Raw genomic sequence first — 57,671 nt, forward strand, 5'->3', positions numbered from 1 at the left:
ATCGTCGGTGAAGTTTTGCTGTCTGATGTGGGATAAGAATTATTGGGGATTCAAGATACTCAAATTTGGCTAAAATCTAGTTATTGTTGGCAAATTAAATATATTTAAAACATGACATCAGCTAAAAATGTTCTGGGTGAAGAACTCAAGGTTTGCTGCAAATCTCCCATGACAGGATTTTATCGTACTGGCAAATGCGAAACGGGTTCTCAAGATATGGGCGTGCATATAATATGCGCCGAAGTTACCGCTAAGTTTTTAAAATTTAGTCAGGAAAAGGGTAACGACCTCAGTACTCCCGTTCCGATGTACAATTTTCCTGGTTTAAAGCCAGGAGACTGTTGGTGTCTTTGTGCGACACGGTGGAAAGAAGCTTTAGAAGCGGGTTTTGCTCCACCGATTAATTTAGAGGCGACTCACGAGAAAATGCTCGATTATTTTCCTTTGGAAGTTTTGAAAGAACATTCTGTAGGATTGATGCAGGGCGATCTATAAAAGTAAGATGATTAATCTTCAGTCAAATCCTTGTAAGTTTATCGGAGCGATAATTATTGGTGCTAGTTTATCTATCATATCCGTTAGACCTATTATTGCCCTGGACTTGGATGAAATCGCCAGTTTAGCCGACGAAATTACGGTCAAAATTACCGATCCTGATAGTGGATACAATGGCTCTGGAGTAATATTTAAACAAGAGGATGGTATTTACTATGTTTTGAGCAATCAGCACGTGGTTGTTGGCGGATCGACTCATGAAATTGAAACTGTTGACGGAATTACCCATCCTGTGGTCTTCAAGCAGGAGATTCCAGGTTTAGACTTGGCAGTTTTGCAGTTTGAAAGCGAAGAGTTTTATCAAGTTGCATCGATGGGAGACTCTGAAAATCTGACTCCGCTACAAACTATATATGTAGCAGGCTTTCCTGCTTCTCAGACCAACTTAGATATTACTTCTGGAGAAATTAGAGCGATCGATCGCGATATTGTCGCCAACCCCAAAAATCAATTGGGCTATGCTTTATTGTACACAAACCAGACTTTGCCAGGTAGCAGTGGAGGCCCCGTTATCGATGAAGATGGGCGTTTGGTGGGCATTAATGGAGAAGCTGAAAGAGATGCTATCAGTGGTAGGGATTTAAGTCGAGGCATTCCCATCAATTTATTCAAATCTCTTGCTTTAGATTTTGAATCTCAATCTCAATATGAACCCGAACCCGAACCCGAATCTGAAACTGATGCCCTAGAGGACATATTTTCTCAGGCTTATGCTAACTATAGATCTAGCTATTTTTTAGCATACAATCCCCTCGGACACGATCGCTCTGTCACTAGTATTGCAGTTAGTAGCAACGGACAGTTGATTGCTAGCGGTAGCAAAGACGAAACAATAAATATTTGGCATAGTCAGACAGGACGATTATTACGCACCCTAGAAGGTCATGAGGGAGGCGTTAACAGTCTTGCGATCGCTCCTGATGGATATACTATTGTTAGCGGTAGCGATGACGGGACTATTAGAGTCTGGAATGGCAATACGGGAGAGTTGTTACGTACTTTAGAAGGTCATACAGGAAGGTTAAACAGCGTTGCGATCGCCTCTGATGGACGTACTATTGTTAGCGGTAGTAGCGATCGCAATATTATGGTCTGGGACTGGATTGACTGGGAATTGAATGCAATTATTGAAGGTCACGGTCAAGGAGTAAATAGCGTTGCGATCGCCCCTGACGGAAGCACTATTGTTAGTGGCAGTGACGATCGCAACATTATGGTTTGGGACTTGGCAACCCTAGATTTAAAAACAACTTTAGAAGGTCATGAGGGAAGCGTTAACAGTGTTGCTATTGCATCGGATGGACGTACGATTGTCAGCGGTAGTAGGGATGAGACTATCATGGTTTGGGACTGGACTAGTTGGGAATTAAAATTAATTATTGAAGGTCACGAAAGTCAAGTTAATACCGTTCGGGTAAGCAGTGATGGTAAAACTATTTTCAGTGGCAGCGACGACCGTAGTATTAGAGTTTGGGATCTTGCTACGGGAGAGTTGAAAAACATCTTTCAAGATCGAAATTCAGCCCAAATTCTTGGTTTTGATACTAGTTATTACGAACAAATTATTGTCGGAGGAATGAGCGATCGCAGTATTAGAATTTGGCATACAAAGTAGCTTCAATTATTAGTCATTAGTTATAATTGCTGCTTTATCTTTCTATAATCAAACAAAAGTCGAATCTCATTATTGATGGTGTTATTTAAAATTAATGAAACTTCTAAATATTTTTAATGTTGGGCGACGTTGGTTATCTGCAACTCCCCAAAGAGCTTTAGATGCAGCCTATGGTGCAGCAATTAAGATTAAAGCGATCGAAGACGATCATTTTGACGGTCAGATCGTTTCTGCTAGCTCTATGGAATATTCGGAAAGTGTCATCAAGGTATTCAGAAATGATGTTAATAGTTATCTCAATACTATTAAGGCTAGATTAGCAGAATTTAGATTAAGTCGCGGTTTATTGATTTTTTCTGATACTCAACCTAATGATTCTAGTCAAACTATTGTGCGCTACACCAATGGTTTTGAAGATCCTCGCGAGTTTACAATAATCGAAAAACTAGCTTTTATTGATGCTGTAACCGATAAATATAATAATTATAAATATGAAGAAGTAGAGCTTATTCCTACGCGCCGTTTGGAAAAAAGTAAAAAAGACAATCGTTTAATTATTGATAAAAATAATCGCACTTTAGCATTGAATAGACCAGCCAAAGAAACGAACGGCAAAGAAACAAATACCGAAACTATTACAGATAAAACTAGTGTCTTGCCTCGTTCTTTTATGCGAACTTTAAATCGCATCAGACAAGAAATAGATCCCAAGGCAGACGATACTGAAGAAGAAGTAGTCAAGAGATTTCGGAAAAGTCGTAATAAAACAGCTATTTCAATTCGCTTTTTATTAATTCTAATTATTGTTCCCTTACTAACTCATCAAGCAAGCAAAAGTTTGATTATTACTCCTCTAGTTAAACAATATTTTACCAGTCACGAACAAGAGGTTTTATTTATTAATCATGATATGGAAGAAGAAGCTTTTATGGAGTTACATCGTTATGAAGAACAACTCCATTTTAGAAGTATGATTGGCACAATGCCCCGTATTTCTCAAGAAGAAGAAGAAGAAAAAATAAAACGTAAAGCAGAAGAATTATCGGAAGAATTTCAAGGTAGAGGAATTAATGCGATCGGTAATGTTTTTGCCGATTTATTTTCTTTATTAGCTTTTACAGGAATCATTTTCTTTTGTAAGCGAGAGATTCAAGTTATCAAATCATTTTTAGATGAAATTGCTTATGGACTAAGCGATAGTGCCAAAGCTTTTCTAATTATTTTGCTCACAGATATGTTCGTTGGTTATCACTCTCCCCACGGTTGGGAAATTATTTTAGAAGGTATTGCTCGTCATTTGGGTTTGCCCGAAAATCGCGAATTTAATTTCTTGTTTATTGCTACCTTTCCCGTGATTCTCGATACTGTATTAAAATATTGGATTTTCCGCTATCTCAATCGTATTTCTCCCTCTTCAGTTGCTACTTATAAAAATATGAACGAGTAGATTATACAGAATTATACAGATAAGAGATTTACGAAATAATTAGAACTTCAACTATCTTCAGGTTATTTAACTATAGCGCGATCGCGTCCTTGTTCATTTTTTTCTGTCTTTAGTTTTACAAAAATTTAGCTCTAGTAGCTAAAATGCGATCGCATTCTGAGTCGATCTACGATCTTGATAAGATTGAAGAAAATTTCCAGATATTTTCCTGGAACATTTGCTCAGATTTAGCTAGCTTGTAAGCATAATAATAATTTTGTCTATCGATGTCCCACAACTATAAATTACTGGCTAACACATTGATTGCGATTGATTGTCTATTGACCAAACCTCTTAGTCTTTTAGTCTATGGCTTGTTCTGTTTTGGAATTAACGTTAACTCGGTCAAAGCAGAAGACAATATCTTAGTGATTCATTCTCATCATTCAGAATTATCTTGGACAAAACAGCAACAAGCAGAAATAGAAGACGGATTTAAGGAAATAAGTAACGAAAATAATATTTTTCATGAATTTTTAGACAGCAAACGCCACCCAGAATTAGGGTATCAACAAGAATTTATCAACTACATCAATAAAAAATATACTCGAATCCCAATCGATTTACTGATGGTAGTTGACGACCCCAGTTTACAATTAGTATTAAAGCAACACGATCGCCTTTTGAGCGATGCTCCCGTAGTTTTTTTGGGCATCCAAAATATTAGACAAGAATTGCTCGATACTCCTTGGCTGACAGGAGTGATTGAAAACTATACGGTAGTAGACACCGCCTTAGAAGCTACCAGGCAAATGTGGACTAAGAATATTATTATTATTAATGATTCTACCGAAGCAGGCAAAGCAAATTTAGAACAGATTCAAGAGATCGAACAAGTACCCAACCCATCTTTGAAAGTAGAAGTAGTCAACGATTTGGCAGTCAAAGATATTAAAAAACGTCTGGGGGGCTATAGCGATCGCGTTCCCATCTTGCTTTTGGGTCAATTACGTCAAAACAACCTTCAACAAACAACGGTCGATCCGCAACAAGACACTCAAATTTTACGGGAGCAAATACCCAACCCGATTTATGTTGAAGATGAAATTCGTCTTGGTAAAGGTGTGGTGGGAGGGAAAATATTCGATCGCAAATACCATGTTAGACAAGCTGTCGAACTAGCTCAAAAAATCTTAAACGGGGCAAAGCCCGATCAAGTTGGCCCCATAACTTCAGGGAAGAATCGTTGGGTTTTTGATTATCGAGAGTTATTGAAATATAATATCAAGCTAGATCTGCTGCCTGAAAATAGCGAATTGCTCTATGTCGAACCGCCTTTTTATGTTAAATATAGGACTTTAGTTTTAATTACTGTACTTAGTCTTCTTTGTAGTGTTTTGACGATTATTTTATTAGTTGAAAAAATTAGAAAGCGGAATCTAATTAACAAAGCTCTAGCAGAAAACGAACAGAGATATAAAGATTTGGCAGAAGCGGGGGCGAATGTATTTTGGGAATTGGACGAGCAACTCAACTATTCTTATATATCTGGCGATGTTGAAGATTTATGTGGCTTAAAACCAGCTGAATTTTTGGGTCACTATCCCCCAGATTTACACAACAGTAACTCTAGCTTGGACGTTGATTGGGAACTTTTCAAACGAATTACCGCAACCAAACAGCCTTTGAAAAACTTCACTTTTAGTCTGCGAGATCGACACAATGGAGTCAGAATATTTAGAATAAATGGAAGCCCTTTATTTAATCAAGAACACAAATTCCAAGGATATCGCGGAGTCAAACAAGAAATTACCGCAGAACAAAATCTTTATAAAAAAATTGCCTATCAAGCTACTTACGACGATCTGACTGGGTTACTCAATCGGCGAGAATTCAATGAAAAACTCAAAAATTCAGTCCAAAAAGCCCAGAAATATCGTACAGAATCAGTTCTCTGTTATCTAGACCTAGATCGCTTTAAAATCGTTAACGATACAGCAGGACACTCAGTCGGCGATCGCCTACTATCAGAGTTGGCTCAACTATTACAAACTACGATTCGCAAGGAAGATACTCTCGGTAGATTGGGGGGAGACGAATTCGGTCTAATCTTAGAAGGTTGTTCGATCTCTGAAGCAGAGCAAGTGTGCGAGCAACTAATCTTTGCCATTAATAACTATCGTATCAAGTGGAAAAATGTAGAATTTGATGTTGGGGTTAGTATTGGGATGGTGGGTATTGCTCAACAATCTATCGATGCAGCAGAGTTATTGAGTCGTGCGGATCTAGCTTGCTATCAAGCGAAAAATTTGGGTAGGGGTCGAGTTTATATTGCCGAAAATAATAGTTCAGAAATCGATCTACAACAGACTCAAATGGGGCATATTGCTAATGTGTCCCAAGCAATTAAGGAAAATCGTTTTTATCTGGTCAAACAGTCAATTAAGCCAATGGTTGATGATGGTAAACAACGCCTACATTATGAATTGTTATTACGTCTTAAAGATCGTGCGGGAAATCTAATTACTCCTGAAGAGTTTATTCCCGTAGCAGAGCGTTATGGCGTAATTACTATTGTTGATCGCTGGGTATTAAAAACTACTCTAGATTCTTATCCTCGATATTTTGCTGACGACAAGGCTCTAGTGTCGATTAATTTGTCTGGTGCTAGTATTAATGACGAAAGATTTACTAGTTTTGCGATCGATTTAATTAAAAAATCTCAAGTACCAGGAGACTGTCTCTGTTTTGAAATTACCGAAACTGCTGCTATCTCTCAAATCAGTCACGCACAAAAATTTATCGCCACCATGAAAGACTTAGGAGTTAAATTTGCTTTAGATGATTTTGGCAGTGGTGTATCTTCTTTTGGCTATCTTAAAAATCTCTCCGTAGACTATCTTAAAATTGATGGCAGTCTGGTCAAGGCAATTATCAATGAAGATTACGACCACGCAATTGTTAATTCGATTAATGAAGTCGCTCACCTCATGGGAATCAAAACTATTGCCGAATTTGTGGAAAACGACCGAATACTAAAACGCTTGGGGGATATTAATATTGACTACGCTCAAGGCTATGTTATGGGAAAACCCGTTGCGATCGCATCTTAAATATAGAGAACAAAATTATTGAGATTCGGATAATTGAGTAGCAGAAGGTATTGTTGCACCATCTAACACCATGGTATTGAGTAAGGTGGGAGATATTTGGCTGAAGTTGACATCAGAATCGATGATCGAGACTTGACTGTAGTTGGGATGGGGATTGGTCAATTTCCAGCGAAAAGTATGGAGGATATCCCATTCAGCTCGATCTTCCTCGGGATTTATATTTTTAACTCCAACTAGGCTGGTAATAAATTCAATAGCTTCTCCCGATTGAAGACGATAATCTGCGGGGGCATCTTCAAAAACCAATTCAAATTGCTGTAGATTATTGTGATTTTGAAAATGATGACGTTGTTTGCAGAGATCGCAATTTACGACATCCCAATAAAAAGGAAATCTATCGGCTCGATCGTATTGATAACCTCCTATAGGCGGATCGTTATAAGGAGTGGATAACCTTTTGCCAGATTGGTCTACAATGCCATGAGGATCTTTTTCTACATAACTGACCCAATTAAAATGATCGTAACCAAGATCGGATGCTAACTTGCCCAGATCGATATTTTCTCCTTGGCTATTTCTGGGGGAAAACTGAGTAATTATCCTCGCACCAATTACTATGTGAGTAATACTGCTATTGTTGATAACGTCGCGATCTACAGTCGATAGCTTGTCATCATTTATTTTTTGGTTATTATTAGATTCTCCATAAGCAATACTATCTCTTGAAAATACAGATAATAAAACACCCGCAGTAAGAGTAAAAAATATTAGTATTTTAAAATTCATTTATATATCGAAATTGGAAATTTTTTATATACGTACATATTACTACGTGACTTCACGTATATTTTCCCAATGACAATTAATTAGTACAATCTTTATCAAAAATAGTACTTAGAAGAAGATTTTCTTCATGAAAAACTTAGATATTGTATAAAGGTTGAGATAAAGAAACTTATAAAACCCAATTTCGCCTCAATGAATTTACGTAAAGTCGTCCGACTATTAAAAGAAACTTTCCAAGAATGGCAAAAAGATAAAGCATCGCGAATTGCAGCAGCTTTGGCTTATTACACTGTTTTTTCAATTTCACCTTTGTTAGTAATTGCGATCGCAATTGCAGGAGCGTTTTTTGGACAAGATACAGCCCAAGAGGAAATTACCTCTCGACTAACTGAATTGGTAGGAGAAGATGGTGTTAAACCGATTCTCATGGCTCTGAACAATATTAGTCAGCCCAAAATTCGCGGGTTGGCTTCTTTAATTAGTATAGGAGTACTGGTGCTTGGAGCTTCGGGGATTTTTGCTCAATTACAAGACGCATTAAATACGGTTTGGAAAGTTAAACCACAACCAGGACAAGGGATGTTACTATTTATTCGCAAGCGATTGTCTTCATTCTTGATGGTGTTAGCAATTGGGTTTTTGTTGATGCTATCTTTGATTTTAAGTGCTGTTGTGGCTACCTTAAGCCAGTATCGTACAGATTTTTTACCAGGCTCGCAAATTCTCTGGGAAAATCTAGATTTTATTGTCTCTTTGGGTTTGATGACTTTTTTGTTTGGTTTGATGTTTAAATACGTACCAGATGTCACAATTGCCTGGAAAGATGTTTTTGTCGGCTCGTTAATTACAGCTTTACTATTTATCTTTGGTAAATTTTTGCTTGGTGTATATATTAGTAGAGGTAGTCTCGGCTCTGCATATGGTGCTGCGGGATCTTTAATCGTATTCCTGGCTTGGGTATATTATTCAGCACAAATTATCTTGTTCGGGGCAGAATTTACTCAAGTTTATAGTCGGATGTACGGTTCAAAAATTAAACCCAATAAGCATTCTCAGATTGATTGAATGTTATTGGTTATTTGTCATTGGTTATTAGTTATTGGTCATTTTAGACTTTTTCAGTAAGCCCTAATTATCAATTATCTAAAAGGCGGAGCATGCATCAATCCGCCATCTTTCCACAAAGCATTTAAACCCCGTTCGAAATTAAATGGCTTGCCAATATTACGATCGTAAATCTCTCCATAATTACCAACGTGCTTGATAATTCTCAGGGCAAAATCATTGTTTAATCCCAAATTATTTTCGACACTTTCCGCAAATAAAAAACGTTTAATTGGAGGATTTTTTGTTTGGGCAAAGCGATCGATATTTTGAGAATTAATGCCCAATTCTTCTGCCTCAATTAGGGCATAAATTACCCATTTGACTACATCAAACCATTGAGAATCGCCATTAGCTACCAACGGTCCTAATGGTTCTTTGGATAAAACCTCGGATAATACTAAATGGTCGTCAGGTAAGGCGAACTCTTGACGACGGATGGTCAATTGAGAGCGATCGCTAGTGGCAGCGTCACAACTTCCCGTTTCATAAGCTTTATACAGAAGGTCTGCATCTTCAAATACAATCGGAGAATAATTTAAGCTCAATCTTCTCATGCGATCGGCTAAATTTTGTTGGTTAGTCGTTCCCGATAAAACGCAAACTGATTTATTATCTAGGTCTTCTAAAGTCTTGATTCCACTGGCTTGAGTAGTAAGTAATCCTTGACCGTCATAAAACGTTGTAGGAGCAAATTCCATCCCTAGAGAAGTATCACGACTTAATGTCCAAGTGGTATTGCGACTGAGCAAATCGACTTTTCCCGAAGTTACCGCGCTAAAACGTTCTTCTGCATTCAGATTGCGGTATTCTACTTTAGTAGGATCGTCAAATAAAGCTGCTGCTATTGCTTTACACAAATCTACATCCAGCCCTGAATATTGACCGTTGGAATCGACAGAGCTAAATCCTGGTAGTTGTCCGTTGACACCACAAATCAATTTCCCTCTTTTAGTTACTGTTGCCAAACGACTATCGGCGTTGGTTAGCCCATTTAGGTCATTATTCGAGTTTTTTGTCCTGTTACTATTACTACTACAGCCATTACCAATAGCAGTAACTATTAAAATTAAGCATAAAGGACTGAATTTTTGTCTTAAAGTTGTCCAAGCAAACATATTGCAGTACTTGATATTAATTAGAATAGATAAACTAATAGTTTAAAAGTAGCAGGCAGCAATTAGCAATAAGTGCAACTATCTAAAAGGAGGAGAATGGAGCAAACCACCATTTTTTACCAAATTATTTTCTCCTCTGGACAAATCAAAGGGTTTGCCAATATTGCGATCGTAAATCTCTCCATAATTACCCACAGATTTAATTATTTTTTGGGCAAAATCCTGGGATAGTCCAATATTTTTACCCAAATCTTCCTCCATACCCAAAAAACGTCGGATGGCTGGATTTTTTGTTTGGGCAAAGCGATCGATATTTTGGGAATTAATGCCCATTTCTTCGGCTTTAATTGTGGCATAAAAAACCCATTCCACCACATCAAACCATTCTGGTTCTCCGTTAGCAATTACTGGCCCTAATGGTTCTTTAGAAAATACCAGATCCAATACTTTATGCGCCCCAGGATTGGTAAAGCTAGTGCGACGGGCAATTAGATCGGAGCGATCGCTCGTGACAACTTGACAATCTTGGGATTCGTAGGAGCGATACATTGTTTCTGTATCTTCAAATGTTATGGGAGTATAAGCCAGATTTCTCTTGCGCATTTGTATCCCTAAATTATTTTCCGCAGTAGTATTTGCAGCTACGCAAACAGATTTGCCATTCAAATCATTTAAGTTGTTGATTTCGCTATCTTCGGCAACCAATAAACCTTGACCGTCATAAAAGTTGGTAGGAGGAAAATCCAATCCTCCAGAAGTATCACGACTAAACGTCCAAGTTGTATTGCGACTCAATATATCGACTTCTCCAGACGCCACCGCAGTAAAACGTTCTTGGGAATTGAGATGGCGGAATTCCACCTTACTAGTATCTTCAAACAAGACTACGGCGATCGCCCGACATAAGTCTACCGAAATACCTGAATAACTACCATCTGATTCTTTATAACTAAATCCTGGTAGGCGATCGTCAATTCCACAAATCAATTTTCCCCGTTTTTTAATCGTATTGAGACGATTATCTAGATCTGCGCCATTTTCTAGCTGTTCTATTTCATTACTTTTTCCAAGTCTCTGGCGATTTCTTTCTGTGCAACCCCAGATAGTTGTTAGCATTAATGCCAACAGTAGAAGACGAAATATGGGTTTAATAATCGATTCGTGTAACATTTAGAAAAATCGAAATTCACTCCTTTAAAGTTTACTTGCTTAACTTTCTCCTCCATGATTTTTTGTTAAGGAATAAATCGACCTTTATTTTGCGATCGCTGCCACAACTATTTTTTGACAAAAAAAAGGTTAGCTTTGTTGCTAACCTGAAAACTGTTACGGAAATCTGTAATTACGTTTAGCTATATTTAGCCCCCTGCAACAGCAGGAACAATACTGACTTCATCCCCATCTGCCAAAGCTGTATCCGTACCCTCAAGGAAACGAATATCTTCGCTATTGACATAAAGATTGAGGAAACGACGAGGTTTGCCTGTTTCGTCACAAATACGTGCTTTGATCCCAGGACAATTACTTTCTAGAGCGTCGATAAGCTCGTCAATATTACTACCGCCACATTCGATAGTAGCTTGGTTGTTAGTAAACTTTTGCAGAGGAGTAGGAACTAATACTTTAACGGTCATGATCGATTGGAAATAAATAAATAATGAGTGATAAATCAGCAGGAATTAAACGTTGGTTTGTTGCCATTCCAAACGCTCTAGAGTACGAGAGCGTTCTAGAGCGCGCTCGAAGCTTTCTAGTTTGGGTTCGATGATGAACGGTTGACCAATATAGCCCTGTACGGCTTCTTGGGTTTTCAACCCGTTACCAGTAATATAAACAACAGTTTTTTCATCAGGATTTATTTTACCTGCTTCTACTAGCTTTTTGAGAACGGCGATCGTAGTACCCCCAGCAGTTTCGGTAAAGATACCTTCAGTTTCTGCCAAAAGCTTCATTCCTTCAACTATTTCTGCATCGGTAACAGATTCGATATTACCGTTAGTTTTGCGAGCAACTTCTAAAGCGTAGCAGCCATCAGCAGGATTGCCGATCGCAATGGATTTGGCGATCGTGTTGGGTTTGACAGGAGTAACGAAATCTCTGCCTTCTTTAAATGCTTGAGCGATGGGGGAACAACCTTCTGCTTGCGCGCCACTAAAGCGGACTGCTTTTTCATCGACTAAACCGACTTTGACAAATTCGTTAAATCCTTTGTAGATTTTGGTGAAGAGAGAACCAGAAGCCAAAGGTGCAACGATATGATCGGGTAATTCCCAACCTAGTTGTTCGGCTACTTCATAACCCAATGTTTTAGAACCTTCAGAATAGTAAGGACGAAGATTGATGTTGACGAAACCCCAGCCATAACTATTGCCGACTTCCGAACAAAGGCGGTTAACTTGGTCGTAGTTGCCTTTAACTGCCATCAAGGTGGGGTTGTAAATCAAAGTTCCCAATACTTTTCCTGCTTCCAAGTCAGAAGGAATAAATACGCAACAGTCCATTCCTGCATGAGCAGCGATCGCAGCAGTGGAGTTGGCTAGATTACCAGTACTAGCACAGGAGACAGTAGAAAATCCTAATTCTCTGGCGCGAGTTAAGGCTACCGATACTACCCTGTCTTTGAAACTAAGGGTAGGCATATTAACCGCATCGTTTTTAATATAAAGATTTTTCAGACCCAATTGACGAGCTAAACGATTGGATTTTACCAAGGGAGTCATTCCCGTACCCACATCAATGGGATTTTCGCTCTCTACAGGCAAAAATGCTTTGTAACGCCAGATAGAGTGAGGCCCCGCTTCAATACTTTCACGGCTTACCTGACGGCGAATTTCATCGTAGTCATAAGCAACTTCTAAAGGAGAAAAGGTTTCTTCACAGACGTTGAGAGCCTTGAGGGGATATTTAACTCCACCTTCTTTAGATACTAAGTGAGTGAAAGTCTTGCCCGTACTGGTTTTTATTGGTGTCTGAGTCATTAGTTTATTTTCATTCCGTCAACAGTGATTTGATACTATCACAGCTAAAAAGATCGAGTCAAACATACCCGATAATTTTAGTCGGGATTAAATTAAGACAAAAAAGCGAGATGAAAATCCCGCAGTACGATATTTAAAATCCTTCAATAATCCTTCAAGCTTCTGCCAAAATACTATGGGCTAATTCTTTCAGATACTTTTCCCTAGCTGCCATAGCAGGGCTGGGTTCTAAATCTAAAGCAGCTAGCATATCTCGCCAACGATAAGCCCAATCGTGCTTGAGGAGAGAATTAGCAACGTTCATTTTACTAATACGTTCTAGTTTTTCTGGTTGAGCGTCCAATTCGGCGATCGCTTCTACCACATCTGTTCCCCGAAGATCGACTTGAATAATTGGATCTGACCAATCAAAATAGCGAGGAAAAGCATCTCCAGCGGGGGGCATTCCTACCATAACTGTTCCTGCTGCGGCACCTTCAAAGAAACGGTAGCCAATTTCTTGAGTACCACCAGTTTCTTTTACTTCATTAAATTTGGCATAATTAGTAATGTTATAACGGCTTCTTTGAAATACATCAGCCAGCAAAATGCGATGTTCTCTGGGGTTGTCAATTTGTAGCTTTCCTTTAATCGTGTCGTAATAATAAAAGAAATTATCTTTAGCAGCCCTTTTTATTAAAGCATCGTGAATTATGGGCGATCGCCTTCCTACATAGGAAACATCAATCGAACGTTGGGGAGGATTCGGATAAGGAGAAAAACGTAGGGTATCAACTGCGGGAGGAACATAAGTAAGTGGTGTTTTAACCAGCTTGCTCAAACCTTCAATACATTGAGTCACTCCCAAAAAAACATGGTCAAAGTCATCCCAGGGTTCTTTGGCCAATCTCCAGTTATTTAAGTCAGGCATCCACATTTCAGCAATAAAACAGGCTGTTTTACGGCATTTCTCCCGCCATCCTTTAATAGATTCGAGGAGATGCATCTGCCACGGATTATCTAATACGGCAAATAACAGATCGTATTGGCGATCTAGAACCAAATCTTGAGGAAAAGGAGCAATAGTCGCGGCAAGGCGATCGCTTAAACCTGCATATTTGGCAGTGCGATAAATTTTTCGTGCCGAATCAAAAGGAAAAGCATACTCATTTCCAGGACAATGTAACTGAGCAGATTCTAAACTAGTAAGTAAATCTTCAAACTCATAAATACAGCAATTAGCTGCCTGAAAGCGAAAGTCACGAACAGAGACAACTAAAATACGAGGTGTTCGATCTGTATCTACAGAAGAGGAATTGTTGGACATACTCGGTAAATATTAAAAGCTTTGATTCATAATCCAATAAAGGGATATATGGAATGATGTTGTAGATTTTCAGCGTAAATCTTAGACCAATATCGATCGATTAACAATCAAACTATTCTAGTTTAGTCAAATTAGCATTCTGATAATAGTGAGCCAGAATCCGATGATAGTCAACTCCTTGTTGGGCTAAATAATAGGCACCCCACTGACTCAAACCCAATCCATGACCAAAACCACGACCACTTACTCGAATATTTTTGCCATCTGTAGACATACGAAATAGAGTACTGCGGAGATCGAGAGCTTGACGTATTTCTTTGCCACTCAGGTTAGCCGAACCGAGATCTCCTGTGACTTTCATTTCGATAACTCGACCGCGAGGGGTCATTTTGATGGGCTGTAAGCCTCTAATATTGCCGACTCCCGCCACCAAAGTTTTTATTCGACTGACGGGAAAAATTTGTTGCCATTGGAATACGGGGGCTTTTTGGTCGTAATCGACTACTGCCCTAAGATAAGGCAAGGGAGAACTCCAAACATCCTCGACATTTTCTGTATGCCCTCCAGAAGATGAATGAAAGGCTGCCAAGATGACTTCATTGTTATAGGTCATTATCTGACCGAGAGTACTATTTACGGCTTCGTGGGTAGTGGTGTATTCCGTGTCTAAACCTTTATATACTTGAGTCGTAACGGTAGTATCCATATCATAAATACTGTTGGCTTCAGTGTTGCGTTTATATAAAGCATAAGAACGGGCTGCAACTGCTTGAGCCTTTAGAGCCTCTATCGGCCAAGTTGAGACGGCTTCTGCCCCCACCACACTATATAGATAATCTTCTAAATCTACGTAATTGATGGCAGAGATCGTATTACCTTCACGCACAAGGTGGGTTTTTCCCCGATACCAGCGATCTCCAATCCACACATAGCCATTTTCCGTGGGTTCAATAATTAATTCAGTTGCACCCAGGCGATTTGCAATCGTAATATTATTTCCTTCAGTTTTGGCAGCCAGAGAAGACATGGGAGTTAGTTCGCCAATTTGCCTCCCCGTACCATCTTTGACTATTGCTTCGGTGGAACTACCAACCTTGACGTTAGAGACATCCTTTTTAATTGCTACTCGTAACTCAATTGCTTGTACGGGAAAAATAATTAAAAGCCAAAAAAGCCCAGACAACAACCAATGAGATTTCTGGGAAAATACCGATTTAACAAGAAAATTAATAGATTTTAAGTTCTCAGATACCATCAAGATTAATAGTTGTATTTTTATAAAAGATTGCCACCAATATATTGCGACATTTTTTTTCTTATGACAATGGTAAGGTAATCTGCACGGCAATTATACTCAAAGCTCGGATAAGCGATCGTATTCTTTTTGTTAGTTATGTATTTCGCCATCAACTTCTATAATTAATCCCAGAGAATGACAATAAAAATTAACAATAAATTCTTCAATTATTTGTTGGCGACGAAACTTTAAGTTATTTAATCTTTTGGCTCTTAAATAGTCCCAGAGTATTTTTTCTACTGGGGTCATGTTCTGCCTTAATTCTTTCGCACGTTTAATTTTTTGTGGAGATATTTTTTATCAGATTATGATGTTGTTTGGTTTCATTTGGCATCTTCCCTAGCCCTTCTCCTCTCAAAGGAAGGAACTAATATATTTTTATCTTGACCATATCTTAATTGCAATATCTGCTAATTGTTCAGCGCGTTTTTTCATAGAGTCTTCATTCCATGTATCAACATCTTTAAAATGCTTATTTAATGAAATATTCGATTCTTGATACATTTTCTTCTTGGTATCGAATATTTTATTAGAAAGCTCTGAATTATAGCCCGTCAATGTAAGATTACCTAATGTATTCAACCATTGTTTCTTAATAGTGTTATGATTACCCCCTAGACTATTCTGCCATTCAGAAGTTAAAGTTTGAGGCATAATATGCTCTATAGTAAGAGTATCAGAATCAACTATTTCTTTTTGATTCAATGATTTTTCCAAACGCTCCAAAATAAATTTTACTCTTTGAACATCGCTTTTTTTATATATAGCTTTTTGAATAATTCCTTGACGAAATGGATCGTCTTTTGGAAAAGCCTTATTTCCGCTATAGTTACTTAATACAGTGCGTAATCCTTTCACTAAATCATCAGGATTATTTTTTTTAACTTCAGTATAGAGATTATCGAATATTTTCCCTAAAATATTGGGAGGAATACCTGCAAACCATCGCCTAACAAAGTAAGATTCTAAATAGGCTAAAATTTGTTCAAAGTCTTCAAGGGATAAATTTTGTTCATAATAATCATTGTAGATATTTAGTAGAAAAATATGACAAGTACTAAAATCTAGCTTCTGAAAATAGCTAAAATATTTTTTCAATACATCTTCTTTTTCTATCTCCTCAAATATTATGCACTAATAGTATTTAGCAAATTTAATAATTGTATTTATTTCATCTTCAATATCGCAATTATAATTGTCTATTTGGTTTTTGATAGTTTGATAAACTTCTTTTTTTGTTATTGATTTTCCATCTTTACGTAAATAAAACCAGAAAAAATCAGTTATTAATTCCGAATATTTATCTTCTTTTTGATTATTTTCTTTAAAGGTAGTTTCTATAGGTAGCCATTTGCCCTCATATACACTCGATTGTCGATCTGTTGGTAATTTCATAAACAAATAATTGCGAACTAAATCAGCTTGTGTTAATTCCTGCCCTTTATTATTAAGGCTTTCAAATATTAAATAAGGATTGTCCTTATCTTCAGATGTAATATTAACTAAAACTAACTGCTCTAAAATAATATTTTTTATTTTCTTGAAGTTCAAAATTTGCTCTGCTTTAGTATTGAACGGTATCTTTTTCAAAGAGCTTTCAAAAAAGCTGTAAGCCTTATAGATATTTTTATCTTTGACTTGATTTTTAAAATCTTTATTTGATTTACCCTTAACTATTCCCTGATAAACTTCACGATCGTCTTGAGTTGGCAAAATTTTGTAATAATCTTCTTTTTGTTGAAACTTGTTAACCAAATAACATTCGTATAATTCTTCTGCTATCTTTTTATCTTCTGCTTGTCTTGACTTTTTCAAGTATCCTTTTAAGCTTGCCAATATAATAGTTAGTGTTGTCAAACGTTGTTGACCATCAATAATTAGGAATGGACAAATGCCATCTGCTGAACCTGGAAGAGATTGAGTAACGAGCGAACCAAGAAAATAACTGCCTGTAATTTCGTCTCTATAGATACGCATCAAATCTTCCCATAGAATTTCCCAATTTTCTTTCTTCCAAGAATACGGTCTTTGAAAAAGAGGAACTTGAAATTGTATATTATTGTTTCCCAATAAATTGCGAAGATGAGTTTCTGATGCTTTCATGTGAAGATTAGATTTTTAGTTTCTTATCTAATCATTCCCACTGTTTTACTTAAAACATCAATATATTCGGTTTTTTTGACTGAAATTGTAGAAATAGAAAAAAGTACCCCTCTCCTAGTAGGAGAGGGGCTGGGGAAGAGGTTTATACAGGCATACCTAAAATATCCTCAATCTTAGGCATATCTTCCAAAGCAATTACCCTACCTTCATCCTCGAAATTATCAATTTGATCAAAGTTGAGGTAACGATATAAATCGCTTTCAAAAGGTGCAATTTTCTCTTTTACAACTGCCATATATTCTTCCACTGTAGGAATCTTGCCTAACAATGCACAGACAGCAGCTAACTCAGCCGAACCTAAGTAAACCTGTGCGCCTTTACCCATGCGGTTGTTGAAGTTACGGGTAGAAGTGGAGAAAACAGTAGCATTATCTTCCACGCGGGCTTGATTACCCATACAGAGAGAACAGCCAGGCATCTCGGTACGCGCGCCAGCAGCAGCAAATATGCCGTATACGCCTTCTTCACGGAGTTGTTTCTCATCCATGCGAGTAGGAGGGCATACCCAAAGTCTTCCTTTGATTACGCCTTCCCCCTCTAGAATTTTGGCAGCAGCGCGATAGTGTCCAATGTTGGTCATGCAAGAACCAATAAATACTTCGTCTACTTTGTCTCCCGCGCATTCAGACATTAATTTGACGTTATCAGGATCGTTGGGCGCAGCGACGATGGGTTCTTTGATTTCGTTGAGGTTGATTTCTACCGTATCTGCATATTCCGCATCCGCATCCGCAGACATAAGTTCGGGGTTAGCCAACCACTGTTTCATTTTGCCAACGCGACGCATAATAGTGCGGGCATCGCCATAACCACGGGCTACCATATTAGTTAGCAAGGTTACATTCGATCGCAAGTATTCTGCTACGGTATCCTCGCTTAGTTTAATCGTACTTCCAGAACAAGAACGTTCGGCAGTAGCATCAGTTAGTTCAAAAGCCTGTTCGACTTTTAAGTCGGGTAAGCCTTCCATCTCCATTACTCGCCCATTGAAGACGTTGATCTTATTCTCTTTGGAAACGGTTAATTTTCCCTCTTGAATAGCCACCCAAGGAATAGCATTAACAATATCTCGTAGGGTAATTCCTGGCTGTAATTCTCCTGTAAAGCGGACTAAAACCGATTCGGGCATATCTAAGGGCATTACTCCCAATGCTGCTGCAAAAGCTACCAAACCAGAACCCGCAGGGAAAGAAATACCCAAAGGAAAACGAGTATGGGAGTCACCACCAGTACCCACAGTATCGGGTAACAACATTCTGTTTAACCAAGAGTGAATAATACCGTCTCCTGGGCGCAAAGCTACCCCACCGCGAGTAGAAAAGAAGTCGGGTAAGTTTTTGTGAGTCTCAATGTCTACAGGCTTAGGATAGGCTGCGGTATGGCAGAAGGTTTGCAGAGTCAAGTCGGCATTAAAACCGAGACAGGCTAATTCTTTTAATTCATCCCGGGTCATTGGCCCTGTGGTATCTTGAGAACCAACGGTAGTCATCAAGGGTTCGCAGGAAGTACCAGGGCGAACTCCAGGTAAACCAGAAGCCTTACCCACCATTTTTTGAGCCAAAGTAAAGCCTTTACCTGTATCTACTGGTGCAGAAGGGCGAGTAAAGACTTCGGAGACTGGTAAGCCTAATGCCTCTCTGGTTTTGTCGGTTAATGCCCTGCCAATTAATAAAGGTATTCTACCGCCAGCCCGTACTTCATCGATAATAGTGTCGGGTTTGAGATCGAAGGTAGAGATAACTTTGGGCGAACTACCGTTAGCCCCTAAAGTAATTTCGCCTTTGTAGGGATGAATAGTAATCACATCGCCAGTGTTTAATTGACTAACATCGCATTCGATAGGCAATGCGCCAGAGTCTTCAGCAGTATTGAAGAATATAGGAGCGATTTTATCACCCAAAATATAGCCACCAGCTTTTTTGTTGGGAACAAAAGGTATTTCTGAACCAATATGCCACAATACGGAGTTGATTGCCGACTTACGAGACGAACCAGTACCAACCACATCGCCCACATAGGCTACAGGATGACCTTTTTCTTTTAACTTGGCAATAGTTTCCAAGCCATCGGGCATTTTGGACTCTAGCATTGCTAAAGCGTGGAGGGGAATATCGGGGCGAGTCGTAGCGTGGGGTGCAGGGGATAAGTCGTCGGTGTTGGTTTCTCCTGGCACTTTAAATACAGTAACGGTGATAGCTTCTGCTGGCTTGGAACGACCAATAAACCATTCTGCATTCGCCCAAGAATCGATTACTTGCTTGGCATAGGGATTAATATCAGATAGTTCTAATACATCGTTAAAGGCATCAAATACCAATAAGGTTTTACTCAAGGCTGCCACTGCTTCGGAAGCAATACCAGGTTCGTTAGATTTTAGTAAATCTACTAAAGATTGGACGTTATAGCCACCCATCATTGTACCCAGTAAGCTAACTGCACCTTGGGCAGAAATTATAGGACATTTGATTTCTCCCTTGGCTACCGCAGTTAAAAAACCAGCTTTGACATAAGCTGCATCATCTACACCAGGGGGAACGCGATCGCGCAATAATGACAGTAATTCTTCTTTTTCGGTTTCGGGAGGATTTTTGAGTATCTCGCACAATTCCGAAGTCTGCTGCGCTGTTAAAGGCAATGCAGGTATGCCTAATTCTTCTCTTTTGGCAGCTTGCTTTCTGTATTGTTCTAGCATTTAGTAGTTTTCCTCTCTATACATAGATTCTAAATAGGATATATATTGTCTCATCCAGTCTCCTTCTATCTCTGTTTTTGATGAGCATTTTTTGCCTAATACACTTATATTCTATTGATTTATCGACGGTTTAAAGATCTTTGGCTATTTACTGTTTCGGAGTTTTGATGCTGAAATACTTGAAATGTTTATGTATTAATAAACAAACACAAAACCGACAAAATTTGTTACAATAAGCTAACTTCATAAATGTAACGATTTGATGAAGTAAAGGAAATATCTAACCATAGCAGTATAAATATCTCGAATATCTGAGCATAGCCATGACTTAGGTGAAATATCCTTGAATTTGATAGAAAAACAGCATGAAGCTCCGCTAAACAAAAAACTATCAGAGTTAAACCAATAACCCTTCTTGGGTAATTTCACTTATCTGAAATAAGCCAGTATGGAGACAAAACGCTGTGACATATCATGACAGAGAACGATTGTGGGCGCTGATCATAAGTGCTATTGATAATTTGGAGCAAGTATCTCGCTCTAGAGAGTTAACCAATATTCTTTGGGATATCAATATTAAAAGTAGCAAAACCGAGCAAGACTGGAAAAGGACTGAAATTTTACTGGAATCCTATGAAAAAAACCGAGATGAGTTTTTAGAAGCCGCTCTGTCAAATCTAAGAGAATTAGTCCAAATTATGAATGGCTGATCCTAGTCTGACTTTAAATCAATTCAATAGACTTAAAACTCGTCACAAGTATTTTTATTATTGGCGAGTTTCAAAGTAGTTTAAGTATGAGTATTAATTCTACGTTTAAACAATAGGAGAATTTTTCATGTTCAGAGGAGGTTGATAAAATGCGATCGCAGCATTTTCAGCCCTATTCAATAGCCATTCTGGTATTTGAACCCAGACAATATATGCATCTAAACCACATCTAGCAATAATTTTGCCAAGTTTGTGATGACCATTATTCCAGCGAAGATAAATATTTTTAGCCTGTCCAATATACAAAACATTATTATCAGCATCTATAACTTTATAGATTCCGCTTATTTTAGGTAAGCTTTGTAAATCAGTTATTGGTGTCATGATTACAACTGTTCAATATGAATATCTGCAAACTGAGCCTCTAATTGAATGCGTTGCCAATCACCCTCCATTTTATTATTATCTAGTCCTGATAAACGACCTATCGCAAATAAAGATTCTTTGAGCATTTTTTCTGATTCTTCTAAATCTTTGAGAGATAGATCCAAAGCTTGTTCTCTTAACAAATTTATTTTATTTAAAATATCCGTCCAATGAGACTTATATCGCAAATCCTTCTTGGTAGTTAAATCTGACCTTTCTCTTTTTAATTGCTTAGTGTTCTTAGTACAAGTAAGACTATAAACTTCTTGTTTGATTTCTGTGAGTTTCATAATTAATCTTGTTGGGCTAATTTAGCGTATCGAATTGCCTTTTTAACTATCTTTAATACTTCTGATTTCTCTAAATCAAAAATATCGCAGCCTTTTTCTACAGCTTTGTTAACCGAACGAGTGCTGTATATAGTATTAATTTGCACTATAACTTCTGGATCAATATCTGCTTCTTGGAGAAGCTTTTTAACTAATTCTCTCTGGACTCTATAAGTGTCGTTCCAAGTTTGTAGTGATCTTTGACTGTTCTCTAATTTACCAATATCTTTAATTCTTTCAGACCAATTATCAAGCAAGGCAACTAACTGGGAAGCTGTCCCTACTTTTGCTTTTTCTAGAAGTCTCTTGAGTATATTTCCTTTAATTTGACTGTCTCTAACAACCTTTGTGTGTTCCTCTCGATATTTGCCTAATACTTGTTCTGCTGCTCCTATTGCAGCTCTCTTTTGCTGATATCCTTTGACATGACCTTGTTCTTCACGAATATCATCTAGCACTTCATCGTAATTGGTCATATTATGACGATAATGATTGAAAAGCTCTCTTCCACTAGCTGTTTCATAATCAATTATTTGACCATTTTCGTCTTTAATTTGATAAAGGTTCTCTAGATTATTTATTTTTATTTTATCGATTTTATCGCGAGGATCTATACTCTCATTATTGTTCATCAGAATAAAACGTGTTTAGTGTGATACTAATGTAGCTTTTTAAGCTTAACGCTTATTGCGATCGCGATCGCTACTTTGAAAACAAATATTACATTAGTGTTGCAAAAACTTTTTAAATTGTATACACTACAAAAGTAATCGAGAAGCAGTGATAGTTTAGCAGCCTAGAACACCTTATTCTTCCTTGTTCACAACTTACCCCATCGGGGTCGAAGAATATAGGATTATCGCCTTTAACGCGGGAGACGCGGGTGCAAATCCCGTTCGCTGCACCAACTTAGAAGAAGAGAAAATAATACAAATGATAAAGATCAAACAATCAAGCAAAAATCTGTAATTAGCCATGCAACGGTAGCTCAGTTGGTAGAGCAGCAAAAACATCCTTGTTCACATCTTATCCGTCGGGGTCGCAGAGCTTAGGGTTATCGAATCATAATCGGCAGGACGCAGGTTCAATTCCTGCCCGTTGCACCAAATCCAAGTAAATTGAATTAATCATGCAGTGGTAGCCAAGTGGTAAGGCAGCGATAAAGTCTCCTTGTTCATAATCTTATCCGTAAGGGTCGAAGAATTGAGGGTTATCTTAATGGGTTTCGCTATTCGCGGGTTCGACTCCCGCCCACTGCACAAAATATTAACGATTGAGGGTTATCAATTGGAAAATGTAGGTTCGAGTCCTGCTTCATCCCCTGTTTAGTTAAACAATAACTAAACTAATTTTCACTATTTTGCCTGAAAAGGCTGGAGGTAATAATGAATTACCAATTTTTCACTAATAAAAATAAAACACCTCAAAATAAAGCTATTCCTGGACGGGAATCAGAAATGATTCAAGGTCGCTCTGGTGGTTATATGTTTGAGGCGGGTATTTGGCAAACTCTTAGTCGTTGTCTACTAATTGGTACTGCTAATAGTACTTACTACGCTGGTAAACGAGAATTAACCGATGATTTTGTTGATACGGTAAAAGAAGCGATCGCCTTAGATCATCAAAGAGTAGCCAAAGAAATTGTTTATGCTAGTGACGGGCGATCTATTAACAATAGCGCGCCAATTCTGGCTTTGGTATTGCTTTCTATGGGTGATAGTTCCGAAGCGAAGCAAGCTTTTATTGAGATTTTCCCTCAAGTTGTCCGTACTGGAAGTCATTTCTATGAATGGTTGAGCTACACCAAATCTATGCGTGGTTTTGGTAAGGTAATCAAACAGGTAGGTACGGCGTGGCTATCTAGAGAAGATGTCAAAGGTTTGGCTTATCAATTGTTGAAATACCAACAACGTCATGGTTTTAGCAACCGCGATGCTTTGAGATTATTTCATGTAAAACCTGTTAGCGAGGAACACGATCGCCTTTACAATTGGGTGGTTAATGGTTGGACGGAATTGCCCGCAGAAGTTCCCTCAGAAGCAACTAAGCAAATCTGGTGGTATGAGTGGTTAAAACGCCATCCTGAAGAAACCCATAGAGCGATCGCTGAAGGTAGACTAACTCATGAAATGGCTGCCCCTGTGGGCAATATGGATTGCCAAGCATGGCAACTGTTGTTTGATACGATGCCTATTGGTGCAATGCTGCGTAACTTGGGTTCGTTAACCGATTTAGGAGTATTGCGAGTTGATGCGATCGATAATTTAGATCGTCTAGAATGTGTTTTAAACAACCGCAAATATCTACGCAAAGGACGCATTCATCCCATTGATGTCCTTAAGGCATTAAAAACTTATGCCAGCGGTGGTAAAGTTGGACGAAGTAGGAAAACTTGGACTCCCGTACCTCGGATCGTGGATATCTTAGAAAAAGCTTTAGAAATGTCTTTTGAAGTAGTCCAACCTACTAATAAAGTATTTCTTCATGCAGTAGATATTTCTGGTTCGATGTCAGGATATGTTGCTGAATCTGTCGGTTTAAACTGTTGCGAGATTGCGACGGCGATGGCATTAGTTACGGCAAAAGCAGAGAAAAACTATGCTATTCGCGGTTTTTCTACTAAATTTATCGATCTAGAGATTAGCAAGCGCGATTCTTTCCGTTCTGCACTGAAAAAAGCCAGCAACCGTAACTTTGGTGGTACAGATGCCAGTGTGGCTTATGATTGGGCGATTAAGAACAAGTTCAACGCAGACGTAATTTGTTTTTGGACGGATAATGAAAGTTGGGCGGGAAGAAAACACCCCTCCTGGGCTTTAAAAGAATACCGCCAAAAAGTTAATCCTAAAGCTAAAGCTGTCTATGTTACTCTTGCTCCTTACAACATCACTTTAGTAGATCCTCAAGATAATAATTCTTGGGATTTAGCTGGTTTCGATCCTGGTATTCCTCGCTTGATTCAAATGATAGCGAGTGGCGATATTTAGTATTAGATAATGCTGTAGGATAACTTCCTAAATATTTCAGCTACATTATCTCCTGTCTTAGCGGATGTGGGGTAAGTGCTGAGTATTTGGGAATTGTCGTAGCAACCATAGTTTTCTAAAAGCCGATCTAACTTTTCTTGAGGGACTAAATCGGCTTTATTAAGAGCGATCGCAATAGTTCCCTGAGGGTTAATTTTCAAGAAAAGATCTGCATGCTGATTGATATTCTCTAAAGTACTAACACGAGTTAGATCCGCAACAATAATCGAACCACTAGCACCTTTAAGATAGCTGGGGGTAATTGGTTTAAATTTAGTATTACCTTCTAGATCCCAAACCATTAAATTAATTTGATGAAGATCTAATTCTGTTTCGATCTCGATAGATTTACGGGATATTTTAACTCCCACTGTTGATAAATATTGATCGCTAAATTTATTTTCAACAAAACGTCTGATCAAACTGGTTTTGCCGACATTAAAATTTCCTAGTAAACAAATTTTTTTGGTAATTGTTGACATTTCTTAATTTTTATGAGACTATTTGGCGGGAATAAATGGCTCCAATTCAATATAGCGAGTTAACTGAATCGAACCCTCCTTTTGCCTTGTAAAAGTACGATATGGCTCGCAATCAGTTATCAACCTAGATGAATCGACACCTTTTGCTATTAGAGCATCTTTAAAGTTAGAACAGCGTTGCATTCCTAGGTTTTGATTGATTTTTCTCGAACCTACTCCATCATTGATGGCAAGTAACTTCAAATTAAGTTCGGGATATCGATCCAAAAATTCGATGATCGATTTAATTTTACTAGCATTGTCTCCAACATTTATTCTATTGGCAGCACTCTCAAAATAAATTCGTTCTTCGATTGTAGGTAATTGGTTGGCAACATCTATGATGGTTCGATCTATTCCTGGTATTCGAGAGAATGCTTTTAAAATAGATTGTTGCTGATTTTTATCGAGAATAAACCCTCTTATAGAGAGACTTTTAGATTGGTAATTGGTTTTAATAGCCACTCCTGGCTGTTGATTGAATAGTTCGGTTAACCTAGCTATTTCTCCTGTGAGTAAACTAGGACTAACAGGAACATTCACCGTTATGATTTCATTATTGAACTGAAGATTGTGGCGATCGGCGATCTTTTGGGTAATTGCTACCGCGCGATCGCGTAAATATTCGCTGGGTACTCTACCCCGTACGATCAGCTTACCTTGCTTTACAGACGGTTCGAGACGATATACCGATAATTCTGGCGCAGCATCTAATTGAATAGCTGTTACTTGTTGGATATTTTGGGCAACTCGCGAACGATAACTAACTATACCCCAAGGAATTAAAATCAATGCCAAGATAAACGCCAATAACCACAAAAGTGCGGTGGGGGATGATGAGGATTTTTGTTTGAGATTATCTTCCGCCTCAAATAACTCTTCTAGCTTAGGCTTAATTGGAGTAGGAACAGTTTCTAAATCTCCTTCAAATTGAGAGATTTCATCGCCATAATCTAAAATAATTTCTCCGAAAATACGTCGAACCCTAGCAATGAAGTTTTTATTTGGTTCACCTTTTAGTATTACTGCTAAATAGCAATATCCTGCGACTTCTAAATGAATTTGCCAGTTTCCATAATCAATGCTGTCTAACTCCGAACCAGACACAATACAATCATTAGCAAAGCTACGAATGGCGGTTAGCATTCCTGCTAGCATATCCGAGTCTAAGCCTTGTTTTCCTACATTTTGCTTTTGTATTTCTTGAATAATTAAACCAGAATCTTTATCGATTAGGAAGATGGCTTGTACTCGACAACCGACAGATTCTTGTAAAATCAGTTCCGCTTCTGATACTCCTCTAAGCCTGGCTTGCCATTTACGTTTAAATCCTTCTGGACTAAGGGTACTTTCTACTTTGCGATTGATCTCTTGAACTACTTCTACCATATATTTAGAAATAGTGTCGCCAATTACAGGATAAAGAGCGTCTACCATCGCATCTTTTTCTACTTCAATTTGGGTTTTGATCGCTTTTCCCATCTCCGAACCCAAAGCTTCTGATATGGCATTTTTATCGAGGCGAATTTGTTCTTTGATTGACAAAGCTAATTCTGGTGCGATCGCTTTAGCTATTTCTTCAGGAGAAAAATGGATTTTTTCCGTAATAGCTGACGGCAAAATTTTGGCGATCGCTGCCGCCATTTTTTGTGGTTCTTTTTTAAAACGTCTTTCTATAATCTGTTCTGTTATTTGGCTTACCGCTTCTAAAATTGTTTCTTGAGAATCATCAATTTTATATTTGAGTAATTCTACAATCAACGGAATCAAATTGTTTACAGCATCTGCTAAGTCTTCAGTTGATGCTGATTCTGTCTCTATTTCTAAAATCTCTGCATATTTTTCGATCAAACCAGCCTGGGTTTGATCGATTTGTAATTTTTCTGATTCATTCGTTTCTGAAGCCGTCGTTTGTCGTAAAAATGCTTCGTATTCTACTGCTTGTTTTAAAGTTATGTCTTGTTCTTGTTCTTCAATTTCAACTTCTATATCGGGATATTGAGAGCTATTTCGATCAATATCTGTTTCATTCTGCACCAAAGATACTTCCGATTCAGATGATTCTGAATCCAATAAAACATCAAGTAAATTATCAATTGGATTGATATTGGATGATTTTGAATCAGAATTTTGAGCTGAAGATGAAATATTATCTGAAGAAGAATTCATAATACAGTTCTACAATTTCAATATATTTCAACTGAATGTGAAATACAATTTTAACTTTAAGAGATTAAATAATTTAGTTGGCTCTTCTAGAATAAGTATGATAAATTACTAGCAAAAGTGCCAATTTGAGAGAACTCTTCTTCATCTTCTTTGAGCTTTTAAAAAAAAGCATCAAGATACGTCTCACGCCTTTTTGAAGTTTTGAATCATTAATTGAATCCCCAACAGAAAGATGCCGATCGCAACCATCCCAAAAACTCCCGTTGCTAATGCTACTGTCCCCATTACCAAAGTTCTGACCGCAGAAGCTAAATTAATTGCAATAGCACTGTTAGAAGTAATGGTTTTGGTGGCATAGGTTTGCACTATGGAGCTAAATAATAAATACAAACCGAAAGCAAAAACTCCAGAAATAATTGAAGCAATAAAACAACGTAGAGGAGTTGCTTTTTGAGATGATTCTAGTTCGCTATCGCTACTAGCAACAGGTTCTTTTAATGTATCTTTCATAAAAGTGATTGAGTAAAATTCAATAGATAATTATCTCAATAGGGAACAAGGAATCTGCCACAGACTAAAGCGACTAGACACATACTTTACTTATTCCCTATTTTTTTAGATGGTTACGCGGGGTTTCCACCAGCGACCAACAGCATTACCTACGACACTTAATTCTCCCATTAAATGATTAAAAGCATCAAAAGTTAAAGATTGAGGTCCGTCAGAAAGAGCTTTAGCAGGATTGGGATGGACTTCGATCATTAAAGAATCTGTTCCTGCTGCGATCGCAGCTTTTGCCATAGGTAAAACATAACTAGCTACCCCCGTACCATGACTGGGGTCGATGGCGATGGGTAAATGAGTTAGAGAGCGCAATACGGGAATTACTGCCAAATCGATAGTATTGCGGACATATTTGCGGTCAAAGGTGCGAATTCCTCGCTCGCACAAAATCACGTTAGAATTACCCGCAGCCAAGATATATTCTGCTGCCATCAACCAATCATCAATAGTTGCCGACATCCCCCGCTTGAGGAATACAGGCTTATCTTGCGCGCCGATTTTTTTTAATAAGGGGAAATTCTGCATATTTCTCGCCCCTACCTGAACGATATCGGCTACTTCTGACACCTTATCGACATCGGCAGTATCCATCACTTCGGTAATAATCCCCAAACCGCTAGCATCCCTCGCAGCAGCCAATAATTCTAAGGCACTTTCGCCATGACCTTGGAAAGAATAGGGAGAAGTACGAGGTTTGTATGCACCACCGCGCAAAAAACTCGCCCCAGCAGCTTTGACTGCTTTTGCCGTCTCGACAATCATCTCTTCATTTTCTACCGAACAAGGCCCCGAAATGATTACTACAGGATGCTTTTGCCCAAAGGTAACATCGCCACTAGGAGTAGAGACAGTAACGTTGCTATGCTCGCCGTTGCGATATTCTAAGCTGGTTTTTTTGTAAGGCTTCTCTACTCGCAAGACATTTTCAATCCAGGGGCTAATTTCTTTGAGTTGCATCGGGTCGAGGGATGCTGTTTCTCCCACCAACCCCATGACAACTTTATGTTTGCCGATGATTTTTTCTGGTGTTAGTCCCCATTCCTGTAATTCTGCTTCTATTCTCTGAATTTCTTGCTCTGGAGAACCAACTTTCATTACTACAATCATGATGAATAACCCAAAATTATTGCTAAGTTACATATCAGTTATGGTAGTCAATTTTAGATCGTTTGCGATCGCCTTTTCGTAATTCATTAAGACTTATCAAACTCGATCGCCTTAACCATCGGCATTTTTAGATGCTTTCCAAGCGTCTTTAGTCCTTCCCAGGTTGACCTTAAATTCATTAAAACCCATAAGAGTACCCGCACGATCTTCGTCCCAACAGGCGGAAAAAAGACCGTAACTCAAGCCCAAAACTCCCAACCCCAAAAAGCCAAAAGAAACGGCTAAAGCAACGTAGGGAGGTAATTCGATAACTTCTTTTATTTTTAACCAATAAAAAATAAACAGAGAAGACATCCCCAATACAGATGGGATACCACAAAACACCGCCATCCGTTTTCCCATCCGTTTGCTGACTACATCGGGAATTGCGGAAAGATTGGAATTGCGACGAGAATTTCGAGGAGTAGACTTTGATTTTTTCTTGCTTTTAGCAGCTACAGGAGTAGCTTTCTTCGGCTGTTTAATCGAAGTATCCGTTAAGTCGGATGCAGTTTCGGGGGAGTCTTTTTTCTTCTTATCTTTTTTATTATTATTACGGGGTTCAAATGGTAAACGACCCCGTTTAGAATCTGATGGCATGAATTTGAGCAAATAATTAACGACGGATGCCAAGACGAGCAATCAATTTCTGATAGCGTTCGAAGTCTTCTCTTTGAATATAAGCCAAAAGACCTTTACGACGACCGATCATTTTGAGCAAACCGCGACGAGATGAGTGGTCTTTTTTGTTAGCTTTTAGGTGAGTAGTCAACTGATTAATTCTTTCAGTCAAAACTGCGATTTGTAAGTCAGCAGAACCAGTATCGGTTTCGTGAACTTGATATTCGGTCATTAATTCTTGCTTGCGCTGTTGAGTCAGAGTCATATTACTTTTGTCTAGATTGTCTGGATATATTTGGACTGCAAACTATTATATTACCACCGATTTTTTAAATCTTTCATCGCCAGCAAAAACTGAAGGTATAATCACAACGGATAGTTTTTAATCTGTAATAATAAGCAAGCTCTAATCAAAAAAGCATCTATTCAAAAGTGAAATCATCCCCCGATCCTAATTCCATATCTACTGTCTCTCCCCCTCCCCAGTCTTCGGGGTTGGGTACATTTGGTGGCGTTTTTACTCCTTCGATCTTAACCATCTTGGGGGTCATTATGTACCTCCGCTTCGGTTGGGTGGTAGGCAATGCTGGATTAATCGGCACCCTGGTAATTGTAACTATTTCGACTTCAATTACTTTCCTGACAGCTTTGTCGGTATGTGCGATCGCTACTGATAAAGTAGTCAGAGCAGGTGGCGCATATTATATGATCAGTCGCTCTTTGGGTATTGAAACTGGTGGAGCAGTAGGTATATCTCTTTATTTTGCCCAAGCGGTATCGGTAGCACTCTACACCATTGGTTTTGCCGAAAGTTTGGTCAGAGCTAAAATCGATATTTTTGGTTTAAGTATTAATTTTCAGGATTTTGGTTTAAATCAGACCTATGTAGCCCTAATCACTACTGTTTTAGTTGGTATTTTAGCCGTAACCTCTGCCGAATTGGCAATCAAAGCTCAATATTTTATTATGGCGGCGATCGCCATTTCTTTGTTGACGTTTATCCTGGGTAGTCCTCTTCCTGGTGTCGACCCCCAGATGTTTTCTGCACCTCCAGAAACAGCCTTGCCTTTTTGGACGGTGTTTGCCGTATTTTTTCCTGCGGTAACGGGCATTATGGCGGGAGTTAATATGTCAGGGGATTTAAAAGATCCTGTCAAGTCTTTGCCCACAGGAACATTAGCAGCGGTGGGAACGGGTTATGTCATTTATATGTTGCTGCCGATCTTTTTAGCGATGCGGGCTGATTCTGTCAACTTGATTGACTCCAATGTTTTTGTAATGCAGGAAACGGCATTAAAAGGCTTTGGTTTCACTATGCTACTAGGAGTATGGGGTGCAACCCTTAGTAGTGCGATTGGGAGTATTTTAGGCGCGCCAAGAGTCTTACAAGCCCTAGCTAGAGATGGGGTATTGCCTCCCTTATTTAGCTTTTTAGGCAAGGGACACGGCAAAGATGACGAACCCCGCAATGGTACGTGGTTTAGTTTGGGAATTGCGATTGCAGCAGTCTGTGTTGGAGATTTGAACCTAATTGCGCCGATTTTATCGATGTTCTTTTTGACTACCTATTTAGTCTTAAATGTCTCCGCTGCCATTGAAGGATTTTTACAAAGTCCCTCTTTTCGTCCTAGCTTTCGGGTGCATTGGTCATTATCCCTTTTGGGTGCAATTGGCTGTTTGGGAGTCATGTTTTTGATCGATGCCTTTGCTACTGTCTGTGCTGCGATCGTTGTTTCGGGTATCTATATTTGGCTACAGCGCAGAGAATTAGAAACTACTTGGGGTGATGTCCGTCGAGGAATGTGGATGGCATTGATTAGTCAGGGGATTTTTCAGATAGAAGAACAAGACGATACTAAGAATTGGCGACCTCATATTTTGGTATTATCGGGCGCACCTCAAAAACGCTGGTCTTTGATTGAATTAGCCGATGGTTTTAGTCACAATCGTAGTTTGATGACCGTATCTAGCGTACTTCCTAGTGGTTCTCGCGATCTCAAGCAACAGCTAAACCTAGAAAAAACTATTCGTGATTATCTTCAAAAAAGAGGAGTACGAGCATTAGTCAGGGTAGTTACAGCTAAAGATCCTTTTGAAGGTGCGGTAAGGCTGGTAGAGACTTATGGTTTGGGTCCATTAGTTCCTAATACGATAGTATTGGGCGATAGCGAACAACCAGAACGGAGAGCTAGCTTTTGTAATGCGATCGCCGAAATTCATGCCAGTAAACGTAATTTAGTTGTCTTTCATGAAAATCAACAGCAAGGTTTTGGTTTCCGTCGCAGTATTGATGTCTGGTGGGGTGGAATGCAATCTAACGGTAGTTTAATGTTGTTGTTGGCATATCTGCTGCGCACTGATATTAATTGGCGCAATGCCAAAATTTATATGAAGTTGGTGGTTGCAGATCTCAATGCTGCTGCTGCTGCTAAAGATAATCTCAACGAACTGAGTAAAAACCTCCGCATTGATGTTATACCCAAAGTAATAGTTGCTGAAGGTCGTTCTTTTGATGAAATTTTGCAGCAGTCTTCTCGTAATGCTGATTTGATCTTTTTGGGCATGGCAGAACCATCAGAAAATTTCACTGAATACTATGAAAAATTACAAGCTAGAGTTACAAATTTACCTTCTACTATCTTTGTTTTAGCTGCTCCTGAATTTGCCATTGGTCAGGTTTTGAACGAATAATTTTCGAGCAAATATTTGTTTTCGAGGAGTGAGTAATTGACCAAGATATCGATCTGATGAGATCAAAAATACATTATTAGTAGATATAATAAAAAAGGAAGTATGTTTGAAATAAAAACTGTATTAAAGAAAATATAGATAATACCTACTTCTATTATATTTATACTTATAAAATCACTACCCTGTAGAAAGAACCATGAAACGAAACCTGATAGCACAAATTATGCTCGGATTGAGCTTAAATGCGATCGCGATCGCTACTGGTGTCGAATCTGCCGTGGCGAACGATCGCTTTGCTTGTGATACGAATCAAATGTCTACCACTGTAATGACAGAAAGAGGTTCGATTCCTTTAATTAGATGGACGGATCGTTCTTTTCCCCCTCCCTTTACTCCCGAACAACGGTGTCAGATTGTTTCTAATCGATTCAAACAGTTTCACAACAACGGGACATTAAAGTACATCAAAGCAGAAACGATTAATAATTTACCTGCTTTATGCGTGGCAGCCTATAAAGGTGGTTCTTGTTTGCCTGATGGACTTTTGGTTACTTTCAAGCCAGGTACGGATGCTAATCGGGCATTGGTTCAAATTTTAGATCGTCGCGTGTGGGCTGCAAGTGGCCCAATTCACCTTTCTAGTGCCGATAAGCCAGAATCTGTCGTATCTCAGGTTAACGGAGAAACCTACGTCAATATGGAGTTGTTTCTCAATTGGAGTGAATAGTTGGGGAAAGCATTCCCATGAATAATGGCTGGATTTACCGCGATCAAGTTAAAGACGTTGATGCGGGAAAAACGATCTTAGATTATTACACGCAAAAATATCGTCACTCCAGTCAAGAGCAATGGCAAGTCAGAATCGAATCGAGGGAAATTTTGCTCAACAACATTGTTGTTAGTTCAGATACTATTCTTCAAGCTGGCGATAATTTAATTTATCATCGATCGCCTTGGAGAGAACCCGAAGTTCCCTTGCACTTTGAAGTCTTGTATGAAGATCGAGACTTGCTAGTAATCAATAAACCTTCTGGATTGCCTGTAATGCCAGGAGGAGGATTTTTAGAGCATACTTTGCTCTCTTTATTGAAACAAAAATATCCCCAGGATACACCCGTTCCCATTCATCGTTTGGGTAGGGGTACTTCTGGATTAATGTTATTGGGACGATCTCCTTTAGGTAAATCCAGTCTTGCTCGACAAATGCGTCGCAGTACCATAGGGCAAGACACCCCCCAACTTAATAAAGTATATCGCGTTCTGGTGCAAAAAAATTCAATAAGCGATCGCCTTACCATCGAACAACCCATCGGCAAAATTTCCCATCCAGTATTAGGCTATCTCTATGGGGCAACAGATCGGGGTAAATACGCCCATAGCCAAAGCAAAGTAATCGAGCGTTACCCCAACCACACCTTAGTAGAAGTAACTATCTTTACTGGTCGTCCTCATCAAATCAGAATCCATATGGCAGCGGCGGGCTATCCCCTCGTAGGAGATCCGTTATATATAGCAGGGGGAACTTTTGCACCCATAACAAAAGAGACTCAATCTATACCCGTACCAGGAGATTGCGGTTATTTCCTCCACGCCTATCAATTATCATTCATTCATCCGCGATCGCAACAAAAGCAAAATTTCAAGTGTTCCACACCAGACAATTGGGACGATTAAATAGCTAGATAGTCCAGAATTCATGCTAGATTTGGTTTCTCGATCGGGTAGAATGCTTCATGGCGGTTTTATTAAGTCTTATTTGACTTTAATTAATCACTAGCCTGAGAAGAATTATCCTTCTGGGTATAAATCATTGTTTTTAGTTAACCTATTTACTATTGGGAGTATTTCATGGACTTATCCTTGATTCCAGCACAGCCTAAAGCTGGCATAATTAACGTTTTAATCGAAATTCCTGGCGGAAGTAAAAACAAATACGAATTCGACAAAGATATGAACGCTTTTGCTTTAGATCGCGTACTCTTTGCTTCGGTTCAATATCCTTTTGATTATGGTTTTGTCCCCAATACTCTAGCTGATGATGGAGATCCTCTAGATGGTATGGTAATGATGGATGAACCTACTTTCCCTGGTTGTGTAATTGCAGCCAGACCAATTGGTATGCTAGAAATGATCGACGGTGGCGATCGCGATGAAAAAATTCTTTGTGTTCCCGCAGAAGATCCTCGTTACAATGAAGTTCATTCTCTCAAAGATATTGCGCCTCACCGTTTAGAAGAGATTGCAGAATTCTTTAGAACTTATAAAAACTTGGAAAAGAAAGAAACTGAAATCCTCGGTTGGAAAGACGTAGATGCAGTCAAGCCTTTAGTGGAAGAGTGCATCAAAGCTTATAAGTAATATAAGTAAATAGTGTGAATTTATTTGGTAGGCTACAAAAATATTGTTTTATTCTTTGTCCTGCCAAGTAATCTTATATAATAATCTTTAAAAAGTATCAATATGCTGGTCAAATCTACTACCCGCCACGTTCGTATTTATAGTGCAGAAGTTCAAGACAACGAATTAATCCCTAGTGACAATGTTTTGACTTTAGATATCGATCCTGACAACGAGTTTAAGTGGAGTGAAGATACTCTACAAAAGGTATATCGGAAGTTTGACGAATTGGTAGAAAACAATAATGGCGAAGATCTGAGTGAATACAATCTGCGTCTTATAGGTTCGGATTTGGAACACTTTATTCGCTCTCTGTTGCTGGGAGGCGAAATTAGCTACAACTTGGGTGCTAGAGTCCGTAACTATAGTATGGGTTTACCTCGCATGGAAAGCCCCGATACGGAAGCGAAGTATCGTTAGTATTGTCAATTACTTATTTGGAAAAATCAAGGCGATCGCTTTTCAAGGCGATCGCTTTTTTGATTCAATAACAGTGTTTGTACGGATACTAAGATCGGTTAAACAAAAATTAAAACCACTTTCTTTATTTTCTTTATTTAACTTTTTTATTCCATCAATAACTTGATAACTGCTTTATATAATTAATCGGTATTTTAAACGATAACAATTAATTTTGTAAGTGTTAGCATCTATATAGATACACACAAAATACATTTTTTTATATAAATCAAAACTATGAATAATAAATTTTTTAAAACTCTAGTTAGCAGTGCTTTAATTGCTGGATTAGGGAGTACTATTTATGCACAAAAGGCTTTGAGTAATGAATCTAATCCTAAGAAGATTACGGTAACTATTGAAGCACCAGAAGTTCAAACTCCTCAATTAGAAAATGCAAATGAGTATTTTGTTGTCGATTTCAACCATCAAAATGGGACAAACCCCTTTAACATAACTAATAATAATACAAGCTACTCATACAGTAATTATTTAGAAATAAAAGATGCAGATCAATGGGGTGGTGCAAATAGTTCAAAATTTATTACTCAACAAGTATTAGAATCTATTAGAAACTATAAATTAAATGTTAGTGAAGATCAAAAATATTTTGGTTTTTGGTGGTCGGCAGGAGATTCTTACAATCAAATAACTTTTAAAAACGATGGTGAAGAAGTTGCATCATTTAAAACTTCTGACTTAGTGAACTTTATTAATGATTCAGGTACGGTTAACTCGGAAGTTTATCATGGAAATCCTGCCTACAATGGTCAAGATACTGGACATTTAAACGAGCCTTTTGCTTTTGTTAATGTATTTTTCGGAGAAGATACTGCCTATGATGAAATTGTCTTTGCTACTTTAACAGAAGGTGGTTCGGCATTTGAATCAGATAATCATACTTTTTCAGCTATCGAACAAAAAATTAGAGGTGAGATTATTCCCAATAATGCTCCCGTTGCCAATAGCGACAGTGTCACCACCAGCATCTTAAGTTCAATTAATATTGACGTATTGGCTAATGATACTGATGCGGATGGGGATGAATTAACTTTGATTGATGTGAGTGCTGCCTTTTCTGGAGGACAAGCCGTCATCGAAGACAATAAAATCGTTTATACTGCGGGTTCTGTTCCTGGTGGATTTAGCTTAACTTATACCGTTCAAGATGGTAAAAGTGCAACTAGTCAAGGAACTGTAGACATAACTGTTATTGCTTCACCAGACTAAATATTTGGTTGTGAAATTAATATCAATATATCAATATAAATTAAAAAAGCGATCGCAACTATAAATGCGATCGCTTTTCTCTATAAACTAATTATTTAACAAACTGAGGCATAATTTCGGCTGCGGTAAACAAACCAGTAATACCACGATCGTTTAATGCCATTCCCGCTTTAAGATAACCAAATGCAGGACCACATACGTTTGCTGCCATACTAGTTTCATCTCCCAAAGTAAATGTATGGGTGGAGATTTTACCTTCAAAAGTACGTCCAGTGACTTTGACGTTGGTGCTTAAAGGCTTTTTCGGATTGCGAGTATCCACTACACCACCAACTGTAACGCGCTCGCGATCGCAAATACCAGCCAATTCCAGCATGATATCGTCAGCGTGTTCCATATTTTCTAGAGAGATGATACCGTTAGTTTTATCTAGCAAAGCTGCAACTTCTCGATCCGTCATTGCTCTTGCTGTTTCCACATCATATTCTGGCATATGAGCGATATCTTCGCGAATTGTGGCTCGATAAGCCTCCCAATTGGCAATACCCACCCCAAAAGTAATTTTAACGGTGTGAATTTCAGCAAAACTTTGTGCTGCTACTGCTGCTGCTGCGGTTAATAAGCCAGGAGTTGCACCACAGCCTGTTAGATAAGTAATTCCAGCTTGTTGTAATTCTGATTGTAATTCTAATAGTTGTTCCACTGCGCTAGTACGCTTCAAGGCATCCACTAATACCCCTTTCCATCCAGATGCAATAAACTCTTTGGCTACATCTGCCATAAAAGTATTGGGTAGGTTAGGCAAAGCCAAAAAATATCCATCCACTTCGGCACGATCAATTAGATCTTTAATACTATGGCTACTGAGAGTACCACCACTTTCTAAATGTCCTACAGAATTACTGCTGTGATAGGTAGAAATTGCACTATCTAGATCGATCCCAGCAGGATCGTATACATAACCTTGTCGATCGGCTACTGCAACTAAAAGCATCTCCCCCTTGGGATCTAATATCTTGGCTGCTGCTTGTCCCAAACCGCCAAAACCCAAAACACCGACTCTAATCGGATTACCTACTTTGTTTGTAATCATTTCTAGCTTTAACTTCAACACATAACAGATTTTATTATCTGAGGTAGTGGGTTCAATAAAATTAAATAAATCAAAAATTATCTTTAATTGCAAATTTATTCATAGATTATTTTTAAGTATTGTGTCTTTTTATTAAAAAAATATTTTTAACTTGGTCGATTTTCTTGACTCTATACGTAAATTACGGAAAACTTAAAATATGTGATAGTAAAGTACCTATCTATTATTAAATTTTGATAAGATTTTCATATTAATAAGGCAATCGCTCAAAATATCTATATAGACAGCGATATAACAAAAAAAGCGTGATTCTGTAAACTAATCTCTAGTTTTCAAGCGATCGCAGTTAGTTAATGTCAAACAAACGATGTGGCGCATATTCAATGGAAACATTAGAATTCATCATTTATCCCGATGGCAGGGTAAAAGAAACAGTTACAGGAATTGTTGGCTCGTCTTGTCAAGAGGTGACAGCAGCAATAGAAGCCCAGTTGGGTGTAGTGGTGGACCAAAAAACAAATGCCGACTATTACGCTCAAAACACAACCCAATCAACCACTGTAGCTACCCAGAGTAACTATAGCGATTGGTAATTTAACAGAAAATTTTTACAATATTTCTCTTTCAATTAAACCAAGGAACTTATATGTCACATTTCAGCAATATCAAAACAAAAATTCGTAATTTAGATTCTTTAAAATCTGCTCTTAACGATTTAGGTGTAGATTGGAAAAATGGCCCTGGGATTGTTAGAGGCTACAAAGGACAAACCAACAAGGCTGATGTGGTAGTAGAACAGGCTAATAACTATGATTTTGGTTTTAGTTGGAATGGTGGCGAATACGAATTAGTAGCAGACTTACAATATTGGCAACAGCCTCTTACCGTAGAGGGTTTCTTGCGTCAAGTAACTCAACGCTATGCTTACCATACTGTAGTTAATGAAACTGCCAACCAAGGATTTAATATCACCGAACAACAAAATAAAGAAGATGGTTCGATTCGTCTAGTCGTTCAACGCTGGAGTGCCTAATGTCCGATTTTTCTCCTACTGAGAAAAGCGGTTTTGAGCCAGAATTGGGCGGTATTCTGCGGAATGCTGCCGAAAAAACTGGTTTTGAACCAGAGTTGGGTGGGGTATGGCGACAAAAAGGAGTATATGTGGATGAAAATATCTGCATTGGCTGCAAACACTGTACCCACGTTGCAGCTAATACCTTTTATATCGAACCAGATCATGGACGCGCCAGGGTATTCAACCAAGACGGCGATACAGAAGAACTAGTGGAAGAGGCTAGAGATACTTGTCCTGTAAACTGCATTCATTGGCTTGACTACACTAAACTCAAGCAAATGGAAAGCGATCGCAAGTATCAAGTAATTCAAAGTTTGGCAATTCCGCCTAATATGAGGCGATCGCTAATCGATCAGAAAAAAAAGCGCGAGGAATCTTAATCGATTGGAATGATAGGTATTGTGTAAACCCGATGGTATAAAGCAATCGGGGTTGTTGTACTTTTTATTCAAAGTTTCTATCTGTTAGAATTTCACAGCCGTCTTTAGTTACCAATACAGTATGCTCGAACTGTGCCGATAAATTATTATCTGTTGTCACCACTGTCCAGCGATCGCGCAATATTCTAGTATGTTTAGAACCTGCATTAAGAATAGGTTCGATCGCCAGAGTCATTCCTGCTTTTAACTTTACATTGGGCATCCATTTAGTTCGGTAATTAAATACGGATGGTGCTTCGTGGAGATTTTTACCAACGCCGTGTCCCGTATAATTTTCTACTATACTATAACCGTGGGCTTTTACGTGGTCTTCGATCGCTCCTGCAATATCTAGTAAACGATTTCCTGCTTTAACCTGTTCTATACCCTTATATAAAGATTCTTCCGCTACTCGAATCAATTTAGCTGCATCTTGGGACACTTTCCCCACTGCAATAGTTATACAGGAGTCGCCATGAAACCCGTCACAAAAAGCACCCGTATCTACTTTCAAAACATCACCGCGACGAATTACTTTTTTCGGGTTGGGAATACCGTGTACGACTTCATTATTAATGCTGGCGCAAATAGAAGCAGGAAAGCCATAATAACCTTTGAAACTGGGAGTTGCTCCCATTTCTCTGATTCTTTGTTCGGCATATTCGTCGAGATCGGCGGTTGTCATCCCTGGTTTGGTTATATTTTGGATTTCCTTAAGCACTGTGGCGACAATCTTCCCCGAACGGCGCATTTTCTCAATTTCTGGGGCAGATTTGAGATGAATACCACGAGGGTTACGATCTAATATAGGAAGTCCATTAGATGTTTCGGAATCTAGTTTGTTTTTGGATTTAGGAAAAAGAAGATCGCTTAGAATATTCATTAAACAAAATAAATAGCTTTTTTAATATCTACAAAAAGTATATCGTTCAACAGAATTGTTTTATTTGCAATTGTTTAATTAAAACAATGTATAAAACGCATCAATAATTAACTTCTGTTGAGTTTTAGTAAGTTTAGCTACAAAATATATCTCTTAGTGCTGCCATCTTAGAGTAAAGCAAGCAAGCAAAGATATTAATGAAGAACTTGACATCATTTATACTTCCCTCAATTTTAGGTTTGGTAGCAGGAATTGGACATGGCATCACATCCCATCATCAGGAACTTCCTTTTTCCCTAGCAGATCAAGTAATTGAATCAGTACAAAGCGATCGCACTTTTAATTAATTGCAACTTTTTTAGTTTGAAGCGAAATTGGTTGAGGTATTCCATACCAAATAGCAGTATTGTAAAAAAGCACAATCCCTTAGTTGATTTGTGCTTGAATATTGCTAGCAACTTTTTAAAGAATATATGGAAACTACCGATATATCCCCTGCTATTTCTGGACAATGGGGCTTGGTAACAGTGCGTCAGTGGAAGAGAGAAGCTTTTTTAAGATATTTGGAAAATGATATTGAGAGTAAAAAGCTACAAGAGATTTTTTTAGAAATTGTCGAACCAGAAGATCCAGTTTATGAAAATATGGTTTTAATCCGTATTAGTAATTATGCTGAAGCCAGAGGTCATTTAAAACAGGTAGAAAACTTTCAAGACATTCAAAGATTAAAACCTACTGAAGCCAGTAGAATGCTTAATAAATAGACTTAATTATACAAGTAAGAAATTATTAATCGATTAAACGCTGTCGATCCCTTTTTGATAGAGTTTTTGAATTTTAGCAATCAATTTATTAAAAGCAGAGTTATTTCCGCGATCGCGAGGATCGAGATTTTGCATTTTAGTTAATAGGGAAGCTTCTGCTGTAGCTATATCATTATCGCAATAGATCAAAGTGCTAACGGCTGACAGTAGATTCTCATAGTCTTCTGTAGTAGGATCCGAACCTAAATATTCTCTTAATAAGTCATAACATCGATCAGTTGAGGCCAATTGACGAGTGGTTAATAAATCTTCTGGCAATTCTAAATTATGTTCTGCTGCTATTTTGGTCAAAAACTCTCTTTCTTGCGATTGAATTTCTCCATCAATCCAGGCTACTGCTACTAAGATTTTAAATAAGTCTCGATCGTTACTTTTGGCTAGTTGAGACATAGTTATCTATTTAATTTAATTTAATGTAATTTAGTTAATGTATTACTATCTAAATCTTAGAAAAGAATAAAAATATCCAAGCAGCAGGATCTGAATTTCTTATAGAAAATCAAAATAATTTCAAAAAAATACTTTTTTCTTTATATCACCACCAAACTTATATTGATTTATCAACTCAAAAAAACCAAAGAAGTTAGGGTCGCCCGATCGGGTTCAATCTAACTTCCTTAATCAAACTTGTGATTATTAGTAATTATTACTTTTCGTTAATAAATACTTCAGTCATTTGATAAGCTTCATCATCCGTAAATTGTTGGGGGGGATGCTTCATAAAATAAGCAGAAGGTGCGGTTAATACCCCGCCAATTCCTCTATCTAAGCCTACTTTACAACAGCGAACAGCATCAATTACTACCCCAGCAGAATTAGGAGAATCTTCCACAGAAAGTCTCATTTCCAAATTCATGGGAACATCGCCAAACAATTTACCTTCAATACGGATAAATGCCACTTTATTATCTTTCTGCCAAGGTACATAATCACTAGGACCTACGTGAATATCTTCATATTCAAGACGTTTGGCAATTACTCCTTGTACCGCTTCAGTTTTTGATTCTTTTTTAGAATCCAAGCGAGTGCGATCGAGCATATTACGAAAATCTGTGTTTCCACCCGTATTTAGCTGGTAAGTACGCTCGACTTTGACTCCACGTTTCTTACACAAATCTACTAAAGTTCTATGACTGATAGTAGCCCCAAATTGAGATTTGATATCGTCTCCAATAATGGGAATATTGTGGTGTTTAAATTTATCCGCCCACAATGGCTGACTGGCAATAAATACAGGAATGCAATTAACAAAAGCAACGCCTGCATCCAAAGCACATTCTGCATAGAATTCCACTGCTTCTTGGGAACCCACGGGAAGATAATTAATTAAAACTTCTGCACCAGATTGCTTGAGACTGTTGACAATTTGCTCTTTTGATTGTTCAGGGCGATCGCTCACGACAAAAGTGTATTTTTCATCAGCACCATTCATGTGGACTGCAACCCCATCTAGCAAAGCTCCCATTTCCACTGTAATCCCTGTATGAGGGACGCTTTCGCAAAAAACAGTCGTACAGTTGGGAGGAGCAAAAATAGCCTCAGCAACATCTTTTCCTACTTTACGTTGGTCAATGTCAAAAGCAGCGACTACTTCTAGATCGTAAGGCTTGTAGCCCCCGATATCCCAGTGCATTAAGCCGATGGCATCTGATGGCTGTTTGTCTTTGTAATATTCAATTCCTTGGATAAGCGAGCTAGAACAGTTACCTATCCCTACGATTGCAATTTTTATGCTCCCCACGATTTAACCTTCCTCCATTATTGGACTACATTATAGGGAAATCTTACAGTCATTGTTTAAAGAATAGTAAACGAATGGTAAATAATTCCACCATAGTAAATATTTTATTGGATAGATCTCTAAGCCAACCCCAGGAAATAGCTTATACTTTTTTAGCTGATGGTGAAAATGAATCGGGTAGCTGTACCTACGCAGAATTAGACCTCCAAGCAAAAGGGATCGCCGTTCAATTATTAACCAAAGTCAATCCAGGCGATCGCGCTTTGTTAGTTTATCCCTACACTGCTGGGTTAGAATTTATCGCTAGTTTTTTGGGCTGTCTCTATGCTGGAGTTGTTGCCGTTACTGACTATCCCCGACAACATATAAAATCCCTCAATCAGTATCAAGACCGTATTATCGATTGTCAAGCTGCGATCGCTTTAACTACCCAAGAATTTGTTGACCGAGTTAAGGGACAGTTAATATCTCATCCTGGTATGGCATTGAAGCTAAAAGCTTTACCCTGGATCGCTACAGACAAAGTTGACTTAAATTTGGCAGATAAATGGCAATTACCAGATATTAATCAAGATACTTTGGCTTACTTGCAATATACTTCTGGTTCGACAGGACAACCAAAAGGAGTCATGATCACTCATGGCAATATTATCCACAATTCCGAAGTGATTTATCAATCTTTTGGACATCACGACGACACTAGAATTTTAATGTGGCTGCCCATGTTTCATGATATGGGATTAATTGGTGGTGTAATGCAACCCCTTTATGCAGGATTACCTGCGGTATTGATGTCCCCCATCGCTTTAGCCCAGAAGCCTTTTCTTTGGTTGCAAGCCATATCCAAATATAAAATAACTACTAGCGGAGGGCCTAATTTTGCTTACGATTTATTATGTCAAAAAGTCACTGACGAGCAAAAAGCTAGTTTGGATTTGAGTAGTTGGCAAGTAGCTTTTAGTGGTGCAGAACCCGTAAGAGCAGAAACCTTGGAGAAATTCGCCGAACTATATAGACCTTGTGGCTTTCAAAAAGAAGCTTTTTATCCCTGTTATGGAATGGCTGAAGCCACATTATTCGTCACGGGGATAGATGCCTCAGAATATCCTACGATCACTTATTTGGATCGGAAAGCTTTAACTCAAGACAAGATTATAACTGTTGCAGCAGATCATCCCGATGCCAAAGCTGCGGTTAGTTGCGGTCATACTTGGTTGGGAGATGAAGTTATGATTGTCGATCCAGAAACTAAAGTTGAATGTGCGGATGACAGAGTAGGGGAAATTTGGACGAGAGGAAAAGGTATTGGTGTTGGTTACTGGCAAAGAGAAGAACAAACAGAGTCCACCTTTAAAGCAACCTTAGCCGATAATCCCGCTAAAACCTATTTACGTACAGGGGATTTAGGCTTTATTAAAAACCAAGAGCTTTATATCACAGGGCGGATCAAAGACATGATGATTCTTTGGGGGCGCAATCACTATCCCCAACATATCGAAGAGACAGTAGAAACTTGCCATCCTGCTTTACGTCCCAATCACGGTGCAGCCTTTAGCGTAGAAGTTGGAGGAGAAGAACAACTAGTTATCGCTCACGAAATCAATCGTACAGATCTGCGCAAGCTGAATGGGGAAGAAGTTATCGGGGCAATTCGTCTAGCGGTAGGGGAACAAAACCTAGCTAATGTCTTTGCCGTAGCTTTGCTAAAAACGGGCAGTATTCCTAAAACTTCTAGCGGTAAAATTCAACGACGTGCTTGTCAAAGTATGTTTCTCGATGGAAGTTTAAATACAGTAGCGCAATGGCAACAATCAGAAATTCCCGAAACTGATATTACTGACTTAGCAGGACAGTTTTTTAGCGAATAAACATATATTCATTTGGGTAAAAAAGAGGGCTATTTATAAAATTTACGGGTTTAGTTTTATCTAAAGCGATCGCTCCGCGAGCTTCGTTGAAACTAAACCCGTACTTATTTTAGATCGCATTTATAAAATGAATCTGAGCTATAATTGGTTGCTAAATTATTATTTTATAATTTAACTTTATTGAAAATCAAATAGCCAATTTAATGCCAGACAAAACCGTTTGAATTAATATATTCTTGCTTAAAATACATCATAAAATTTAAAGTTCATACTACGGGAAAGACAATTATTATCAACAAGTGCCTGATTTTTGCTTGCATATAAAAAATGCAACTCAATTTTTTAAAGCATATTAAGCGGTTATTAAATACTTATATCCAAAAAAAATGAACGACTTCAAACAAAATATTAATTTTGAAAACAAATATATTCATCAACTATTTGAAGAACAAGTTGAGAAAAATCCTCAAGCGATCGCAGTAACTTTTGGTGAACAACAATTAACCTATCAAGAATTAAATCAAAGAGCTAATATATTGGCTCGATACCTTCAATCTTTGGGAGTAAAGTCAGAAGTTTTAGTTGGTATTTGTGTCGAACGTTCTTTAGCCACAGTTATTGGGTTATTAGGCATCCTAAAAGCAGGAGGGGCATACGTACCAGTCGATCCAAATTATCCAGAAGAAAGAATCAGCTACATCTTACAAGATGCCAAAGTTGAGGTTATAATTACGCAACAACATTTATTAGAGAAATTACCTAAACTAGAAGCAGAAATTGTGTGTCTCGATGCAGATTTCAAGTCTAAAAATTTCAATTCGGAAAACATTAACTGCGATCGCTACAATATTCAAACCGAACGTTTGGCGTATGTTATTTATACTTCTGGTTCGACAGGAAAACCCAAAGGTGTTTTAATCGAACATCGAAATGTAACGCGATTATTTGCAGCGACTCAGCCTTGGTACAACTTCAACGATCGAGATGTTTGGACGCTGTTCCATTCCTATGCTTTTGATTTTGCAGTGTGGGAAATTTGGGGTGCGTTGTTAACTGGAGGTCGTTTAGTAGTCGTTCCTTACATAGTGAGTCGCACACCAAAATCTTTCTATGATTTGTTGGTCAAAGAAAAAGTAACTGTTCTCAATCAAACCCCATCAGCTTTCTATCAATTGATTCGAGCAGACGAACAATCCCATTCTCCAGCTCGACTAGATCTACGCTGGGTTATTTTTGGCGGGGAAGCCCTCAATTTAGCCAGTTTACAATCTTGGTTCGATCGACACGGCGACCAATATCCTCGCTTGGTCAATATGTACGGTATCACTGAAACAACCGTTCATGTCACTTATCGTCCGATAAATATTACCGATCTCAATAGTAATGCTAGCGTTATTGGCTGTTCCATACCCGATTTGCAAATTTACTTATTAGACGAAAATTGTCAACCAGTTCCTATCGGTGTTGAAGGAGAAATATATGTCGGTGGTGCGGGAGTAGCGAGAGGTTACTTGAATCGTCCTGAATTAACAGCCCAAAGATTTATTGCCAATTCTTTTGACAAACATCCCCAAGCACGACTTTATAAATCTGGCGATCTTGCTCGCTATCTAGAGAATGGAGATTTAGAATATCTCGGTCGTATTGACAAGCAAGTTAAAATTCGCGGTTTTCGGATTGAGTTAGGAGAAGTCGAGTCAACTTTAGTCCAACATCCTCAGATCGAACAATGCGCGATAATAACCAAAGAAGATTTTTCTGGAAGTAAAATATTAGCTGCATTCTTGGTAGCCAAACAAGATTTAATTCCTAGTATTAGGGAAATACGCAATTTCTTAAAACAAAAACTGCCAGACTATATGATTCCGACGACTTTTAATACTTTAGAAGTCTTACCTCTGACTTCTAATGGCAAAGTTGATCGTGGTGCTTTAGCAAATATTAATTCGACGGTATCGGAGACTTCTGCAACATATGTTGCTCCCAGGAATAAGTTAGAAACAGAGTTAGCAAAAATTTGGCAGCAAGTTTTAGGTATCAAACAAATTAGTATCAAAGATAGTTTTTTTAATTTAGGGGGACATTCTTTGTTGGCTATGAGTTTATTTGCCCAAATAGAAGAAAAGCTAGACATAAAAATACCCGAATCGACTATTTTTAAAGCTTCAACTATTGAAGAATTAGCTGGGTGTATAGAAGCTGAAAATTATAATCATAATTATTCTTTGATACCCATTCAAGCAAAGGGTTCTAAAGATCCTCTGTTTTGCATCCACGGAGGTGTGGGCGAGATTTTCTTGTACCGAGAAATAGCTAAATATATCGAGCCAGATCGACCAATATATGCTTTAGAACCTCTTGGATTTAACGATCGCACTGCCCCTTTAACCGACATTAAAGAAATGGCTGCACGTTACATTGAGGAAATACGAAAAGTTCAACCTGAGGGTTCTTATTTATTCTGCGGTTACTGTATTGGGGGAGTAATTGCCTGGGAAATGGCAAGACAACTAAAAGATCGTAACGAACGAATAGATTTACTGGCAATGATTGATTCTTACGTTAATTTTAAACCAGTATTACCCAGTGGTTTATCAAGACGATTGAATAAATTAATCCACTTCGATTTAAAAGAAAAAATAGACCGCCACGAAAATCTTGGTAAATGGTTTAAATTACAAATAATTCGCACCATTTGGCGTATTTATCCTCAAGCTTGGCTATTTTTTCCTCAAGCCTTAAGAGACAAATTTAAACAGGAATATTTTCACTATCTTAGTGTAAAAGCCCTCGATAAATATATTCCTGAAGTATACCGAGATCGCCTGAACGTCATCTTTTTTAGAGCAATATTGGGTAAAAGAGATAAATCATCTGCTAACAAAAACCAATTTTTATCTATGCCCTATGTTTGGAATAGTTTGATCGAAGATAATGTCAAGTTTATTGATATTAATGCCAATCATCACGATATTGTCTATCAAGAAATTCATCTCAAAAAGATAGCAGAAAAACTATCCACAGCATTAAATAATCTCTAAATTGTTACTTGCTAAAAAAATCCTGTTGATATAGATGTTTTACTATGACCGCATCGGTAAGATTGTATTGTAGGGGCGTAATCGTAATATAGCGATCGCGAATAGCCTGTACGTCAGTCAGAATGTGAGGGGGCAAATTAACATCTTCTGGCTGTTCGATATCTTCGATAATTTCTCCTTCGAGCCAATAATAACTTTTTCCCCGAGGATCGAATCTTTTGGCAAACTTTTCAATGTAGCGACGCAAACCCTGACGAGTAACTGCTACTCCAGCTATCTCTGAAGTGGCTACAGGAGGAACGTTAACGCTTAATAAAGGTGGCTTGGGATAATCTGTACCCGATAGCTTTTCTAATAGCTTTAAAGCAAAATCTGCTGCGGGTTGAAACTCAAAAGCCGAAAAACTAGCCAAACTAAATGCCACGCTAGGAATTCCTTCTAAGACTCCCTCCATTGCTGCCGATACCGTCCCCGAATACAAGACATCAGTTCCCAAATTAGGGCCGTGATTGATGCCCGAAAACACAAAATCAGGACGAGTTTGCATTACCGCACTCAGGGCAAATTTTACACAGTCAGCAGGAGTCCCCGAACAAGACCAAGCGATCGCGCGATCGTCGAAAACATAATCAACTTCTTTGGCTCTAATCGGATGATGTAAAGTCAAACCATGTCCAGTAGCAGAGCGTTCGCGATCAGGACATACCACCGTTACTTGATGTCCAGCTTGTGCCAGAGTATCGGCTAAGGTACGAACTCCTACCGCAAAGATACCATCATCGTTACTAATTAAAATATTACTCATCGATTGATAATTAGATTGAGTTCGATCGAAATGAATCGATTGTTTAAAGAGAAAGTAAAGATTTTTAATTTAGCACGTCCAACGAGATTGAATTATTAACAATGAAGACGGGTATTAATTAACAACAGTAATTTCTGTTTATTTTTAGTTGTTTACAAAAAGCGCAAAAAACTGTATATAGAGTAATATGAGCTAAATATTATGGATCTAACGCTATATGTAGTAAAACTTGAGTTATAGTAGAAGACCAGAACAGTTAGTTTTAGTCTCACATGCAGCCAACTCTACCGTTAACCAGTAATCTTCAATCTACAGCCAATCCCGACCAAGAAACCTTAACAACTAGACTTAAGCAACAGCCCAACAAGACTACAGGAAATGAGACGGCTAATAAGTCTTCTTTGATACCAGAATCAAAAACTGATGTTAACTCTTCAAAAACATCATCTTTAGCCTTGTTAGAAGAAAGTGAGGCGATGGGGGCTGGGGAAACTTGCTCTGATATTCAGGTAGTTAGAAGAGATGGTTCTCTTACATCTTTAGACGTTGCTAAAATTCGCTCTGTCGTTGAGTGGGCTTGTGCAGGATATAACGTTAACTCGATCGCTTTGGAAGCAGGATTGACTACTAGGCTGCGCCACGGTATTAGTACTAGAGATATTCAAGATAATTTAATTGATTGTGCTTTGGGGATGTGTAGCCCAGACGAACCAGAATGGCGATATGTAGCAGGTAGACTGCACGTCTGGAGTTTGTGGAAAGATACTCAAGTGCGCCGTGGATTTGCTTATGGTAACTACGATCACGCGGTTCAATCTCAGGTAGATCGAGAGCGTTACGATCGCGCGATCCTCAAATATTCTCAAGCAGAATTAACCGAAGCAGGAACGTGGATCAATCCTGACTGGGATAAGGATTATGATTATGCTGGGGCGGTTTTATTAACTAAGCGGTATTTGTTAACTAATGAATTGCCTCAAGAAGCTTTTCTTACCTGTGCTTTGTTGCTCGCTTCCACTGAAAAACCAGAAGTGAGATTGACTATTGCTAGAAAATTTTATGAAGCGATCGCAACTCGGAAGATTTCTTTGGCTACGCCTATTTTAGCTAATTTGAGAATTCCCAATGGCTCTTTGAGTAGTTGTTTTATTATCGCCATGGACGATAACTTAGAAAGCATTTTTGAAGAAATTACCAATGCAGCCCGTATTTCCAAAAATGGCGGTGGTGTTGGGGTTAATGTCAGTCGCATTCGTGCTACTGGTAGTTGGGTAATGGGTAAAGATAATGCTTCTGGGGGAGTTATTCCCTGGATCAAGTTGCTCAACGATACGGCGATCGCTGTTAACCAAGGAGGAAGAAGGGCTGGTGCGGTAACAATCGGTTTGGATATTTGGCATCTAGACGTACCTGAGTTTCTGGAGATGCAAGCAGAAAATGGCGATCGCCGTCGTAAAGCTTATGATGTCTTTCCTCAGTTGGTTATCACCGATGAATTTATGCGTCGGGTACAAAATAAGCAAAAATGGACTCTGGTAGATCCTTATGAAGTCAAGGAAAAACTAGGCATCGACCTAGCTGAAAAATGGGGAGATGGTTTTGAAGCAGCATATGCGGAAATTGAAGCAGAGTTAGATCGAAAAATTACTCTTTACAAGCAAGTAGATGCTCGCGAATTATTCAAGCACATCATGCGGAGTCAGGTAGAGACAGGAATGCCTTATTTAGCGTTCAAAGATACTATCAACCGCGCCAACCCCAATAAACATGAAGGATATATCCCTGGGGTTAATCTTTGCTGTGAAAGCTTTAGTAACGTCAAACCAGGCTTAGAGGCACATTGTTGCAATCTAGTATCTCTCAATTTAGCTAATCTAGATGAATCGGAAATAGCCGAAGTATCTCAGTTAGCTGTCAGAATTCTCGATAATACTATCGATCTTACCCAGCCTCCTTTTACCGATAGTAAAACTCACAACGATAAATATCGCACTATCGGGGTAGGCTGTATGGGACTAGCAGATTGGCTAGCCAAACGCCACTTGGGCTATCAAAGCTTGACAGAAATTAGCAGTCTGTTTGAAGAAGTAGCTTATTGGTGTACTTTTGCTTCGATGGAATTGGCTAAAGAGCGGGGTGCTTATGCTGCATTTCCTGGTAGCGAGTGGAGTAAAGGGAAATTGTTGGGTTCAAAAACTGTCGCAGAAATAATAGCCATATCCCAGAATAGCGATCGCTTCTTACGACAGTCACCTACGGAGGGAAACTCTCCCGCAATGCCGTCGCGCTGGTTGCAACTATCTCAAGATGTAAAAACTTACGGTATTCGTAACTCCCATATTACCGCGATCGCTCCTAATACATCTTCTTCCTTAGTACAAGGTTGTACTGCTAGTATTTTGCCCGTCTACAGCAAGTTCTTTTATGATAAATGGGCTAAAGGTACAGTACCCATTGCACCGCCCTTTATTCAAGAATGCTTCTGGTTTTATCGCGAAAACAAAAGCCTAGATCAAAAAGTTGTCGTCAAAGCTGTAGCTACCATGCAGCAGTGGATCGATACGGGTATTTCGATGGAATTATTATTTAACCTCAATCAGGGTGTCTATTTCCCCGAAGAGCCAGAAAGAGCAGTTAAAGCTAAAGATATCTTTGATACCTTAGTTATGGCGTGGTCGGAAGGTTGCAAAGCTGTCTATTATGTCCGTACCGTGCAGAAAGACGACTTCAAAGAAAGAAGTGATGAAGGTTGTGCTGCTTGTGCAAATTAATATTTGCATTAGTTTAAAAGCTATTAATTAAAGAGTTGTTCGCAAAAAGTTTTCGCGAACAACTCTGGGTGGAATTCAATCATTATCATTAATGGTTAGTTATTGATAACAAAATAGCACCAACACTCATCAGCGATCCCCTTAATCTGTTTGATTTTTACTATCAAATGGCAACATTCATAAAACACTGCTAAACTCCGCAATTGCGTTTAATTTCAGAAATGCGATCGCCAGAGTTATTAGTTTGATAAGCAGTTAAAATAACCTCTCCTTTTTCTGTTACTTGAATTCCTCTGGCTGGTTGAATTTCACCTTGACTAGTAGTTATTGGTTGGGGAATAGCAAAGACAGTTTCATCCACTTCGCCATCAACAATTACACCAGCAGAATTTAGAGGTAAGCCTGGCAAGGGTATAATGCCACCTTTGCCTTTGATAGTAAAACTATTTTGGGTAGTAATAGCTCTATTCGTACTGCAAGATTGGGCGACTGTTTCTCCCGACTCAACTACATTGTTAGGTAATTCTGTAACCCCTTGGATGGGATTGAAGTTTAAAATATTCACATTGACAGTACCATCCAAGCTAAATTGGGAACTAGCATTGATATCATTAGTTCCAGGATTTTGCGATCGCGATTGTATACCTAGTAGTGATTCGGTATTAATATTAATATTTCCCCCCAAACCATTTTCAGCACTAGCCAAAATATCATTGTCACCGTTGGGAAAAGCAATGATAAACCTGCTGTCAATATTCAAGTTACCACCATTAGCATCGTTAAATGCTTCTGCTGAGATCGAACTACTATTGTTGAGAGTGAGATTGTCGGCAATGTCTAAAGTAATTATGCCACCCTGACCAAATCCAGTAGATGCAGAGATATTCGCATTATTATCTAATTCTAAAGCTTGACTGGCTAAGAAAATATTTCCGCCACTTCCTGTACCTTGGCTGCCAACATCAATTTGAGCGTCGTTAGAAATAATAAAGTTCTGCGGTTTGCTTTCGAGAATTTGACCGATGTTTATATTTCCTCCATTACCACTGGCACTTTCAGTAGCATTGGCATAGATACCACTGGAGGAGTTTTGTAGATCGTTGGATAATTGTTCCGACTCGGGAAATTCGACTAGAGGGGAGGAAGCTTGAACACTATTATCGAGGGTAGCGCGATCGCTAATATTGAGATTAATATTACCTGCATTTCCCCTACCAGCAGTAGCAGCAAAAATTTTTCCTCCACTAATAAAGTCTAGAGTTTGGGCGTTAACAATAATCGAACCGCCGTCGAAATCATTAGCAGTAAAAGCATTAATAAAAGCATTTTCCGAAAGATTCAGGCGATCCACGTTGAGAGTGATATTTCCTGCTTCCCCCACACTACCCTCAACGGTGTTAGAAGAAATAAATGCCACATCGCCCATGACAAGTTCCCCTGCATTGATTTCAATTGTTCCCCCCATTCCCTCAGAATCTTCTCTAGTCAAACCTGCAACTACCTGGGATGGAAAACCATTTTCTTCCCTACCTTCTAGTAACACTCGTTCTGCTGCATTAATGACAATGCTACCGCCGTTTCCTTGGGCCTGAGAGTCAGCCAAAATCAGATTACCGTTGGTAGAAAGTAAAGATCCGCCAGTAGTAATATTAATATTCCCCGCATTCCCCACAGCACCACTCCGCGTTTGGGATTGAATTTGGCTTCCGTTGTCGAGATTAATATTTCCAGTTATATCAACAGTAATATTTCCCGCATCGCCTTGTGCAGTAGTATCTGCAAGCAATTGAGCATTATTAATTAAATTTAATTCTCCAGCAGTCAAAGATATATTGCCACCATTGCCAGTAGTCTGACTAGTCTCATTGCTGTCTACTAAACTAATAATCTGACCGTTATCTAAAGAAATAGCTTCTATCACATCGATATTAATATTTCCTGCATTACCAGCACCTTTGGTATCTGCCAAAATCAATGAACCGCCCTGAGCTTCCAAAGAATTAGCGGTAATGTTAATATCTCCCCCATTTCCTACTGCACCTTCTTGTACTTGAGCCAGAATCAATCCCGTTTGATCTAAGAAAATATCCCCTGCAATATTGAGAGTAATATCTCCTGCATCTCCCCCTACACCACTGTTGTCTACTAAGACAGCTCCTTTATCTATTAAAGTCAGCGAATCTGCTGTAATATTTACTTCTCCTGCATTACCATTTCCTGCTTGTTGTACTTGACTAAAAGAGCCACTTATTACTACATTATCTGTCCCACCGCCAAAAGCTGGTACAGGGGTGACTCCTTGTCCAATGTATGACACTTCTCCTGTTGCATTAATATTAACCGTTCCCCCATTGCCTTGGGCGATACTAGTCGTAATAATCCTCGCTCCATTAGTCAAGGTTAGGGTATCGGTATTAATATCGATTATTCCTGCATTACCGACTACTCCGCTAACATCTAATTCTTCTGATTCTGAAGCGACATTAGTCAAGCCAACGTTGCTATAAATTCCCGTAAACTCAAAGTCTAAAGTAATATCTCTTGCGGTAACGCTAATATTCCCCGCATCTCCTACACCGAATGTAGTTGCGGTAATAGCAGAACCGCTATTTAAGTTTAAAGTGTCAGTAATAAGGTTAATATTACCTGCCCTACCAGTACCCAAATTATCAGCACGGATTAAAGAATTATTTTCAGCAGAAAAAGCAACACTGTTGATATTAATAGTACCGGCCAGAACATCTGCCGAGCCTAAACCTTCCCCAATATTAGCTAGAAATAGGCTTTCTTTTGTTAATTCTAAATTGTTGGCATTAATTGTAATTAAACCGCCTCCATCACCACTGACATCTACTATTGCGTTGTTTGATAGAGAGATATTAGAACGCCCAACCCCATCGCTAAAGCTGAAATTACCATCGGCATCAATACCGATTTCTCCTGCTGCGGATAAACCCCCCAGATTGATTATTCCTTCTGGTGCGGTTAATCTTCCACCATTAAAAGTTACGTCGCCACCTAAAAGACTAATATTATTACCAGCATTAACCTCTAAACCCCTACCTAGAGAATTATTGATAATCTCTCCTGGTTCGTCGCGAAAACCCAGACCAATAGGTGCGTTAATGGTTAAAATTGGATTTACTTGAGTATCCGTAGCACTAAATTCGATCCCATCGGGAAACAAAATACTATTACTCGTACTGCCTAAAAATGAACCGCCAATATCCAGTCTGGCATTCTGCCCAAAGATAATACCTGCGGGGTTAATTAAAAATAAATCTGCATTACCATTATTGCGAATTATGCCATCAATATTGGATATATTTCCTCCCGTAACGCGAGAAAAGATCTTAGAGATACTATCCGTATTATTAAAGAAAGCCGTCTCTCCTGTGGGTACGGAAAAGTCTTGAAAGCTATGAAAAAGATTGCCTCCTTGAGTGTTTCCCCCCGTTATTGTTGAAACATTACCATTGCGATCTACTTGGGTATTAACGGTATTGTCTGGGGCGATCTGAGCTTGAGCGATCTTACTGGTAGTCAGCAAACATCCGAAAGTACAAAGAGAAAATGGTAAGAGAGAAGATAGTTTCAGCACGATATGGTAGAGAGATATAAAAAGCTTGGTTTCAAAAATGCTACCATTTCTAGTTGAAATTATTAACTGATGTTACAAGTTAAATTGTTGTTTTGAAGCGATATAATTAGACAAATTAAACTAAAGCCTATTTTTTATAAGGGTTTCAAGGTATTTAATATAAAACGACACTATTTTGTTGCAACGACAAATAATTAGTTAATGTGCATACGAACGAGCAATTATGTCCAACCTGAAAGGAAAAGTGGTACTAGTTACGGGGGCGACGCGGGGAGTTGGCAAGGGAATTGCGATCGCATTGGGAGAAGCAGGGGCGACAGTATATATTACAGGAAGGAGTTTAGAGTCCTCTGGGAAAGAATTATCGGGGAGTCTGGCTGAAACTCAAACAGCTATTGAAGAAGTTGGGGGTAAATGTATTCCCGTACAGGTAGATCATAGTGATGACGAACAAGTGCGCCAACTTTTCGATCGCATTCAAACCGAACAAAAACAATTAGATTTGTTGGTCAATAATGTCTTTTCAGGAGTACGGGCAATTAGGGATGCTTATGGTAAGCCTTTTTGGCAAGCCGAACCCGAACTTTGGGATACGATTAATAATGTGGGTTTGCGGAGTCATTATGTTGCCAGTATCTACGCTGCTAGATTGATGAGCAAACAGAATACAGGAATTATTTGTACGATTTCTTCTTGGGGTGGCTTGTCTTATATCTTCGGTGCAGCTTATGGTGCGGGAAAATCGGCTTGCGATCGCTTGTCGTCGGATATGGCAGAAGAACTCAAACCAGATAATATTGCATCTATCTCTATTTGGCCTGGTATTGTCGGTACAGAACAATTAACAGATTTTGCAACCGAAACCGATACAAATACTGTTGAGGGTGCTTGGGCGGATGGTTATAACTGGGAAACTCCCTTGTTAACAGGAAGAGCGATCGCAGCTTTAGCCAGCGATCCTAATGTGATGGAATACACGGGCAAGATGCAGATCGTCGCCGAACTAGCCGAGAAATATAATTTAGTAGATCGAGATGGCAATCGCCCTGTATCTTTGCGTTCCTTGCGTTTCGTACTTCCTTTTGCTATTCCTGCTTTTAGGAAATATGCCAAGTTAATTCCTAATCTAAAATTGCCTTGGATCTTATTGCTTTGGGGAATGTTGAGATCGCCTAAAATTCATTAAATAAACTGCATCTAGTTTGAAACCAGGAGTTTTAAATTTTCATTCCGCACGTCAAAATGTAATATATTAACCCACCTTCTGCACGTCAGTTTATAATATGCGAAGTAATATAGTTTTTGTGATTATCGGCGATCGCATTACTGAAGAAGTTAATACTTGGCGATCGCTATTGCTACTGCATCAGATCCAGGAGACGATTCAAAAAGAGAAAGTAGTCTGTAATAATCCCACTATAATTGAAGGTTGGTTGCATCGTCGTATAGTTAACCTGACTGAGATGAAGTGGTCTGAGCTTGGCTGAAAAGTAGTATTCGTTGATCCTCGTGGCACTAGCAGCAATGCTTATGATGGCAGCGGTAAAGTAAAACGAAGTAGTAAAAACTACGAACAAGCCATATTCAGTAGTGGTAAAAAGTACAATTGTGACTTGTCTGCTAGCTACAATATTGGCGCAAGATTTATTTATAAACTCTGTGGTGGAAACAGCCCAAAGGACTTACAAGGCAAAAGTTCCTGTAAGTCACTGAGAAGTCCAGTTACCCTTTCGATATTATGGAGGTTGCCACCTTCTAATATTGTAGAGCAGGATACTCAGTCCTCGCGTCAGCAGGGCTGAGAGACTTCATGACAGTACAATAGGTACAATAGACAACATAAAGATGTTATTACCACAGACCTGTACGGTAACCCACACTAAGAAAACCGTTGCCATAGGTAACCAACTTTAGCTAGATTAGCACTCGGATGGTGAGAGTGCTAATCTAATAAAAGACGACTTTCACGCCTCGAAGAAACATTTAACCACAAGCGTCTAGATTATCTGGAGAATTTTGCATGGCAGCTATTAGTATCAACGTTACAACTGTAAAACCATTAGGCGATCGCGTATTTATCAAAGTCAGCGCAGCTGAAGAACAAACTGCTGGCGGAATCATCTTACCCGATGCAGCTAAAGAAAAACCTCAGGTAGGTGAAGTAGTTGGAGTTGGCCCTGGCAAACCCAAAGATGATGGCGGTCACACTCCTTTAGAAGTAAAAGTTGGCGATAAAGTCCTTTATTCCAAATACGCTGGGACTGACATCAAACTAGGTGGCGAAGATTATGTATTGCTATCTGAAAAAGATATTCTAGCAGCAGTTGCCTAGCTCATAAATTGATTAATAATTGATGTGACAGCTAATAAAACATCAAGAATTTAAACTATTCACCCTTCGTTATTTCATCACAAGCAAATCAAGTTTTATGGCTAAATCTATAATCTATAACGACGAAGCTCGTCGCGCTTTAGAAAAAGGAATCGATCTACTGGCTGAAGCGGTAGCAGTCACTCTCGGTCCCAAAGGACGTAATGTAGTCCTCGAAAAAAAATTTGGCGCGCCCCAAATTGTCAATGATGGAATAACCATCGCCAAAGAAATTGAATTAGAAGATCACATCCAAAATACAGGCGTATCCCTAATTCGTCAAGCTGCTTCCAAAACAAACGATGTTGCAGGAGACGGTACTACCACTGCGACAGTACTAGCTCACGCCATCGTTAAAGAAGGTCTGCGCAACGTAGCAGCAGGGGCAAACCCCATTGCCATCAAGCGTGGTATTGATAAAGCAATTGAGTTTCTTGTCGGCAAAATCGAAGAACAAGCTCAACCTGTAGGAGATTCTAAAGCGATCGCTCAGGTAGGAACAATTTCTGCGGGTAACGACCAAGAAGTTGGCGATATGATTGCTTTGGCGATGGATAAAGTCGGTAAAGAAGGAGTAATTTCTCTAGAAGAAGGTAAGTCCATGACTACCGAATTAGAAATTACTGAAGGGATGCGTTTTGATAAAGGTTATGTATCTCCTTACTTTGTAACCGATACAGAGCGTATGGAAGCTGCTTTAGAAGAGCCTTACATCTTGATTACCGACAAGAAAATAA

General features: G+C 38.7%; 50 protein-coding genes, 3 tRNA genes and 1 pseudogene (1 of these 54 running past the window's edge). 28 read left to right on the plus strand and 26 right to left on the minus strand.

The window, feature by feature from the left end:
* Positions 1-111: 111 nt before the first annotated feature.
* The 4 genes from I4641_RS04075 to I4641_RS04090 all read left to right on the plus strand — a co-directional run bounded on the left by I4641_RS04075 (position 112) and on the right by I4641_RS04090 (position 6,709).
* Entirely contained in the window at positions 112-495 is a 384-nt protein-coding gene (locus tag I4641_RS04075; RefSeq protein ID WP_229639190.1) for a DUF2237 family protein, read from the plus strand.
* A gap of 7 nt (positions 496-502) precedes the next feature.
* The gene (locus I4641_RS04080; RefSeq protein WP_229639191.1) at positions 503-2,170 is read left to right on the plus strand and encodes a trypsin-like peptidase domain-containing protein; all 1,668 of its coding nucleotides are present in this window, start codon (positions 503-505) and stop codon (positions 2,168-2,170) included.
* A gap of 94 nt (positions 2,171-2,264) precedes the next feature.
* On the plus strand, positions 2,265-3,617 hold the full coding sequence (locus tag I4641_RS04085) for a proton extrusion protein PcxA (protein WP_229639192.1): 1,353 nt from the start codon (positions 2,265-2,267) through the stop codon (positions 3,615-3,617).
* Between the two features lie 266 nt (positions 3,618-3,883).
* Positions 3,884-6,709, plus strand: a complete 2,826-nt coding sequence (locus I4641_RS04090; RefSeq protein ID WP_229639193.1) for an EAL domain-containing protein — start codon at positions 3,884-3,886, stop codon at positions 6,707-6,709.
* A gap of 15 nt (positions 6,710-6,724) precedes the next feature.
* Here the strand turns inward: I4641_RS04090 and I4641_RS04095 are convergent, their stop codons facing one another.
* Complete coding sequence (locus tag I4641_RS04095; protein WP_229639194.1) at positions 6,725-7,495, minus strand: hypothetical protein; 771 nt, start codon at positions 7,493-7,495, stop codon at positions 6,725-6,727.
* Positions 7,496-7,687: 192 nt separating this feature from the next.
* Between I4641_RS04095 and I4641_RS04100 the strand changes: the two genes are divergently transcribed.
* A complete protein-coding gene (locus I4641_RS04100; RefSeq protein ID WP_229639195.1) occupies positions 7,688-8,560 on the plus strand; it encodes a YihY/virulence factor BrkB family protein in 873 nt (290 codons plus the stop codon).
* Between the two features lie 74 nt (positions 8,561-8,634).
* On the opposite strand, the gene I4641_RS04105 is transcribed toward I4641_RS04100, so the two are convergent.
* The 10 genes from I4641_RS04105 to acnB all read right to left on the minus strand — a co-directional run bounded on the left by I4641_RS04105 (position 8,635) and on the right by acnB (position 20,153).
* Positions 8,635-9,717, minus strand: a complete 1,083-nt coding sequence (locus I4641_RS04105; RefSeq protein ID WP_229639196.1) for an amino acid ABC transporter substrate-binding protein — start codon at positions 9,715-9,717, stop codon at positions 8,635-8,637.
* Between the two features lie 78 nt (positions 9,718-9,795).
* Positions 9,796-10,887, minus strand: coding sequence for an amino acid ABC transporter substrate-binding protein (locus tag I4641_RS04110; RefSeq protein ID WP_229639197.1), 1,092 nt, complete (start codon positions 10,885-10,887; stop codon positions 9,796-9,798).
* A gap of 188 nt (positions 10,888-11,075) precedes the next feature.
* Positions 11,076-11,351: a MoaD/ThiS family protein gene (locus I4641_RS04115; protein WP_229639198.1), complete on the minus strand. Its 276-nt coding sequence runs from the start codon at positions 11,349-11,351 to the stop codon at positions 11,076-11,078.
* Between the two features lie 45 nt (positions 11,352-11,396).
* The gene (thrC, locus tag I4641_RS04120) at positions 11,397-12,695 is read right to left on the minus strand and encodes a threonine synthase (protein ID WP_229639199.1); all 1,299 of its coding nucleotides are present in this window, start codon (positions 12,693-12,695) and stop codon (positions 11,397-11,399) included.
* 154 nt (positions 12,696-12,849) lie between these two features.
* Positions 12,850-14,001 carry a glycosyltransferase family protein gene (locus tag I4641_RS04125; protein WP_229639200.1) on the minus strand — a complete coding sequence of 384 codons (1,152 nt, stop codon included), beginning with the start codon at positions 13,999-14,001 and terminating at the stop codon, positions 12,850-12,852.
* A gap of 112 nt (positions 14,002-14,113) precedes the next feature.
* Complete coding sequence (locus I4641_RS04130; protein WP_229639201.1) at positions 14,114-15,256, minus strand: SpoIID/LytB domain-containing protein; 1,143 nt, start codon at positions 15,254-15,256, stop codon at positions 14,114-14,116.
* 132 nt (positions 15,257-15,388) lie between these two features.
* Positions 15,389-15,592 carry an endonuclease domain-containing protein gene (locus tag I4641_RS04135; RefSeq protein ID WP_369426718.1) on the minus strand — a complete coding sequence of 68 codons (204 nt, stop codon included), beginning with the start codon at positions 15,590-15,592 and terminating at the stop codon, positions 15,389-15,391.
* A gap of 84 nt (positions 15,593-15,676) precedes the next feature.
* Complete coding sequence (locus I4641_RS04140; protein ID WP_229639203.1) at positions 15,677-16,396, minus strand: HNH endonuclease family protein; 720 nt, start codon at positions 16,394-16,396, stop codon at positions 15,677-15,679.
* Positions 16,397-16,432: 36 nt separating this feature from the next.
* The gene (locus I4641_RS04145; RefSeq protein WP_229639204.1) at positions 16,433-17,401 is read right to left on the minus strand and encodes a DUF262 domain-containing protein; all 969 of its coding nucleotides are present in this window, start codon (positions 17,399-17,401) and stop codon (positions 16,433-16,435) included.
* A 142-nt stretch (positions 17,402-17,543) separates the two neighbouring features.
* Positions 17,544-20,153 (minus strand): bifunctional aconitate hydratase 2/2-methylisocitrate dehydratase, encoded by a 2,610-nt coding sequence (acnB, locus tag I4641_RS04150; RefSeq protein ID WP_229639205.1) that lies wholly within the window; start codon positions 20,151-20,153, stop codon positions 17,544-17,546.
* Between the two features lie 464 nt (positions 20,154-20,617).
* On the opposite strand from acnB, the gene I4641_RS04155 reads away from it, so the two are divergent.
* Positions 20,618-20,863: a hypothetical protein gene (locus I4641_RS04155; RefSeq protein ID WP_229639206.1), complete on the plus strand. Its 246-nt coding sequence runs from the start codon at positions 20,618-20,620 to the stop codon at positions 20,861-20,863.
* Between the two features lie 105 nt (positions 20,864-20,968).
* Here I4641_RS04155 and I4641_RS04160 read toward each other — a convergent pair whose 3' ends face one another.
* From I4641_RS04160 to I4641_RS04170, 3 genes are read right to left on the minus strand one after another with little or no spacing between them, the layout of a single operon-like run.
* A complete protein-coding gene (locus tag I4641_RS04160) occupies positions 20,969-21,247 on the minus strand; it encodes a GIY-YIG nuclease family protein (RefSeq protein WP_229639207.1) in 279 nt (92 codons plus the stop codon).
* 2 nt (positions 21,248-21,249) lie between these two features.
* On the minus strand, positions 21,250-21,579 hold the full coding sequence (locus tag I4641_RS04165; RefSeq protein ID WP_229639208.1) for a hypothetical protein: 330 nt from the start codon (positions 21,577-21,579) through the stop codon (positions 21,250-21,252).
* 2 nt (positions 21,580-21,581) lie between these two features.
* On the minus strand, positions 21,582-22,250 hold the full coding sequence (locus I4641_RS04170) for a hypothetical protein (protein ID WP_229639209.1): 669 nt from the start codon (positions 22,248-22,250) through the stop codon (positions 21,582-21,584).
* Positions 22,251-22,395: 145 nt separating this feature from the next.
* On the opposite strand from I4641_RS04170, the gene I4641_RS04175 reads away from it, so the two are divergent.
* The 4 genes from I4641_RS04175 (at position 22,396) to I4641_RS04190 (ending at position 24,605) form a co-directional block, all read left to right on the plus strand.
* A tRNA-OTHER gene (locus I4641_RS04175) sits at positions 22,396-22,525 on the plus strand.
* 70 nt (positions 22,526-22,595) lie between these two features.
* Positions 22,596-22,724: transfer RNA gene (locus tag I4641_RS04180), tRNA-Ile, on the plus strand.
* Positions 22,725-22,749: 25 nt separating this feature from the next.
* A tRNA-OTHER gene (locus tag I4641_RS04185) sits at positions 22,750-22,877 on the plus strand.
* A gap of 126 nt (positions 22,878-23,003) precedes the next feature.
* Positions 23,004-24,605 (plus strand): TROVE domain-containing protein, encoded by a 1,602-nt coding sequence (locus tag I4641_RS04190; RefSeq protein WP_229639210.1) that lies wholly within the window; start codon positions 23,004-23,006, stop codon positions 24,603-24,605.
* 2 nt (positions 24,606-24,607) lie between these two features.
* On the opposite strand, the gene I4641_RS04195 is transcribed toward I4641_RS04190, so the two are convergent.
* The 6 genes from I4641_RS04195 to rpsO form a co-directional block, all read right to left on the minus strand.
* Positions 24,608-25,126, minus strand: coding sequence for a Rab family GTPase (locus I4641_RS04195; protein ID WP_229639211.1), 519 nt, complete (start codon positions 25,124-25,126; stop codon positions 24,608-24,610).
* 18 nt (positions 25,127-25,144) lie between these two features.
* The gene (locus I4641_RS04200; RefSeq protein ID WP_229639212.1) at positions 25,145-27,334 is read right to left on the minus strand and encodes an OmpA family protein; all 2,190 of its coding nucleotides are present in this window, start codon (positions 27,332-27,334) and stop codon (positions 25,145-25,147) included.
* A gap of 183 nt (positions 27,335-27,517) precedes the next feature.
* Positions 27,518-27,844, minus strand: a complete 327-nt coding sequence (locus tag I4641_RS04205) for a DUF3082 domain-containing protein (protein ID WP_229639213.1) — start codon at positions 27,842-27,844, stop codon at positions 27,518-27,520.
* A gap of 105 nt (positions 27,845-27,949) precedes the next feature.
* Positions 27,950-29,005 carry a 3-deoxy-7-phosphoheptulonate synthase gene (gene aroF / locus I4641_RS04210; RefSeq protein WP_229639214.1) on the minus strand — a complete coding sequence of 352 codons (1,056 nt, stop codon included), beginning with the start codon at positions 29,003-29,005 and terminating at the stop codon, positions 27,950-27,952.
* A 111-nt stretch (positions 29,006-29,116) separates the two neighbouring features.
* A complete protein-coding gene (locus I4641_RS04215; RefSeq protein ID WP_229639215.1) occupies positions 29,117-29,644 on the minus strand; it encodes a PAM68 family protein in 528 nt (175 codons plus the stop codon).
* A gap of 16 nt (positions 29,645-29,660) precedes the next feature.
* Positions 29,661-29,930, minus strand: coding sequence for a 30S ribosomal protein S15 (gene rpsO / locus I4641_RS04220; protein WP_229639216.1), 270 nt, complete (start codon positions 29,928-29,930; stop codon positions 29,661-29,663).
* A gap of 167 nt (positions 29,931-30,097) precedes the next feature.
* Between rpsO and I4641_RS04225 the strand changes: the two genes are divergently transcribed.
* The 6 genes from I4641_RS04225 to I4641_RS04250 all read left to right on the plus strand — a co-directional run bounded on the left by I4641_RS04225 (position 30,098) and on the right by I4641_RS04250 (position 36,442).
* Positions 30,098-32,356: an amino acid permease gene (locus tag I4641_RS04225; RefSeq protein ID WP_229639217.1), complete on the plus strand. Its 2,259-nt coding sequence runs from the start codon at positions 30,098-30,100 to the stop codon at positions 32,354-32,356.
* Between the two features lie 196 nt (positions 32,357-32,552).
* Positions 32,553-33,083, plus strand: a complete 531-nt coding sequence (locus tag I4641_RS04230; RefSeq protein ID WP_229639218.1) for a COP23 domain-containing protein — start codon at positions 32,553-32,555, stop codon at positions 33,081-33,083.
* 17 nt (positions 33,084-33,100) lie between these two features.
* The gene (locus tag I4641_RS04235; protein WP_229639219.1) at positions 33,101-34,030 is read left to right on the plus strand and encodes an RluA family pseudouridine synthase; all 930 of its coding nucleotides are present in this window, start codon (positions 33,101-33,103) and stop codon (positions 34,028-34,030) included.
* Between the two features lie 174 nt (positions 34,031-34,204).
* Positions 34,205-34,714, plus strand: coding sequence for an inorganic diphosphatase (locus tag I4641_RS04240; protein WP_229639220.1), 510 nt, complete (start codon positions 34,205-34,207; stop codon positions 34,712-34,714).
* 102 nt (positions 34,715-34,816) lie between these two features.
* Positions 34,817-35,173, plus strand: a complete 357-nt coding sequence (locus I4641_RS04245) for an NAD(P)H-quinone oxidoreductase subunit M (protein WP_229639221.1) — start codon at positions 34,817-34,819, stop codon at positions 35,171-35,173.
* A 276-nt stretch (positions 35,174-35,449) separates the two neighbouring features.
* Positions 35,450-36,442 carry an Npun_F0296 family exosortase-dependent surface protein gene (locus tag I4641_RS04250; protein WP_229639222.1) on the plus strand — a complete coding sequence of 331 codons (993 nt, stop codon included), beginning with the start codon at positions 35,450-35,452 and terminating at the stop codon, positions 36,440-36,442.
* A 91-nt stretch (positions 36,443-36,533) separates the two neighbouring features.
* Here I4641_RS04250 and bioU read toward each other — a convergent pair whose 3' ends face one another.
* Positions 36,534-37,535, minus strand: a complete 1,002-nt coding sequence (gene bioU, locus I4641_RS04255) for a (S)-8-amino-7-oxononanoate synthase BioU (protein WP_229639223.1) — start codon at positions 37,533-37,535, stop codon at positions 36,534-36,536.
* 383 nt (positions 37,536-37,918) lie between these two features.
* Between bioU and I4641_RS04260 the strand changes: the two genes are divergently transcribed.
* From I4641_RS04260 to I4641_RS04270, 3 genes are read left to right on the plus strand one after another with little or no spacing between them, the layout of a single operon-like run.
* Positions 37,919-38,128 (plus strand): DUF2997 domain-containing protein, encoded by a 210-nt coding sequence (locus I4641_RS04260; RefSeq protein WP_369426719.1) that lies wholly within the window; start codon positions 37,919-37,921, stop codon positions 38,126-38,128.
* Between the two features lie 53 nt (positions 38,129-38,181).
* Positions 38,182-38,568, plus strand: a complete 387-nt coding sequence (locus tag I4641_RS04265; protein ID WP_229639225.1) for a DUF1257 domain-containing protein — start codon at positions 38,182-38,184, stop codon at positions 38,566-38,568.
* The gene (locus tag I4641_RS04270) at positions 38,568-38,990 is read left to right on the plus strand and encodes a ferredoxin (protein WP_229639226.1); all 423 of its coding nucleotides are present in this window, start codon (positions 38,568-38,570) and stop codon (positions 38,988-38,990) included. Before I4641_RS04265 ends, I4641_RS04270 begins: the two co-directional genes overlap by 1 nt.
* A gap of 64 nt (positions 38,991-39,054) precedes the next feature.
* Here the strand turns inward: I4641_RS04270 and map are convergent, their stop codons facing one another.
* Positions 39,055-39,912, minus strand: a complete 858-nt coding sequence (map, locus tag I4641_RS04275; RefSeq protein WP_229639227.1) for a type I methionyl aminopeptidase — start codon at positions 39,910-39,912, stop codon at positions 39,055-39,057.
* A 197-nt stretch (positions 39,913-40,109) separates the two neighbouring features.
* On the opposite strand from map, the gene I4641_RS04280 reads away from it, so the two are divergent.
* Positions 40,110-40,259, plus strand: a complete 150-nt coding sequence (locus tag I4641_RS04280; RefSeq protein WP_229639228.1) for a hypothetical protein — start codon at positions 40,110-40,112, stop codon at positions 40,257-40,259.
* Between the two features lie 126 nt (positions 40,260-40,385).
* Positions 40,386-40,676: a hypothetical protein gene (locus I4641_RS04285; protein WP_229639229.1), complete on the plus strand. Its 291-nt coding sequence runs from the start codon at positions 40,386-40,388 to the stop codon at positions 40,674-40,676.
* Between the two features lie 33 nt (positions 40,677-40,709).
* On the opposite strand, the gene I4641_RS04290 is transcribed toward I4641_RS04285, so the two are convergent.
* Entirely contained in the window at positions 40,710-41,126 is a 417-nt protein-coding gene (locus I4641_RS04290; protein ID WP_229639230.1) for a tellurite resistance TerB family protein, read from the minus strand.
* Between the two features lie 256 nt (positions 41,127-41,382).
* Positions 41,383-42,477, minus strand: coding sequence for an inositol-3-phosphate synthase (locus tag I4641_RS04295; RefSeq protein ID WP_229639231.1), 1,095 nt, complete (start codon positions 42,475-42,477; stop codon positions 41,383-41,385).
* A 74-nt stretch (positions 42,478-42,551) separates the two neighbouring features.
* Between I4641_RS04295 and I4641_RS04300 the strand changes: the two genes are divergently transcribed.
* Positions 42,552-44,345: a fatty acyl-AMP ligase gene (locus tag I4641_RS04300; protein ID WP_229639232.1), complete on the plus strand. Its 1,794-nt coding sequence runs from the start codon at positions 42,552-42,554 to the stop codon at positions 44,343-44,345.
* Between the two features lie 416 nt (positions 44,346-44,761).
* A pseudogene (locus I4641_RS04305) lies at positions 44,762-47,386 on the plus strand (non-ribosomal peptide synthetase); the annotation flags it as partial.
* A gap of 4 nt (positions 47,387-47,390) precedes the next feature.
* Here the strand turns inward: I4641_RS04305 and surE are convergent.
* The gene (surE, locus tag I4641_RS04310; RefSeq protein WP_229639234.1) at positions 47,391-48,191 is read right to left on the minus strand and encodes a 5'/3'-nucleotidase SurE; all 801 of its coding nucleotides are present in this window, start codon (positions 48,189-48,191) and stop codon (positions 47,391-47,393) included.
* 476 nt (positions 48,192-48,667) lie between these two features.
* On the opposite strand from surE, the gene I4641_RS04315 reads away from it, so the two are divergent.
* A complete protein-coding gene (locus tag I4641_RS04315; protein WP_369426720.1) occupies positions 48,668-50,962 on the plus strand; it encodes a ribonucleoside-diphosphate reductase subunit alpha in 2,295 nt (764 codons plus the stop codon).
* 190 nt (positions 50,963-51,152) lie between these two features.
* Here the strand turns inward: I4641_RS04315 and I4641_RS04320 are convergent, their stop codons facing one another.
* Entirely contained in the window at positions 51,153-54,563 is a 3,411-nt protein-coding gene (locus I4641_RS04320) for a two-partner secretion domain-containing protein (protein ID WP_229639236.1), read from the minus strand.
* Between the two features lie 223 nt (positions 54,564-54,786).
* Between I4641_RS04320 and I4641_RS04325 the strand changes: the two genes are divergently transcribed.
* From I4641_RS04325 to groL, 4 genes are all read left to right on the plus strand, one after another.
* Positions 54,787-55,749 (plus strand): SDR family NAD(P)-dependent oxidoreductase, encoded by a 963-nt coding sequence (locus tag I4641_RS04325; protein WP_229639237.1) that lies wholly within the window; start codon positions 54,787-54,789, stop codon positions 55,747-55,749.
* A 97-nt stretch (positions 55,750-55,846) separates the two neighbouring features.
* Positions 55,847-56,050, plus strand: coding sequence for a hypothetical protein (locus I4641_RS04330; RefSeq protein ID WP_229639238.1), 204 nt, complete (start codon positions 55,847-55,849; stop codon positions 56,048-56,050).
* 533 nt (positions 56,051-56,583) lie between these two features.
* Positions 56,584-56,895, plus strand: a complete 312-nt coding sequence (groES, locus tag I4641_RS04335; protein WP_229639239.1) for a co-chaperone GroES — start codon at positions 56,584-56,586, stop codon at positions 56,893-56,895.
* A 97-nt stretch (positions 56,896-56,992) separates the two neighbouring features.
* Positions 56,993-57,671, plus strand: partial view of a chaperonin GroEL gene (groL, locus tag I4641_RS04340; RefSeq protein ID WP_229639240.1) — the start only. It continues 947 nt past the right edge of the window; the window shows 679 of its 1,626 coding nt (coding positions 1-679); the start codon lies at positions 56,993-56,995; its stop codon lies off the right edge, out of view.

The organism is Waterburya agarophytonicola KI4, assembly GCF_020640915.1.
GTDB classification, from domain to species: Bacteria; Cyanobacteriota; Cyanobacteriia; order Cyanobacteriales; family Xenococcaceae; genus Waterburya; species Waterburya agarophytonicola.

Bases quoted from the DNA above. Each gene is read 5' to 3' on its own strand.
- I4641_RS04075 (WP_229639190.1), top strand. From the start codon at position 112: ATGACATCAGCTAAAAATGTTCTGGGTGAAGAACTCAAGGTTTGCTGC.
- I4641_RS04080 (WP_229639191.1), top strand. From the start codon at position 503: ATGATTAATCTTCAGTCAAATCCTTGTAAGTTTATCGGAGCGATAATT.
- I4641_RS04085 (WP_229639192.1), top strand. From the start codon at position 2,265: ATGAAACTTCTAAATATTTTTAATGTTGGGCGACGTTGGTTATCTGCA.
- I4641_RS04090 (WP_229639193.1), top strand. From the start codon at position 3,884: ATGTCCCACAACTATAAATTACTGGCTAACACATTGATTGCGATTGAT.
- I4641_RS04095 (WP_229639194.1), bottom strand. From the start codon at position 7,495: ATGAATTTTAAAATACTAATATTTTTTACTCTTACTGCGGGTGTTTTA.
- I4641_RS04100 (WP_229639195.1), top strand. From the start codon at position 7,688: ATGAATTTACGTAAAGTCGTCCGACTATTAAAAGAAACTTTCCAAGAA.
- I4641_RS04105 (WP_229639196.1), bottom strand. From the start codon at position 9,717: ATGTTTGCTTGGACAACTTTAAGACAAAAATTCAGTCCTTTATGCTTA.
- I4641_RS04110 (WP_229639197.1), bottom strand. From the start codon at position 10,887: ATGTTACACGAATCGATTATTAAACCCATATTTCGTCTTCTACTGTTG.
- I4641_RS04115 (WP_229639198.1), bottom strand. From the start codon at position 11,351: ATGACCGTTAAAGTATTAGTTCCTACTCCTCTGCAAAAGTTTACTAAC.
- thrC (WP_229639199.1), bottom strand. From the start codon at position 12,695: ATGACTCAGACACCAATAAAAACCAGTACGGGCAAGACTTTCACTCAC.
- I4641_RS04125 (WP_229639200.1), bottom strand. From the start codon at position 14,001: ATGTCCAACAATTCCTCTTCTGTAGATACAGATCGAACACCTCGTATT.
- I4641_RS04130 (WP_229639201.1), bottom strand. From the start codon at position 15,256: ATGGTATCTGAGAACTTAAAATCTATTAATTTTCTTGTTAAATCGGTA.
- I4641_RS04145 (WP_229639204.1), bottom strand. From the start codon at position 17,401: ATGAAAGCATCAGAAACTCATCTTCGCAATTTATTGGGAAACAATAAT.
- acnB (WP_229639205.1), bottom strand. From the start codon at position 20,153: ATGCTAGAACAATACAGAAAGCAAGCTGCCAAAAGAGAAGAATTAGGC.
- I4641_RS04160 (WP_229639207.1), bottom strand. From the start codon at position 21,247: ATGACACCAATAACTGATTTACAAAGCTTACCTAAAATAAGCGGAATC.
- I4641_RS04165 (WP_229639208.1), bottom strand. From the start codon at position 21,579: ATGAAACTCACAGAAATCAAACAAGAAGTTTATAGTCTTACTTGTACT.
- I4641_RS04170 (WP_229639209.1), bottom strand. From the start codon at position 22,250: ATGAACAATAATGAGAGTATAGATCCTCGCGATAAAATCGATAAAATA.
- I4641_RS04190 (WP_229639210.1), top strand. From the start codon at position 23,004: ATGAATTACCAATTTTTCACTAATAAAAATAAAACACCTCAAAATAAA.
- I4641_RS04195 (WP_229639211.1), bottom strand. From the start codon at position 25,126: ATGTCAACAATTACCAAAAAAATTTGTTTACTAGGAAATTTTAATGTC.
- I4641_RS04200 (WP_229639212.1), bottom strand. From the start codon at position 27,334: ATGAATTCTTCTTCAGATAATATTTCATCTTCAGCTCAAAATTCTGAT.
- I4641_RS04205 (WP_229639213.1), bottom strand. From the start codon at position 27,844: ATGAAAGATACATTAAAAGAACCTGTTGCTAGTAGCGATAGCGAACTA.
- aroF (WP_229639214.1), bottom strand. From the start codon at position 29,005: ATGATTGTAGTAATGAAAGTTGGTTCTCCAGAGCAAGAAATTCAGAGA.
- I4641_RS04215 (WP_229639215.1), bottom strand. From the start codon at position 29,644: ATGCCATCAGATTCTAAACGGGGTCGTTTACCATTTGAACCCCGTAAT.
- rpsO (WP_229639216.1), bottom strand. From the start codon at position 29,930: ATGACTCTGACTCAACAGCGCAAGCAAGAATTAATGACCGAATATCAA.
- I4641_RS04230 (WP_229639218.1), top strand. From the start codon at position 32,553: ATGAAACGAAACCTGATAGCACAAATTATGCTCGGATTGAGCTTAAAT.
- I4641_RS04235 (WP_229639219.1), top strand. From the start codon at position 33,101: ATGAATAATGGCTGGATTTACCGCGATCAAGTTAAAGACGTTGATGCG.
- I4641_RS04240 (WP_229639220.1), top strand. From the start codon at position 34,205: ATGGACTTATCCTTGATTCCAGCACAGCCTAAAGCTGGCATAATTAAC.
- I4641_RS04245 (WP_229639221.1), top strand. From the start codon at position 34,817: ATGCTGGTCAAATCTACTACCCGCCACGTTCGTATTTATAGTGCAGAA.
- I4641_RS04250 (WP_229639222.1), top strand. From the start codon at position 35,450: ATGAATAATAAATTTTTTAAAACTCTAGTTAGCAGTGCTTTAATTGCT.
- bioU (WP_229639223.1), bottom strand. From the start codon at position 37,535: ATGATTACAAACAAAGTAGGTAATCCGATTAGAGTCGGTGTTTTGGGT.
- I4641_RS04260 (WP_369426719.1), top strand. From the start codon at position 37,919: ATGGAAACATTAGAATTCATCATTTATCCCGATGGCAGGGTAAAAGAA.
- I4641_RS04265 (WP_229639225.1), top strand. From the start codon at position 38,182: ATGTCACATTTCAGCAATATCAAAACAAAAATTCGTAATTTAGATTCT.
- I4641_RS04270 (WP_229639226.1), top strand. From the start codon at position 38,568: ATGTCCGATTTTTCTCCTACTGAGAAAAGCGGTTTTGAGCCAGAATTG.
- map (WP_229639227.1), bottom strand. From the start codon at position 39,912: ATGAATATTCTAAGCGATCTTCTTTTTCCTAAATCCAAAAACAAACTA.
- I4641_RS04280 (WP_229639228.1), top strand. From the start codon at position 40,110: ATGAAGAACTTGACATCATTTATACTTCCCTCAATTTTAGGTTTGGTA.
- I4641_RS04285 (WP_229639229.1), top strand. From the start codon at position 40,386: ATGGAAACTACCGATATATCCCCTGCTATTTCTGGACAATGGGGCTTG.
- I4641_RS04290 (WP_229639230.1), bottom strand. From the start codon at position 41,126: ATGTCTCAACTAGCCAAAAGTAACGATCGAGACTTATTTAAAATCTTA.
- I4641_RS04300 (WP_229639232.1), top strand. From the start codon at position 42,552: ATGGTAAATAATTCCACCATAGTAAATATTTTATTGGATAGATCTCTA.
- surE (WP_229639234.1), bottom strand. From the start codon at position 48,191: ATGAGTAATATTTTAATTAGTAACGATGATGGTATCTTTGCGGTAGGA.
- I4641_RS04315 (WP_369426720.1), top strand. From the start codon at position 48,668: ATGGGGGCTGGGGAAACTTGCTCTGATATTCAGGTAGTTAGAAGAGAT.
- I4641_RS04325 (WP_229639237.1), top strand. From the start codon at position 54,787: ATGTCCAACCTGAAAGGAAAAGTGGTACTAGTTACGGGGGCGACGCGG.
- I4641_RS04330 (WP_229639238.1), top strand. From the start codon at position 55,847: ATGCGAAGTAATATAGTTTTTGTGATTATCGGCGATCGCATTACTGAA.
- groES (WP_229639239.1), top strand. From the start codon at position 56,584: ATGGCAGCTATTAGTATCAACGTTACAACTGTAAAACCATTAGGCGAT.